Here is a 50,287-nt window from a genome sequence, read left to right on the forward strand (position 1 = left end):
CTGCTGCGCGCCACCATTCGGGCACGCTGGCGGCGTTGGCGTCGCTCGATGGGCGGCCAAGCACGTCGTCGCTCCGCCGCCTTGCCATCGCACCCGACTGGTGACGCTCGCGACGCCGCGAATCGGTGGATCCAGGCTGAGCCCGGATCCACAGGTCACCACCGGCGGTGACCTTGGCCTCTGCCTGCGGGACCGCAGCCCGAGAAGAGTGGGCGCACGGGCTCGTGCGGAGGAGGCCGCCATGGCCGAGCAACCCCACAGACACAACCTCGCCGCCGCCGTCGGTGGCTGGAGCGTGCGCCACCGGGTGGTGGCCGCCATCGGGTGGCTGGCGTTCGTCGTGGTCGCCATGACGGTCGGGTCCTGGGCGGGGCAGGACCAGATGACCGAGGACCAGTACGCCACCGGTGACGCGGCGAAGGTCACGCAGATCCTGAGCGACGCCGGCATGAAGCCTCCGGCTGCCGAGATGATCCTGGTGACCAGCTCGGGCTCCATCACCGCAGCCGGTCCCCGGGCGGCCGTGAGCGACCTCGTCGTCGCGCTCCAGCGGACCGCATCGGTCACCGGCGTCGTCGACCCCTACGCTGCGGGCCTGGTCTCCCAGGACGGGCACTCGGTGCTCATCCAGGTCTCCATGTCCGGCGACCCGATGACCGCGGCCGACCGCGTCCAGCCGATCCTCGACACCGTCGCCACGAGCCGCGACGCGCATCCGGGGCTGCGCATCGACGAGTTCGGTGACGGCTCGGGCAACCGCTGGTTCGACGACACGATCGGCAAGGACTTCAGCCGGGCCGAGTGGACCGCCGTACCTCTGGCCATCGGGATCCTGCTGGTGGCCTTCGGCGCCCTGGTCGCCGCGGTGCTGCCGGTGGGCCTCGCACTCACGTCGTTCCTCGCGGCCAACGGCCTGCTCGCCCTGGTCAGCCACCGACTGGCCCTCGACAGCTCGGCGAGCTCGGTGATGCTGCTCGTCGGCCTGGCGGTGGGCGTCGACTACTGCATGTTCTACCTGCGCCGGGTGCGCGAGGAGCGGGTCCGGGGCCGCGACCCGGCCACCGCCCTGCGGATCGCCGGCTCGACCTCCGGCCGCTCGGTGCTCGTCTCGGGGCTGACCGTCGTCGTCGCGATGTCGGGCATGTTCCTCTCCCGCATGCTGCTCTTCGAGGGCTTCGCGGTCGCCACGATCCTCGTGGTCCTGGTCGCCGTCCTCGGGTCGGTGACGATCCTGCCCGCGATGCTCTCGCTGCTCGGTGACAACGTCGACCTCGGCAGGGTGCCCGGTCTCGGCCGGATGCGACGCCCAGGCGAGGGCAGCAAGGTGTGGAACCGCGTCCTCGGCCCGGTCCTGCGCCGCCCGGGCGTGTCCGCCGTGCTCGCGACGTTCGCGATGCTCGCCCTGGCCGCACCGGCCGCAGGCCTGCACACCGAGAGCCTGAGCCTGAGCCAGGAGCTCCCGCGTGACGCGAGCATCATGCAGAGCTACCGCCACATCACCGCCGCCTTCCCCGGTGGACCGGCGCCGGCGAGGGTCGTGGTCACGGCCGATGACGTGCAGTCGCCCGAGGTGACTGCCGCGGTCGACGCGTTCCGCAGCCGGGCCGTCACGGCGGGACTTCTGCACGAACCGTTCGCCTTCGACATCAACGCGGAGGCGGGCGTCCTCGAGATCTCGGCCCCCCTGGCCGGGAACGGCTCCGACGCCACCTCGGTGCGTGCCCTTGACGCCCTGCGCGACGACGTCGTGCCCGCGACCCTGGGCACCGTGCCGGGCGCCGAGGCGTACGTCGGTGGCCAGCTGGCCTTCTCCGAGGACTTCAACGCCACCCTCGAGCGCGCGATCGTCCCGGTCATCGTCTCCGTCGCGGTCTTCGCGTTCCTGCTGATGCTGGTCGCGTTCCGGTCGGTCGCCATCGCCGGGGTGTCGGTGCTGCTCAACATGCTCTCGATGGCGGCGACGTTCGGCGTGATGGTCGCGGTCTTCCAGCACGGCTGGGGCTCCGGCCTCGTCGGCGGTGGTGACGTCGGCGCCTTGCAGTCCTGGATCCCGCTGTTCACGTTCGTGATCCTCTTCGGCCTCTCCATGGACTACCACGTCTTCGTGGTGTCCCGGATCAAGGAGGCCCACGACCGCGGGCTGACCACCCGGGAGGCGGTGGCGCACGGGATCAAGATCTCCGCGGGCGTGGTGACGAGCGCCGCGGTCATCATGGTGGCGGTGTTCTCGGTGTTCGCGACGCTGTCGATGACCACCTTCAAGCAGCTAGGAGTCGGGCTCGCCGTCGCGATCCTGCTCGACGCGACCATCGTGCGCGCGGTGCTGCTGCCGTCGCTGCTCTCGGTCCTCGGCGACCGCACCTGGTGGCTGCCACGCTGGCTGTCGTTCCTGCCGGGCGGGGACCGCGAGGCACCTTCTCCCGCAGCCGCGTCGACCAGCGGTGGCGCGGCGCCGAGCGACTCCGACCGCCTGACCCCCGTCTGAGTCCACGCCGCGCCCGCCGTTAACCGGTTGAGGCGCGGCCAAGGGGTTCCTACGGTCGGACCATGGGCATGTTCCTGACGGCCGTGTGCCGTGTCCGGGCATCCGCCACGGCGGCCGGTCCTTCACCCGTGGGGCTGGCACCCGCTCACTGACTCCTGGGCGGACCGGATCGTCGCCGGGGCCGGTATCGGCCCCGATGACCTGGTCCTCGACCTGGGTGCCGGGACCGGCGCACTCACGCGCCCGCTGCTCGCCGCCGGCTCGCGAGTCCTGGCGTTCGAGCTGCACCCCGGGCGGCTCGCCGCACTCCGGGCGTGGGCCGATCGCGAGCCCCGGCTCACCGTCGTCCGCGCCGACGTGACCGACCTGCGGCTGCCGCGCCGACCCTTCAAGGTGGTGAGCAGCCCGCCGTACGCCGGCGCCAGCACGGTCCTGGACCGGCTGCTGGCTCCCGGCTCGCGACTGGTCGCGGCCGACCTGGTGGTGCAGCGCCAGCTGGCCCGGCGGTTCGTCGAGGGCCGGGCGCCGGGAGCAGGGAGGTGGGGCCGACGCTACGACGTACGGGTCGTCCAGGCGCTGCCACGCGCGGCCTTCCGCCGGCCTCCGCGCGTGGACTCGGTCGTGCTGCGCGTGACACGCGCCTGACCGGTGGCCACCTCGGCGCCGCGGCGGCGGTGGTCGCGCGGGCTGACACCGCGCTCGCGCTTGAACGCCGCGCTCAGCGCGAACGGCGTCGCGTAGCCGACCTGCCGGGCGACCGTGGCGATGGTCGCGTCGGGCTCGAGGAGCAGGTCGGCGGCGAGCGCGATCCGCCACCCGGTGAGGAAGGTCATCGGCGGTTCGCCGACCAGGTCGGTGAAGCGGCGCGCGAAGGCAGCGCGCGAGACGCCGGCCCGGTCGGCCAGCTCGGCGACGGTCCACGGGTGCTCAGGGTGGTGCTGCATCAGCCGCAGCGCGGGGCCGACCACGGGGTCGCCCTGGGCGGCGTACCACGCCGGCGGGTCCGACTGCGGCCGGTCGAACCACGTGCGAAGCAGGGTGATCAGGAGCAGGTCGAGCAGCCGGTCGAGGACCGCCTCCTGTCCGGGCGCGTCCCGCACGACCTCCTGCCCCAGGAGGTCGATGAGGGGGGTGTCGAGCTCGTGCGCACGCAGCACCAGCAGCCGGGGCAGCGCCCGGAGCAACCGCCTGGTGACCTCGCCCTCGAGCAGGTAGACGCCGGTGAGGAGCACGGTCTCGCCGACCTTGCTGTTGCCCCAGCTTCGGACGCCCTGGCCCATCTCCTCGACCACGACGTGGCCGTCGACGGTGGTGCAGAGCTGGCCGGGGTGGATGACGATCTGGTCCGGTGTCGCCGGGTCGTCGGCGATCCGCCAGTGGTCGCGGCCGACCCGCACCACGACGTCGCCGGCCTCGAGCCGCACGGGATCCTGGTCGTCGGCGCAGACCCACAGGTGGCCGCGTACGACGGCGGTCACCGAGAGGGGCGCCTCGTCCTCGAGCCGGACCGACCAGGGAGCGTCGAGCAGGATCCGCAGGAGGAACGCGCCCCGGGCGCGGGGTCCGTCGAGCAGTCCGGCGAGTCCGTCCATGGTGGGACTGTAGACGATGACGTATGGAAACGATGGATCCAGGGATGGATCGTCTCGCCCCCGCGGCGGTTGACTCCTCGTCATGACCACCACGACCTCTGGCGCCGAGGCGCTCAGCACCGACGTGTCCACCGACGTCTCCACCGCCATGACCACCGCGATGACCAGCAACGTCGGCGGCCCGGTCCTGCTCGCCGCGGCCGTCGTCGCCGGCCTCCAGGCCGGCACCTACTTCACCTGGGCCACCGGCGTGATGCCCGGGCTGGCCAGGGTCGACGACCGCACCTTCGTCAACGCCGTGCAGCAGATGAACATCGCGATCGTGAACCCCGTCTTCATCGCGACCTTCCTCGGCGCTCCCGTCCTGGCCGGGGCGGCGGCGGTGCTCAGCGGGTCACAGGCCCGCCCGTGGGCGATCGCCGCGACGGTGCTCGCCGTGGGCACGCTGGCGATCAGCTTCGCGGGCAACATCCCCCTCAACGACGCCCTGGAGCACGCCGGGAACGTCGACCGGATCAAGGATCTGCACGCCGTCCGGGCCGACTTCGAGTCGCTCTGGGTGAAGCTGAACATCGGCCGCTGCCTGACCTCCGCCGGCGCGCTCGGCTGTCTGGCCATGGCCGCACTGCGGGCCAGGTAGTCGCGTTCCGGCTCCTGCCGCTGATCCGTGGGTGGGCGTGTTCTGCGATCTGCACCGCAAATTGGGCTCTTCTGATGGATCGGTGGGTGGGCACGCACCTACCGGTCGCGTCTCGCCGTCAGGGATCGCGAGCAGGGCCGTGGGTTCTGTAGCGACCCATCCGCTTCTGTGCCGAGATCTCGGTACAGAAGCTCAGGGGTCACCGGATATCCGGTGACCCCTGCACTGTCGCGAGCACCCGCTGCCGGTCTGAGCCGGCTCAAGCCTCGCCGGCCGCCCGGCGGACCGCACGCTCGGCCACCGCATGCTCGTCGGTGCGGACGTCGTAGCTCCAGAAGTCGCGCAGCCAGGCGGCGGTGATCACCACGCCGCCCACGCACGCCAGGCCGCCGCTGTAGATGGCGCCGCGCACCGACCACAGGTCGGCGGTGACGCCGGCCCGGACCTGGCCGCCGAGCGGACCGAGGGAGTAGGACAGCATCTCGATCCCGGCCAGCCGGCCACGCATCGACTCGGGGATGGTCTGGCTCCAGATGGTGCCGCGGAAGATGCCGGAGATCATGTCGGCGGCACCCGCAGCGGCCAGGAGGACGACGAACAGCCACACGTTCGGCATGAAGCCGGCGACGGCGATGCAGCCGCCGTACGCCCCAGCAGCGATGACGATCGCGCGGCCGTGGTGATGGACCCGCGCGGTCCAGCCACTGAGCGCGGTGGCGGCCAACGAGCCGACCGTCTCGGCGGCGTAGAGGAGGCCGAGCAGCGCCGGCGCGTGGAAGACCGTGTCCGCCAGGGCCGGGAACAGCACCACCGGATAGGCGAAGAACATGCAGACGATGTCGACGATGTAGGTGCCGAGCAGGTCGCGGCGGCGCAGCGCGTAGCGCAGCCCCTCGCCGATCCCCTGGAGCGAGGGTGGTGTGGTCTCGGAGCGGTGCGGGTAGGGCCGCATCAGCGCGAACAGCACCGACGCGACCGAGAGTCCGACGATGTCGATGACGTAGCACTCACCGATCCCGACGTAGGCCACCAGCAGCCCGCCGATGGCCGGCCCGGCGAGGATGCCCGCCTGCATGGAGAGGCTGGAGAGGGCGTTGGCCGCGGGCAGCTCGTCGTGGGCGACCGTCCGCGGCATCAGCGCCTCGCGACTCGGGCGCTGCAGGGAGGATGCCGAGGCGAGCAAGACCGCGACCACGAAGATCAGCCAGACACTGGGACGGTCGCGGAAGGCGTTGACGGCGAGGACGAGGGTGAAGACCGCCTGGCACACCCCGGTGGAGACGAGCAGCTTGCGCCGGTCGACGTGGTCGGCCAGCGCTCCGCCGTACAACCCGAAGACGAGCAGCGGCCCGAGCTCGACGAGCCCGATCGCTCCGACGGCGAAGTTGGACCCGGTGAGCGTGTAGATCTGGAACGGGATCGCGACATAGGTGACCATCTGGCCGAGGTAGAAGACGCCACCGGCGAAGAAGAGCAGCCGGAAGTCGCGCGAGGTGCGCAGCGGGGTCACGTCCACGCGCAGGCCGCGGAACCGATCACGCCAGCTCACGACCGCACAGCCTCGCACCCGATCGCCGTCGCGGCGAAACCGTTATCCCGCGGGTCGGCCCCAGTGCGGATGGGCGACCCGCAGGGCGTCGTACGCCGCCTCGACCTCGGGGGGCACGTCGACGTGGGCCTGGAAGCCGGCACCGTTCGGGCCGTATCCCTCGGCGTCGTCACGCAGCCGCGGGACCTCTCCCATCACCAGCGCGACCCAGCGCTCGCGCGGCCAGTGGAAACGCCCGTGCCGCGCGCCCGGCCGGTTGACAGCCGTCGCCTCGGGCCACACCAGCCGGAACACCGCATCCATGCGGCGCTGCATCGACGGGTCCTGCACCAGGGCGACCGCGCGCGGTGAGAGCCCGGCCGCCAGGACCACGTCGCGGGCCAGCACGACGTTCTCACCGCAGTTGCGGGAGCGACGTTCGAGCAGGGCGTCGGTGAGGCCGTGCGCGCGTCGCAGGTAGGCCGCCATCAGGTCCGCCTCGCTCGGGGCACGTTCGCCGACCAGCTCGTGCAGGGCGTCGGTGGTGTGCGCCCCTCACCTCCGACCAGGACCAGGGTGCCGACCCGACCCTGCTCGACCAGGGACGCGGCGGCGTCCCAGGCGTCGGGCAGGGAGCCGCCGAAGAGCAGCAGCACGTCGACCCGGGGCGGCATCGGGTCCTCGAGCGCCAGCCACGCCGCGATCGTCTCGAGATGGCGCGAGTCGTCGTCGGTCAGCGGTGACTGACCCTGATCCGGGCGCCGTACCGCGGCACCGAGGTGATGTTGCGGACCCGCGGCTCGTCGGTGCCGACCGTCGCCACGTCCACGGCCCGGAACACCTCGCGGAGCACCGCCACACCCTCCATCATCGCGAAGCCTGCGCCGATGCACCGCCGGACGCCGCCGCCGAAGGGGATCCAGGTGTTGGCGGGCGGGTTGTGGCCCAGGAAGCGCTCCGGGTCGAACCGCTGCGGGTCGTCGTAGTTGTCCTCGCGGCTGTGTGCGATCAGGATCGACGGACCGACGGTGGCGCCGCGGGGCACGTCGATCCCCGCGATCCGCTGCGGCTTCATCAGCGTCCGCACCACCATCGGGATGACCGGGTGCAGACGCAGCGACTCCTTGAGCACGGCGTCGAGCCAGGCGTCTCCCTCGGCGTCGCCGGCGGCAGCCTGGGTACGGCCCATCAGCTCCGGGTCGCGGCCCAGCTCGTAGAGAGCCCAGGCCAGCGCGGTCGCGGTGGTCTCGTGGCCGGCCAGCAGGAGGGTGACCAGCTGGTCACGCAGCTCGATGTCGCTGAGCACGTCGCCGGTGTCCTGCCCCTCCCGGATCAGCCGGGACAGCACGTCGGTGCGCTCGGCGAGGTCGGGGGCGGTACGCCGCTCGCGGATCTCGGCGTACATCAGCTCGTCGAGCTCGATCTGGTTGACCAGCGCCCTCCGCCACGGGCCGACGCGGTGCAGAGCCGGCACGCCCCAGACCAGCAGCACCGCCGGGTGCACGTTGACGGTGGCGCTGACCCGTGGCCGGAGTGCGGCCAGCCGCCTCTCGTCGGTGACCCCGAAGACCACGCGGAGGATGACCTCGAGGGTGAGCACGTTCATCCGGTCGTGGGAGCGGATGGTCCGACCGCCCGGCCAGTGCGTGACCTCGTCGCGGGCGATGGCGGTGACCATCTCCTGGTAGGTGCGCAGCGCGTGGCCGTTGAACGCCGGCATCAGCAGCTTGCGGGCGCGCTTGTGCTCGTCGCCGTCCTGGAGCAGCAGCGAGTGCTCGCCCATGACCGGGCCGAGGATCGCGTTGCCCTTGCCGGCATGGAAGACGTCAGGGTCTCCCGCGAAGATCTCCTTCGCGTGCTCGGGCCGGGTGAAGAAGACGAGCGGCCGGCCCTTGGGCAGCAGCTTCACCGTGTAGATGTCGCCGTAGGTGCGGTGCAGGTGGGGGTGGAACCAGTGCCGGAACCGCAGCAGCGCCACCGTCTGCAGGAACGGCGGCCAGTCCGGCCCGTCGGGCAGCCCGCTGGTGTCGACCTGCGGGAGGTCGTCGCTGCCCACGAGCGTCATCCGCTCGAACCGCTGCTGGGTCAGCGCCCGCGTGTCGCTGCCGTTGTCGAGGAGGGCCACATCGCCGACGTTACTGCGACGCCGTGCCCACGGGCGTCCGACCGCGGTAGGACATCCGGCACCCTCGGACCGCCCCTCCAGAACCGGCTTGTCAGCGGTTGGTGAGGTGCCGGCGGAGGAACAACAGCTGGTGGGCGAGGACCGGCTCGAACCAGTCGCCACCGGGCCAGACGTCGAAGTGGTCGCAGGGGTAGTGGCGGACCTCGGCGCGGCCGGCCTCGGCGGCCTTGGCGGACGCACGGGGCGGCGCAGAGCGGTCGAAGTCGGCGATCTGGACGAGCAGCGGCGCGCGCACGTGCCTGGCCTGGCGGCCGGGCCGGTGGGAGCCGAGCTCGAGACCGATCCGGGCGTCGACCTCGTTGCGCCAGGTCGGTCCGGCCAGGGCGGTGTAGGCCTCGTAGTGGCCCGGCAGGGTCAGGGCGCCGAGCTCCCCGGGACGGGCGACCACCGGCATGGTCATCGCGCCGCCCACCCGGCTCCGGACACCGGCGACGGCGGAGCGCAGCAGTGCGGAGGGACGGTGCTGCCTCGCGGCCAGCCGGCCGGCCGCCAGCCCGTCGACCAGCGGGGTGAGCGCGACGATCGCGGCCACGTCGGCCCGGTGGGCCGCGGCGGCGAGCACGTGCCCCCCTCCCAGCGAGACGCCCCACAGCACCAGCCGGTCGGGGTCGACCCCCGGCAGCCGTACGGCGGCGGCCATGGCCGCGCGGTAGTCGTCGACCTGGCCGGGCAGGTCGACGCGCTGGCGCGGCGAACCTCCGCTCTCACCGAAGCCGCGGTAGTCGAAGACGAGCACGTCGAGGCCGCCCTTGGCGAGCCCCTCGGCGAACGGCGCGAGCCCGGAGTCCTTGGTCCCACCGAGGCCGTGCGCCATCACGACGACGGGACGGCCCGCCGGCCGCACCAGCTCGTCCGCGCCGGTGATGTGCCAGGCGTCCAGCTCGACGCCGGCGACGGGGATCTTCACCGGCGCACCTCCCCGTAGATGGCGTGCAGCCAGATCGTGACGACGGCCTCGACCAGCTGCTCGCGGTCGAGCCTGCCGCCCAGCGCGAGCCTCTCCAGCATCCGGTCGTTGAGCTCGAGCAGCACGCTCGCGAGGGCGTCGGGGTCGGTGCCCGGAGGCGCGGCGCCCGCGGCCCGAGCGGTCTCGATCAGCGCCGAGACCAAAGGCACGAACGACTCGCGGTCGCTGTCCCAGAGCTCGCGCACCGTCGCGCTGGTGGCCCGGGCGTCGAGCGAGGCGCGGAAGAGGTGCTCGTGCCGGTCCCACATCGAGAACAGCGCGCGCACCATCGCCTCGATGTTCTCCGCCGGCGTGCCGTCCGCGCGCAGGCGGTCGGCCGCCGAGGCCGACTCGTCGTACATCTCCTCCATGAGCGCGGCCACCGCGCTGGCCTTGTTCTCGAAGTAGAAGTAGAACGCCGACCGGGTCACCCCGGCCCGGCGCGAGATGTCGGCGATGTTGATCGACTCGAGGCTGCTCTCGCGCAGGTGGTGGTCGAGCGAGTCGAGCAGGGCGGTACGGCGCCGGTCGCCGCGGGCGGCCTTCTCGGTCATCACGACCGTGCCTCGGCGTGCGAGGCTTCGAGGCTCGTCGCTGGCGCTCCTCGCACCTGAGCCACCGTTGCGGCGCGGCGCCGGCCGGCGGGCAGCTCGCGGGTGCGCAGGTCGTGCTCGTAGACGAAGTAGTCGACCTGCTGGGTGTGCCGCGGGCGGTCGGTCACGTGGCCGAGGTAGCGCTGCTCGTCCGCGGTGATCACCCGCTCCATCTCGTCGACGTCCGGGAGCGCGTAGGCGCCGACGGCGTACGCCGCGAGCAGCCGGGCCTGGGCCTCGACGAAGGGGAACAGCGTCGGGACCGCCTGGGCGAAGCCCATGAACACCAGGTCGGAGACGCCCGGCTTGAACATCCGCTTGAACAGCCGTATGCGGTTGCCGGGCGCGCTGAGGAAGGCCTCGTCGAAGAACGGGAAGGTGATGTTGTAGCCGGTCGCGTAGACGATGACGTCGAACTCCGACGACGTCCTGTCCACGAAGTGCACCGTGGACCCGTCGAGCCGCGCGACGTCCGGCTTCGGCACCACGTCGCCCGAGCCGAGCCGCAGCGGCAGCTCCACGGACTGGGTCGGGTGGGCCTCGAAGAACTTGTGGTCGGGCTTGGGCAGCCCGTAGAGCTCCGGGTTGGAGCCGGTCAGGAACTGCAGCTTCTGCACGAGCTTGCGCTGCCAGGCCAGCGGGATGTGCGGCGAGGTCGCGAAGTACTTGTCGGCCGGGAAGCCGTACATGTACTTCGGCACGATCCACGCGCTGGAGCGGGTGGACAGGGTGACCTGGTTCTGCAGTGCCTTGCCGGACAGCTCGACCGCGATGTCCGCAGCGGAGTTGCCGAGGCCGACGACCAGGATCCGCTTCCCCCGCAGGTCGAGCGGGTCGGTCGGGTCGACGTAGTGGTGGGAGTGGATCGACTCGCCGTCGAAGCTGCCCTCGAACTCGGCGGTCCGCGGGTCCCAGTGGTGGCCGTTCGCGACGACCAGCAGTTCGAACTCACGGGTGGCGCCGGCCTGGTCGGTGACGGCCCAGCCGCCCCCGGCGCGCGGCTCGGCGTGGGCGACGCCGTTGCCGAACTCGATGGCGTCGAGCAGGCCGAAGGCGTCGGCGTACGCGTCGAGGTAGGCCTTGACCTGGGTGTGGTGCGGGAAGTCCGGGTAGTCGGCCGGCATCGGGAAGTCCTTGAACGACAGCCGGTGCTTGGAGGTGTCGATGTGCAGCGAGCGGTACGCCGAGCTGTGGCCGTTGGGGTTGCCGAAGGCCCAGTTGCCGCCGATCCGGTCGGAGGTCTCGAAGCACGTGTAGGGGACCCCGTAGTCGCCCAGCATCTTGCCGGCGGTCAGACCGCTGATGCCGGCGCCGATCACCGCCGTCGTCGGCTTCCTCGGGGCGGGCACCCCGGGGACGCTATCAGTGACTTGACACGCGTCAAGTACGTCGGGAGCCTCAGCCCCGAGGAGCGGGGACGGCGCTCCGCGGTGTCGTCGGCACCACGACGCAGACCACGGCGGCCAGCGCGCAGGTGAGGGCCAGCAGGGCCAGGTAGCCGTCCGGGGCCGTCGCCTCGAGGGACAGCATCAGCCGTCCCTGGGCGTCCGGGACGCTGTCGGGGACGACCGCGAAGGCGACCAGCGACCCGGCGAAGACGAGGAACGAGCCCAGGGCGGTCGACCACAGGCACGCGAGAAGCGCCTGGCCGGCGTCCAGGGTGCGGACCCCGGTGAGCCCGGCCGCGATGAGGCCGCCGGCCTCGACGAGGACGAGCGCGCCGGCGGCCTCGACCGGGAACCCGGAGAGCCGGGGCAGGATCCAGATCGCGGTGACCGCGCCGGCGGAGCCGGCCGCGGCGACCAGGGTCGACGGCGCCACCCGGGCGCGGTAGCCGGTGAGCCGCAGCACGGCGGCCAGGTGCACGGCCAGGACGGCCACCAGGGCCACGGTCACCAGGACCGAGCGCGTCGGACGCTCGGGGTGCCAGGGCTCGGTCGCGATGAGCGCGAGGGTGGCCGCGGTGAGCACCCACACGGTGGCGACCCGCACGTGTAGGTGGCCACGCCCGCCGCTGGGCAACCGGGAGCCCCCCATGACGCGACGCTAGGAACCGGCGCGTCCACGGCCGGGAAACGCGGTGCGTTTCCCCAAGATTGGTCGGCCGGTCAGGACCGCGTCGAGTACGTGACGTGGGTGGCGTTCGGCGACGAGAGCACCTCGATCGGGGTCAGCCGCAGCCCCTCGAGCCCCGCGAACGGCGACTCGCCGCCCCCGAGCACGAACGGGGCGTGATTGAGCATGATCTCGTCGATCACGCCCCTCTCGAGGCCCTGGCGGACCGCGCTCGCCCCACCGGCGATGGTGACCGTGTCGTCACCGGCAGCCTGGAACGCGCGTTCCATCGCCTCGTCGAAGCTGGTGACGAAGTGGAACGTCGTACCGCCCTGCATCTCGACCGGGGCGTGCGGGTAGTGGGTGAGCACGAAGACCGGGCAGTGGTACGGCGGCTCCTCACCCCACCAGCCACGCCACATCTCTCCTCCGTGGGCATCGGCCCACTCGCCGCGGTCGGGTGCGTACATGTTGCGACCCATGACGTAGGCGCCGCGCGGCGCGAGGATGCGCGCGGTCATGGCGCGGTCGACGTCGTTGTCGGTCTGGCCGAGGTGCCAGGTGTGCAGCTCCTCCCCTCGGGCGCCGAGCGGCTCCTCGCGGGTCTGGTTGGGGCCGGCCACGAAGCCGTCGAGGGAGATGGACATGTGTGCGGTGACCTTGGGCATGCGAGTCCGACTGCCGGAGACGCAGCGACTCATCGGTCACCCGCCGACGACCGACCTGACCAGCAGGACGACCGCGGACGCCGAGCTCACGATCAGCACCGACGGGCGGACGACGTGGGCGGGCATCGACCGCCGCGCCCACGCGCCGGCCAAGGTCCCGAGCGCGAGGAACGGCAGCAGGGCGACGCCGGCGACGACCTGCTTGCCGGTGAGGTCGCCGGCGACCATCAGCGCGCCCAGCGAGAGGGTGGCGCCGATGAGGAAGTAGACGGCCATGGTCGTGCGGATCTGCCGGGCCGGCCGGTGCTGGTAGACGATCGCGATCGGCGGGCCACCGATCGAGGTGGCGGTGCCGGTGATCCCGCTGGTGAAGCCGGCCGCCGAGAGCGTCAGCCGGTTGACCGGCACGACGACCGCGCGCCAGGTGACCACCACCGCGAGCAGGACGACCAGGCCGATCATGATCCCGAGCTCGCGCTCGGTCAGGGTGGCGACGACCCAGACACCGACCACGGTGCCCGGGAGCCGGGCCGGTAGCGCCCAGCCCAGGCCGCGCCAGTCGATGTCGTGGTGGTCGTGGATCAGCGTCAGGCACGGCATCAGCACGGCGACGATGAGCAGCGTCCCCGGCATCAGCGTCGGCTCGAGCAGCGCGGTGACCGGCGCCGCGACCAGCCCCACGCCGAGCCCCACCGCCGACTGGACGGTCGAGCCGACGACGACGGCCGCCGCGATCACGGCGTACGTCGTCGGATCCACCCCGCCATCCTCCTGTCGCCGGTCCCCCTACCTCGCGGCGGGGGGCAGCGTGGCCGGGTCGGCAGGTGGCGCGGACCGCGGGTCCGCGGGCAGGGCCGAGACCTGCTCGCGGCACCACTGGCTGACCTCCCGGCGACCCGAGAGGACGTCGTCGCGGAACCGGTCCCATGGCACCCACTCCCACGCCTCGACCTCGATGGGGTCGGGATCGGGGTCACCGGAGGCGGTCGCGGTGAAGACCGGGCAGAGCTCGTGCTCGACCACGCCGTTCGCGCCGACCGCGCGGTAGCGGAACCGCGGCAGGAGCAGTGTCACCTCCCCGAGCTCGACCCCGAGCTCCTGCCGGGTGCGGCGGCGCACCGCGTCCTCGATGGGTTCGCCGGGCGCGGGGTGGCCGCAGCAGGTGTTGGTCCAGACGCCGCCGAAGGTCGGCTTGGCGACGGCGCGCTGGGTGACCAGTAGCCGGCCGTCGTCGTCGAAGACGTAGCAGGAGAACGCGAGGTGCAGCGGGGTGTCGGTGCCGTGCACCGCGGTCTTGTCCGCGGTGCCGACGGCGTTGCCGTCCTCGTCGAGGAGGACGACCTGCTCGGCGGTCATGCTTTCCGGGGTCCCCGCGGAAGCGCGGGCGGAGGAGCGCAGCGGGGGAGCCTGCGGTTTCGTGGGGTGATCATGCCGGCCGGGCCAGCTGGTCGACGACCCCGGTGAACACCCGCGGCAGCCGCGCGGCGAGAGGAACGATCTGGCGGCGTACGACGGGGACCCTCGACGACACCAGGAGTGCGTGGGTGAGGAGCTCGTGGCGGCGGCCGAGCCTGCGGTAGGCGGCCTCGTAGTCCTCCGGCCGGCCGGCCACCACCGCGTCCACGGCTGCTCGCGCCTGGGCCAGCCCGATGGCGATCCCCTCGCCGGTCAGCGCATCGAGGTAGCCGGCCGCGTCGCCGACGAGCAGCACCCGGCCGATCGTCCGCGCCGCCGACCGCTGGCGCAGCGGGCCGGCGCCGCGGGTGCGGGACAACGGGCGGCGGCCCAGCCGCTGCCTGAGCAGCACGTGCTCGGCCAGGAGGTCCTCGAAGGCTGCGTGCCGCTCGGTGAGCAGCGCGATGCCGACCAGCTCGTCGGCGACCGGCGTCACGTAGGCCTCGGACCCCTCGGCCCAGTGCACCTCGACGAACGGCGTCCACGGCTCCATCTCCACATGGACCCGCAGTCCGAACCGGCGCCGGCCCTCGACCGGCCGGTCCAGCCCGAGCATCCGCCGAACCGGTGAGTGCAGCCCGTCGGCGGCCACGAGGTAGCCCGCGGGCTCGCCGTCGACCAGGACGTGCCCCGCCCGGCTCTCGACCTCGCTGACCGCTCGCTCAACGACCTTGATGCCGGCCTCGGCCACCGCCTCGGTGAGCGACCGGTGCAGCGTGGTGCGACGCACCCCGCGGCCCTCACCGTGGCGGAACAGCGCGTCAGCGCTCCGGCCGCCGCCGACGTAGCGGATCCCGGCCAGCCGGTGCCCCGGTGGGTCCACGCCGAGGGCCGCGAGCCCGGCCACGGCTCCGGGCATCAGCCCCTCGCCGCAGGCCTTGTCGACCGGAGCGGGTCGCGGCTCGCGGACCTCGACGTCCATGCCGGCCCGGGCGGCGTACAGGGCGGTGGCGAGCCCGATCGGCCCGCCGCCGGCCACCACGAGATCACGCACCGGCCGGCTCCTGCGAGAGCGTCGAGAGTGCGGCGTTCTCGACCCGGATGCGCACCGTCAGGAGCACGGCATTGAGCACGGTGAACACCACCGCGGTGATCCAACAGGCGTGCACCAGCGGCAGCGCGAACCCCTCGAGCACGACCGCGACGTAGTTGGGGTGCGGGAGCACGGCGTAGGGACCGCGGCGGACCGGCGCCATCCCGGGCACGACGATCACGCGGGTGTTCCACTGGTGCCCGAGCGTGACGATGCACCACCAGCGCAGGGCCTGGCTGAGCACGACCACGCCGAGCATCGACCAGGCCAGCGCGGACGGGACGTGCGGCTCGCGCACGTAGGCCTCGACCAGGGCGCCCACGAGGAGGCCGGTGTGCAGGACGACCATCGCCGGGTAGTGGGAGAAGCCGGTCTCGACGCCGCCGCGCGCGAACGACCACGCGGCGTTGCGCTTGGAGACCACGAGCTCGGCCAGCCGCTCGACGCCGACCAGCACGACGAGGACGGTGAACGCTGCGAGCGAGGTCATGACGCCGCTCGCAGCAGGACCAGCTCGGAGCAGAAGCCCGGCCCCATCGCCATCAGCAGCCCGTGGCTTCCCGGCTCGGGCGGTCGCTCGCGGAGGGTGTCCTCGAGGACGTGCAGCACCGAGGCCGAGGAGAGGTTGCCGATCTGCGCCAGCGAGCGTCGGGTCAGCGCGACCGCCTCGGGTTCCAGGCCGAGCGAGCTCTCGAGCGCGTCGATCACCTTGGGCCCACCGGGGTGGCAGACCCACCAGCCGATGTCTGAGCGGGTCAGTGCGTGGTCGGCGAGGAAGCTGTCGACGTCCTCGCCGACGTAGCGGCCGATCACGCCCGGCACCTCGGCGTCCAGCACGATGCGCAGCCCGGTGCTGCCGACGTCGAAGCCCATCACCCGCTCGGAGTCCGGGTAGAGCCGGGACCGCGACGCCACGACCTCCACCGCCGCGGGCTCGACCTCGTGGCCGGTGCCGGCCGCGACCACGCAGGAGGCGCCGTCGCCGAACAACCCGGACGCGACGAGGTTCGGCACCGACACGTCGTCGCGCTGCACGGTGAGCGAGCAGAGCTCGACCGCCACCAGCACCGCGACGTCGTCGGGATGGCCGGCGAGGTAGTCGTTGAGCCGGGCGACCCCCGCCGCGCCCGCGACGCACCCCAGGCCCACCAACGGCATCCGCTTCACGTCGGGGCGGAGCCCGACGAGGGCGGCGATGCGCGCGTCGAGGGACGGTACGGCGAGGCCGGTCACGGTCGCGGAGACGATCAGGTCGACGTCGGACGGCGTGAGGTCGGCGGCCTTGAGCGCGTCCTGCAGGGCCCGGCCCCCGAGGTCGACCGCGTGCTCGAGGAACAGGTCGTTGGCGGCGGTGAAGCCGTCGAGCTCGCCGTACTGCCCGATCGGCAGCACGGTGTGGCGGTGGTCGACACCTGCGTTGGCGTGGAGACGCCGCAGGAGCCGCTCGTCGAGGCCGCCGTCCGTCGCGATCACCCCGGCGAACGCGTCGGTGATCTCGGCCTGCGAGTGCCGGTGCGGCGGCAGCGCGCCGCGGACCGCCAGGATCTGCATCAGCGCCCCCGTCCGCTCGTCGTCGACACGGCCCTGCGGCCGAGACCGCCCACCAGGCCGCGCACCAGCCGGCCGGAGATCCGGCCGTCACCGAGCCCGAGCTCGACGAGCTCGTCGAAGACCCGGCGGTCCCTGCGAGCGACGCGGATGCCGCCGTCGACGATCATCGAGTGCTCCGCGAGCCGCGAGGCGACCCAGGTGTGCTTGAGGTGGCGGCCGAACTCTGCTCGGACCGCCTGTCGGTGCAGCGCACCCGCGTCGCCGCCCCCGCGCAGGGCCCGGACCGCGGATCGGCCGGCGGCGATGCCGGTGGCGATCGCGTAGTAGATGCCCTCGCCGGTCATCGGGTTGATCAACCCGGCCGCGTCACCGGCCAGCAGCAGTCCGCCGTCAGGTTGCTGCCAGCGCCAGCCCGACAGCGGCAGGTGGTGACCCTTCCACTCCGTGCCGTCGTAGCCGGGCAGCAGCTGCTCAAGCTGGTCGAGCAGCAGCGCGCGAGACGGTGGCGGCTCGCCGTCGGTCGGGAGGAGCTCGCCGTAGCCGATGTTGGAGAGCCCGTCCCCCCGGTCGAAGGCCCACGCGTACGCCGGCTGGCGGCGGTCGCCGTAGCGGATCACCTGGGTCCCGCGCCGGACCGCCGGCGTGGCTGCGTAGCCACGGATCGCGATCGCGCGGCGACCGTAGGGCAGCCCGAGCTCGGATCGCACCACGGAGTGGGCACCGTCGGCGCCGACGACGATGCGGCCCCGGATGGTCCCGTTCAGGACGGTCTCGTACGAATTGTTCTCATACGAAACTGTCCGGTCCGGGACGGTTCCGTTCGAGTCGGTGCGGGACGAGACGGTCTCGAGGGAGACCAACTTCTCGCGGCGCAGCTCGGCGCCCCGATCGACCGCGCGCTCGACCAGACGGGCGTCGAAGACCTGGCGGGGGATGACGTACACCGGCCGGGCCATCGGCCGGGCCACCGCCTGCTCGCTCCGAGCCAGCTCGAGCTGCGTCAGCGGAGCCCAGCCCTCCTCGACGCCGGTGACACCGATCGAGGCGAGCTTGTCGAGGCAGTGCGGGGCGATCCCGTCGCCGCACGACTTGTCGCGCGGGAAGTCCGAGCGGTCGAGCAGCAGCACTTTCAGCGCCGGGTCCGCGTGGAGAGCAGCGAGCGCAGCCGAGGCGCCGGCCGGACCGGCGCCCACGACCACGAGGTCCCAGGTGTCGCTCATGGTGGCCCCCACCCCCGCCCACTTGTAACCAACCGTCCGGACATCTCCCATGTGGTTGTAACCGCAGGCCAGCTGCCGTAACGGTTGGTGACAAGCGGTGGCCCGGCCCGGTGAGTCATCGCGCCCACACCAGCATCGCCACGTCCACCAGTGCCATCGCGATGGCTGCTCGAAACGGGGTGCGACCTCGCGCGAGGAGGGCGACGGCCGCCAGCCCGGCGGTGGCGACCAGGGCGACCACCGCGACGACGCCCGTTACCGGGGCACCCACCACGATCACGACCGCGGCCGCCACGAGCACTGCGGCCGCGACGACCGGGCTCCACTGCGCGCCCAGCCGGTGCGGGAGCCCGCGGACCCCGGTGGCAGCGTCGTCGGCCAGGTCGGGCAGCACGTTGACGACGTGGGCGCCGACACCGAGCAGCGCGCCGGCCAGCGACATCCAGAGCGGCGGCAGCTGGTCGGGCTCCGCGGTGAGCGAGACGAACGCGGGCAGGCCACCGAAGGCGACGGCGTAGGGCACCCACGACCAGGGAGTCGCCTTCACGCCGAGGTTGTAGGCCCAGCCTGCCGCCACGCAGACCAGGTGCACGAGCCCGGCGAGCAGGCCACAGGCCAGCGAGAGCGGAACGGTCGCGACCAGGGCCACGCCGCAGGCGATCCGCACGGTCCGCTCGGAGGCCCGGCCGTCGACGAGGGGCTTGTCCGTGCGACCGACGGCCCGGTCGCGGGCGAGGTCGACGAGGTCGTTGGACCAGCCGATGGAGAGCTGGCCCGCGAGCACGGCGACGACCACCAGGGCGATCCGGCCGGGACCCAGCCCGACCGCGGCGGCCAGCAGTCCGGCCAGCACCGTGACCGCGAGGGCCGGGCCGGGATGGCAGGCCCCCAGGAGGGCCACCGTGCGACGCATCAGGCCGCCACCATCACAGCGCCCGGATCTCGTGGACCTCGTGGTGCATGACCGGATTCTGGCGCAGGGCCCGGCAGGTCAGCGTCTCGAGCTCCGGGCCGCGGCTGCTGGTCACGGCCACGGCGTAGCGACGACCGTCCACGTCGAAGACCGCATCGGTCCGACCGTCGTGCACCTCACGAGAGAGGAGACGTACGGCGGACACGCGGCGTTCATCCACGTGCCGCCGCAGCGCGGCCTCGGCGGCCTGGAGCGACATCGGCAGGCCGGAGCGGCCGCGCAGGTGGTCGAGGTCGACCTCGCCGGCGGCCAGGAGGCGCGCGACGCCTCGGGCGGTGACCGGGTCGAGGCGACCGAAGTAGAAGCCGTACGGCAGCACCAGCAGGTTGCCGGCGAACCGGTCCCCGCCGATGTGCGACACCTCCCAGGTCTGCTCGGGGAAGAGCTCCGCCAGCCCGGCGGCCACGGGCCGGCCGCGCTCGGCGCAACAGGCGTCGTGCCGGCCGTGCGTGCAGACGGCGAGCACGGGCCCGGGGTGCGCTGAGAGCCCGGGCGAGCGTCCCCCGCCCAGCGCCTCGAGGTCGAGGTCGTGGACCTCGGCGAGGTCGCCGAGGACCGTGGTCTCCAGCCAGGGCTCGGCGTGGTGCGCGTACGCCGCGAAGACCCGGACGCCCTCGGCGTCCCTGGAGGCCCCCGCCGGGCGCCGGATCAGCAGCACCTTGGTGCCGGTGGCGGCGGCCCGGGCGCGGAGCTCCGGCCCGATCCCGTCCGGCATCCGCGCGTCCCGCAGCGCGTCGACCCCCCACGGCCCCGGGTGCTCCACCAGCAGGAAGGAGCGCACCGTCGACGCCGTACCGGCCATCGACTCGCTGCGCTCCTCGCTGGCGGCGGCGCAGCGGAAGCTCACCAGTGCCCCGGGCCGAAGGTCCTTGCGTGCGTCGCGCGCACACAGCACCTACCTCGCGGCGTTGCCGTCGCTGGCTGGACGACCGAGTACGGCGTCGCTCCGCCGCCTTGCGATGCAACCGCTCTGAGCCCGCCAACCATGGAAGTACCTCCGCCCCGGGACACTGCCATCATTCAGCTACCACCCTGAGCAGCCCCTCGCGGACCAGCCGACGGGCGAGCACGAGACGGCTCGCCTCGTCCAGCGGCAGGTCTCGGGGCCGCAGCTCGGGGCGACGGCGCACCTCCTCGAGGGCCGGCCGGATCCAGGCGGGCACCTCGAGCACCCGGTCACCGAGGAGGACCTCGAGCCGGTCCTCGTCGTTGTCCATGAGCACGCAGGGGTGACCCGGCCGCCGGCGCAGCAGGGTGTCCTCGGTGATGGCGGGCAGAGCCAGACCGTCGACCAGCGCCCCCTCGAGCCGGGGTGGGCGGGAGGTGAGGAACCGGCGTACCTCCTGGCGAGCCGCGGCCGCGGGGTCCACCGACCGGAGCCGGTCGGCCAGTGCCTCGAGCCGGTCGGCCAGGCCGTCGCTCAGCAGCCGCGGGTCGTCGAGGTAGCCCGCCGGCAGGTGCCGGTCCGGCTCCTCCGCGACGGCGTCCGCGAGCGCCCGCCGGACCAGGCCGCGCCAGGTGAGCTGGTTGATGCCGATGGTGATGTGCAGCGAGACGGTGTCCTGGGCGCGGGCGGCGTGCGGGGTGCCGGTCGGCAGGTACATGACGTGGCCGGGCTCGAGCAGCGGCTCCTCGACGCCATGCTCGGGATGGCCGAGCGGCGGGTGGAGCTCCCACTGCTTGGTGCCCGCGGTCTGCAGGACGAACACGTCGTGGGTGTCGGAGTGCACCGCGAACCCCTGCGACCCCGGCGGCGTCAGGTAGGCGTTGGCCTGGCAGGGATGGCCGAGCTCCAGCTCGAGCTCCGAGATGAGGTCGACCAGGGGTGGGAACGACCGGTGCAGCCCCTGGAAGACCACCGTGGCGCCGTTGCGGAACTCCTCGACCGCGGTGCGGCCGTCGACCAGCCCCGTCACCGGCCGGCCGGCGAGGGTCGCGCCGCGGGTGAAGTCCCGCTCGGGCAGCACGGTGCCGTCGCGTACGAGCCGGATGCTCGGCGTCCGGATCGCGGTCGCGGTGAGCAGCCGGTCGGCGTCGTCGAGGGAGAGGTACGCCGCCAGCTCGTCGGGGTCGACGTGGTGGTGGTGGACCCGTGACGCCCAGACCTTCTCCCGGAAGGTCTGGGCGTCACCGGTGAGCTGGTCGAGCGCGCCGCCTGTCGTGCCCGGTGCTCGGTTCAGGAGGCGTCCCCGTCGACGGTGTCGGTGGCGTCGCCGTCGGTGCCGTCGGCATCGCCTGCGTCACCGTCGGTGCCGTCCGTACCGTCACCGTCGGTGCCGTCGGCGTCGCCGCCGTCGGTTCCGTCAGCGTCGCCGCCGTCGGTGCCGTCGACGTCCCCACCGTCCCGCCCGTCGGCGTCCCCGCCGTCGGTGCCGTCAGCGTCGCCGCCACCGCCGCCCTCGGTCGGAGTCGTGGTCATGTCGTCATCGTCGAGGGTCTCGTCGGCCATGGTTCCTCCATCGCAGTGGGCGGGTGTGTGACGCAAGTGAAGTACCCCTGGCCGTCGGGGACAACCCCGACCTTCGAACGGCCCTCCCGGCTCGCGGCGCGCTCAGTCGATCAGGCCGCGCCTGCGGGCGATCGCCGCCGCCTCGGTGCGGCCCGAGGCGTTGAGCTTGCCCAGGATGTTGGAGACGTGGACCGACACCGTCTTGGCGCTGATGAACAGCTGCCGGCCGATCTCGCCGTTGGACCGGCCCTGGGCGACCAGTGCCAGGATCTCGGCCTCGCGGGCGGTCAGGGTGTCCGAGCCCGCGCTCTCGGCACGAGACGGTGCGCTGCCCTGGAGCCGCAGCCGCTCCAGCAGCGGCTTGGCGCCGAGCCGGTGCGCCACCTCCCGCGCCTGGTCGCCCAGCTCGCGGGCGCCGGCCGCGTCACCTGTCGCGCGCAGGATGCCGGACAGGACGGCCCGGACCGTGGCCAGCTCGTGGACGTGACCGAACTCGTCGAAGTGCTGCTCGGCCTCGCGCCAGGTCTCGACCAGCGCCTCCTGCGGCGGGGCGTCGATCCCCGACAGCCAGCGCGCACGCAGCGTCTCGGCGTCGAGCCGCTTGGTCCAGGCCCGGCCCTCGGGGCCCCAGAAGCCGGAGGGGTCGTAGTACTTGTCGAGCACGGTGTGCCCCTCGGCGTGCAGCCGGTCGACCTCGGCGAGGTACGTCGCGTGCTCGGCGGCGGGGATCCGGGGCAGGGCGTCTGCGACGGAGCCGATCGCGATGGCTGCCAGGCGGATCCGCGCGCTGAACCACTCGTGCCAGATCCGGCTCAGCACGGCGACGGCGTCCTGGTAGACGGCGATCACCTTGGTGGGATCGTCGCTGTTGGCGGCGTCGACCATCTCCGCGACCACCGAGTTGATCGCCACGCCGCCCTCGAGCTCCCAGAACCGCCGCAGCGCGCGGGCCCGCTCGGCCACCGGCTCACCGCGGCCGGACTCGACCAGCAGCGCGGTGGCCTCGACCAGCGCGGCCGGGATCGGCGGCGCCTGCTCGTTGCTGGTGTCGGCCAGCCGGAGCGCCTCGTCCCAGTCGCCGTCCACGGTCTTGATCCAGGCCAGCTGCCAACGGGACTCCCAGCCGTACGGCGCGTAGGGGATCCCGGCGTCAGTGGCGGCCTTCATCGAGCTGCGGAACCAGCGCTCGGCCTGTGGCCAGTCCGCCCAGTCCTCGTAGGAGCGGCCGAGGAAGTAGCGCGCCCGCAGCTCGGCGTTGATCGCGCCGGTCTCGACGGCTCGCTCGACCGCCTCGAGCAGCGCGGCGCGCAGCGCCTCCTTGGGGCCGGCCTTCTTCAGGTTGCTCAGGGTGGTGATCACGTCGGAGGCGAGCTCGTGGAGGTCGAGCCGCTCGGCCATCGCGAGCGCGTCGAGCCCGGCCACCTGCGCCTCGTCGTACTGGCCGTAGACGGAGAGCACGCGCGCCTGGATGGCGAGCACCTTGGCGCGCAACCCCTTCGTGTCCTCGGGAAGCAGCTCCATGGCCTGCTTGATCAGCTCCAGGGGGCTGACGTCCACGGTCTCGGTGAGCAGCACGGCGTCGGCGCGGGCGGCGAGCATCCGGGCGCGCCACGCCGGCGGCGCGTCCGGGGCGAGCTGCTCGAGCTGCTCGGCGAGCAGCGCCGCGGCGCGGACCGGCTGGCCCGAGCTGGTCAGGGCCTCGGCCGCGCTCACGGCGATCTTGGAGACGTCGACGTCGATGGTCGAGCGGCGGTTGGGGTCGCAGAGGAGCTCGAGGGCCTGCTCGTAGTGGTGCGCCGCCTCGTCGGGGCCGGCGACCCGCATCGCCTCGTCGCCGGCGCGGATGCTGGCGTCGAGGGCGGTGTCGAGGTCGTGGGCCAGCCGGGCGTGGCGGGCCAGCTCCGCGGCGGTGCCGCGGCCCATGCCCTCACGCAGCGCCTCGGCGTACTGCGCGTGCAGCCGCACCCGCTCGCCGGGCAGCAGGTCGTCGTAGACCGCCTCGCCGAGCAGCGCGTGCCGGAAGGAGTAGGTGCCGTCGCCGGGGACCAGCAGGTTCATCTCGACCGCCTGGCGGAGCCCCTCGTCGAGCTCGGACGCGGGGAGCCCGGACGCGGCGACGAGCAGGTCGTGGGCGACCCGCCGGCCGGCCACGCTGGCCACGCGGACCACCTGGCGGGCCGCCTCGTTGAGCCGGTCCAGCCGGACCAGCAGCACGTCTGCCAGGTCATCGGGGACCCAGCTGCCGGGCTGGGTGGCCGCGCCGACGAGCTCCTCGACGAAGAACGCGTTGCCCTCGGCCCGGCGCACGATCGCGTTGAGCTCCTTCTCGGGGACCTGGTCGGAGAGGCTCGCGATGAGCAGCCGGACCTGATCGTCGCCGAGGGGACCGAGCTGCAGCCGCTCGACGCCGCGCAGCCGCGACCACTCGGCGACCTGGCGGCGCAGCGGGTGGCGACGGTGCAGGTCGTCGGAGCGGTAGGACGCCACGATCGTCACCGGGCCCTCGAAGGGCCGGGAGAACAGGAAGCTGAGCAGGTCGCGGGTCGACTGGTCGGCCCAGTGACAGTCCTCGATGACCAGCAGCACCGGGGACAGCTGCGCGGCCTCCTCGAGCAGGGAGTGGACCGCGGTGAACAGGTCGGCGCGGTCGACGCTCTCGATCTCCTCGCGGCTCGCCGCGCCCGCTCCGGAGGCCGCGACCAGCACGCGACGTCCGGGCTGGAGCCGGGCCAGCGCGGGGTGTGCCTCCGCGACCCGCTCGACCACCTCGGGCAGCTCGGCCTCGAGCCGGCCCAGGACCTCCGAGAACGGCAGGTAGGGCAGCGCGCTGTCGCCGAAGTCCAGGCAGTGCCCGGCGACGACACGCCACCCCTCCGCCACGGCCAGGTCACGCAGCTCGACCAGGAGCCGCGTCTTGCCGACGCCGGCGTCACCTGAGAGCACCACGTGGACCGGCTGGGTGGCCCCGTCGCCGGACGACCGAACGCCGAGCAGCGAAGCAATCTCCGTCAGCTCGGCGTCTCGGCCGATCAGGGTCCGGCTGGTCGTGTGTACCGCCACACCGTCCATGATCTCGTGTTCAGTTGTCAGGTCGAGCACCCGCTTGGAAGCTGATGCCGTATCGATGCTCATCGGAGCCGACGCGGCGGGTCAGAGGCTGGCGCGGGTGGCCTCGGACGGGCGGCGTACGAATGGCCGGCGGACGCGACGGCCGTTGCGGCCGACGTCCTTGCGGATCCGGTTGCCGCGGTACTCGATCTCGGCCTGGTAGGTGTCGAAGGTGTTGATGTTCATTGCTGGTGTGCTCCTCAGTTGCTGGTTCGTGCTGCCTGGCGATCACAAAGGTCGCCGCCTGAGGTAGGCACCCACATCGGGAAGGTGCCTTATCTGCTGCCTGGCTGCACACCCACACGACGAACTAGGTCCCTTACCCACGACAGCAGGGCTGGGGGAAACCACGCACATCACGTTGGAAGTCGCCCCATCAGTCCCACTGGTCACACCAGTGACACCCTCACTACCTCAGCCTGGATCCACCGATTCGCGACGTCGCGAGCGTCACGAGTCGGGTGCGATGGCAAGGCGGCGGAGCGACGACGTGCTTGGCCGCCCATCGAGCGACGCCAACGCCGCCAGCGTGCCCGAATGGTGGCGCGCAGCAGGCGGAATCGGTGGATCCAGGCTGAGACCGCGGCCGCCGTGGTCGGTCCATCCCCTCGCCCGAAATGGTGAGTGCGCGGGCCTTCAGCCGCCCGCCTGACGGTCAGGTCAGCAACCGGCCCGCGGACCAGGTGGCGGCCACGAGCGGCACCCCCGGCCGGTAGGCGAGGTGCACGTGGCTCGGGGCGTCGAGCAGCATCAGGTCGGCCCGTGCTCCCACCGTGAGCCGGCCGACGTCGTCGCGCAGCAGGGCGCGGGCGCCGCCGTACGTCGCGGCGTGCACGGCCTCCGCGGGCCTCATCCCCATCTCGCGGACCGCCAGTGCGATGCACAGCGGCACCGAGCTGGTGAAGCTCGAGCCAGGGTTGCAGTCGCTGGCCAGCGCGACGCCCACCCCGGCGTCGATGAGCCGCCGGGCGTCCGGGTAGGGGTGGCGGGTCGAGAACTCCACGCCGGGCAGCAGCGTCGCCACCGTGCCGGAGTCACGCAGCGCGTCGACGTCGACATCGGTCAGGTAGGTGCAGTGGTCGACCGCCGCCAGCCCCAGCTCGGCGGCCAGGAGCACCCCGGGGCCGGGACCGAGCTGGCTGGCGTGCAGCCGTCCCTTCAGGCCGCGTGCCGCGCCGGCCTCCAGCACTGCGCGGGCCTGGTCGGCGTCGAACGCGCCCGACTCGCAGAACGCGTCGATCCACCGCGCGTGCGGTGCCGCGGCCTCGAGCATCGGGCCGGTGACCAGCTCGACGTAGCCGTCCGGGTCAGCGGCGTACTCGGCCGGCACGACGTGCGCGCCGAGGAAGGTCGTCTCGTCGGTGAACTGCCGGGCCACCGCCAGGCAGCGGGCCTCGTCGCGAACCGTGAGGCCGTAGCCGGACTTGATCTCGACCGTCGTGGTCCCCTGCCGCTGCATCTCCTGCACCAGCCGCGCGACGTGCGCGGTCAGCTGCTCGTCGCCGGCGGACCGGGTCGCGGCGACGGTGGTGCGGATACCGCCGGCGGCGTACGGCTGGCCGGCCATCCGGGCCGCGAACTCCTGCGCCCGGTCTCCGGCGAAGACCAGGTGGCTGTGGCTGTCGACGAAGCCGGGGAGCACGGCGCGACCGCCGGCGTCGACCACCTCGTCGGCGGCCGGGGCCCCGGAAGCGGGGCCGGCCCACGCCACCCGGCCGCCGTCGACGACGAGGGCGGCGTTCCGGACGATGCCCAGGAGACGATCTGCTGCGGGATCTTCTCCTGCGGGATCGTCTCCTACGAAACCATCTCCTGCGAGAACGTCTTCTGCGGTCGCGTTGGTGACGAGCTCGCCGATGTTCGTGATCAGGATGGCCACAGCGCTCCGATCGCCTCGTCGAGCTCGCGCCCGATCTCCGCCTCATCGCCCTTGGTGTGGACCACCCGGCCGTCGGCGACCACGTGGACCACGTCCGCGGCGGTGGCTGCGAAGGCTGCGGTGTGCTCGTCCGCCCCGGTGCCCGAGGTCCGCGGGCTCGCGGTGTCGATGGTCACCAGGTCCGCACGCCGGCCGATCTCGATCGCGCCGGCGTCGTCGACACCGAGGGTGCCGTGTCCGGTCGCCGCCACGAGCAGGTCACCCGCGGTCCAGTGGCCGCGCTCCTCGGTCGCGAGCCGCTCGTCCATCTCGAGGCCGCGCATCTCCTCGAACAGGTCGATGACTGCGTGGCTGTCGCTGCCGAGCGTGATGGGGCACCCCGCCGCCGCGAGCCGCTCGGCGGGGCCGATGCCGTCGGCGAGGTCGCGCTCGGTCGTCGGCGTGATGCAGACGTTGGTGCCGGTGGTGCCGAGCAGCTCGATGTCGTCGTCGGTGAGGTGCGTCGCGTGCACGACCGTGGTCTCGGGGCCGAGCAGGTCGGCCTCGTGGAGCAGCCGGGCCGGGGTCACGCCGTACGCCGCGAGACACGCCTCGTTCTCCGCCATCTGCTCGGAGAGGTGCACGTGCAGCGGCGCCCGGCCGTGGAAGGCCGCGAGCTGGTCGCGCGGCACCGCCCGCACCGAGTGGATGGCGGCCGGCCCGGCACCGGCGCGCGCCGCCCAGGCGGCGGCGTCGCCGTCGCTGAACCTGACCTGCGGGCCCTCGGGGGGCTTCCCGAAGCCGCTGGAGAAGTACGCCGTGTCGAGCAGGCAGATCCGCAGCCCGGCCTCCTCGGCGGCGGCGACGAGTGCCTGGCCCATCGCGTTCGGCTCGTCGTAGGGCGTCCCGTCCGGCTGGTGGTGGAGGTAGTGGAACTCGCCCACCCCGGTGATCCCGGCGGCCACCATCTCGCGGTAGGTCGCCCGGGCCAGGAGGAAGTAGGAGTCCGGGTCGAGGCGGCTGGCGAGGTCGTACATCTGGTGGCGCCAGGTCCAGAAGGTCCCTCGTTCGCGCTGGGTGCGTCCGCGCAGCGCGCGGTGGAACGCGTGGCTGTGGCAGTTGGCCAGGCCGGGGAGGGTGAGGCCGGGCAGCCTGGTGGCCGCCCCGGCCGTGGCGGCGGTGGCGGTGGTGGCGGTGGCGGCGCCGGGCTCGACCCGGGCGAACCGACCATCGACGACCTCGACGAGCACGTCGTCGCGGACGGCGCCGTCGACCCACGCGCGGTCGAGCAGGTAGCGCGAGGGCCGGGCGGAAGAGGTCGGGTCGGTCACGTGGCCAACCTCTCCAGCGTCTCGGCCAGCGCGTGCACCCCGGCCAGGCAGTCCGGTATCGACGCGGTCTCCGCCGGCGAGTGCGAGACGCCGGTCGGGTTGCGCACGAACAGCATCGCCGTCGGGATCCCCGCAGCAGACAGGATCCCGGCGTCGTGGCCCGCCGCCGTCGGGATGACCGGCCAGTCGCCTCCTTCGTGGTCCGCCGCGACCCGGCGCGCCAGCTCGGCGTCGAAGGTGACGGCTCCGGACACCGACTCCGGGGTCACGGTGAGCGAGGTGCGGTCACGTTCCGCGCGCTCGGCCGCCTGGCGCGAGACCGTCGCGACCAGCTCAGCCAGGGCGGCGTCCGACGAGCACCGCGCATCCAGCCACGCCACCACCTGGGAGGGCACCGCGTTGGTGCCGTTCGGCGTCACCTCGACCCGGCCGAACGTCGCGCGCTGGCCGGCGAGCCGGGCCTGCTTGTTCGCGGCCAGCGCGGTCATCGCGTAGGTCAGCATCGGGTCGACACGGTCCTCCATCCGGGTCGTCCCGGCGTGGTTGGCCTCCCCGCCGAACTCGAACCGGTAGCGCCCGTGCGGCCAGATCTCGCTGGCCACCCCGATCGCGGCGCCGCGGTCGACGAGGTCGCGGCCCTGCTCGACGTGCAGCTCCACGAACATCCCCACACCGTCCAGCAGCCCCGGCTCGCCACCCTCGGTGACCTCCTCGAACGCGACGCCGTCCGGGTCCCGCAGCGAGCGGGCCTGCTCCCAGGTCGTGGCCCCCGTGGCCAGCCGCGACCCCAGACAGGCCAGCCCGAACCGCGACCCCTCCTCCTCCACGAACACCGACACCCCGACCGGCCGCACGGGCACCACCCCGCGCTCGCGCAGCTCGTCGACCGCGGCGAGCGCCGAGACCACCCCCAGCGGCCCGTCGTACGCCCCGCCGTCCAGCACCGAGTCCAGGTGTGACCCGGTCAGCACCCCCGGTCCGGTCCCGGCGTCCCACCACGCCACCAGGTTGCCCGTGGCGTCGGACTCGAGCCGGAGGCCGCGGGCGGTGGCCTGCCCGCGGAACCAGTCGGTGAGCTCGCGCTCGGGCTGGGTGAACGGCTGTCGGAAGTAGCCACCCGACCGCGCCGACCGGCCGATCGGCGCCAGGTCGGACCACATCCGCTCGAAGTCGTCGGGCACCATCCCATCCAACGGCAGCGGACGCCTCGCGGCCACTGCCACACGCGCCCACAGGTCTCGGATCCGAGACCAGCCGGGCGTACTGGAGACTTATCGGCCATGGAGTTCCAGGAGGTCGTACGCCGACGCCGGATGGTCCGTGACTACAGCGACGAGCCGGTCGACCCGGCGGTGGTCGACCGCGCGCTGGCCAACGCCGTCCGCGCGCCGAGCGCCGGCTTCAGCCAGGGGTGGGCCTTCCTCGTCCTCGACACCCCCGAGGACGTCGGCCGCTTCTGGGCGGCGGCCGCGGACGACCTCGACGAGCCGGACAGCTGGCTGGCCGGGATGATGGGCGCGCCGGTGGTGATCCTCCCCTGCTCCAGCAAGCGGACCTACCTCGAGCGGTACGGCGAGGAGGACAAGGGCTGGACCGACCTCGACGAGAAGCGCTGGCCGATGCCGTTCTGGCACATGGACGCCGCGATGGCCAGCCTGCTCATCCTGCAGACCGCGACGGACGCCGGCCTGGGCAGCTGCTTCATCGGCATCCCGCCGGACAAGGAGGCCGCGGTGCGCGAGGCGTTCGGCATCCCCGACGACCACGACCCGGTCGGCGTGGTCACCATCGGCCACCGTGCGGAGGGCGAGGTGCCCTCGGGCTCGCCTCGGACCAGGAGGCGCCGCGACCTCGGCGAGCTGGTGCACCGGGGCAGGTGGGGCGCTACGGTCCGGCCATGACCTACGGCCCGGCCATGACCGAGGGCCGGCCATGACCGAGGGCCGGCCATGACCGAGGGTGAGGCGGAGCTGCCGCGGGCGGTGCACAAGTTCCAGGCGCTGCTGCGGATCCCGACGGTCTCCCACCCCGACGCCCAGCGGGTCGACACCGCGGCGTTCGACGCGTTCGTCGAGGAGCTCGAGCGGCAGTTCCCGCTCCTCCACGAGCGGCTGGAGCTGACCCGCGTGCACACCCATGGGCTGCTCTTCCACTGGCGCGGCGCGAGCGCCGGGCGGCCGGTCGTGCTGATGGCGCACCTCGACGTCGTACCGGTCGAGGGCACCTGGCGGCACGGCGCCTTCAGCGGCGAGGTGTCCGACGGCAAGGTCTGGGGTCGCGGCACCCTCGACGACAAGTGCTGCCTCGTCGGGATCTGCGAAGCCGTCGAGACATTGCTCGAGCGCGGTGTCACCCCCGCCCAGGACGTGTGGCTGTCGTTCGGCTGCGACGAGGAGGTGTTCGGGAACGCCGCCAAGGAGGCGGTCGCGGAGCTCGACCGCCGCGGCGTCGCACCGTGGATGGTCCTCGACGAGGGCGGCGCGATCACCCACGACGCGTTCCCCGGCGTGCGCTCGCCCGTCGGGCTGATCGGCGTGACCGAGAAGGGCGTCCTGTCGCTGCGCCTCCGGGTCGAGGGCCGCGGCGGCCACGCGTCGACGCCGGAGAGGTTCGGGCCGACCGCCCGGCTGGCCCGCGCCATCACCCGTCTCGACCGGTCACCGATGCCGAGACTGCTGCCGACCCCGACCACCGACCTGTTCCGGCGGCTGGCTCCGCACGCCGCCCCGCACCTGCGCCCGGTGCTCGCCAACTCCGACCGGCTGCGGCCGGTCCTGGCGCGGCTCCTCGGCCTCTTCGGCCCCGAGGCAGCGGCCATGGCGCGGACGACCTTCGCCGTCACCACGCTCTCCGGGTCGCCGGCCCTCAACGTGATCGCCCAGACCGCGACGGCCGGGGTCAACATCCGGGTGATGCCGGGGGACAGGAGCGAGGAGGTCATCGAGCACGTGCGCCGGGCCGTCCGCGACGACCGGGTCGAGATCGACGTCGTCGAGCGGCAGGAGCCGAGCCCGGTCTCGCCCTACGGCCCGGACGAGCCCGCCTTCCGCCTGCTCGACGAGACCATCCAGGAGGTGTTCCCCGACGCCGTCGTCGCGCCCTACGTGATGATGGGCGCCACCGACTCCACGTCGTTCACCTCGATCTGCGAGCGCGTCTACCGCTTTGCGCCGTTCCGGATGACCACCGAGCAGCGCGCGGCCATCCACTCCTACGACGAGCACATCGGCGTCGACGACTTCCTCGACGGCGTGCGGTGGTACCAGCGGCTGGTCGAGAGACTGCCCTCGTGACGACAACGGTCCGGCCGGTCCGTCCGGCGCACGGGCTGTTCGCGGTCGTCGGCTTCCTGGTCTGCGTCGAGCTCGCCAGCGGAGTGCTGCAGGGCTACTACACGCCGATCTTCAGCGACATCGCCGACCACCTCGGCATCGCCGACGCGGACGTGAACTGGTTCGAGGCCGCCCAGCTCGTCGTCTCGGCGCTCGTGGTGCCGCCGCTGGCCCGGCTCGGCGACCTGGTCGGGCACAAGAAGGTGTTGCTCCTCTCGACCGCGGTCACGGCCCTCGGGAGCTGGGTGCTGGCGTTCGCGCCGACCTTCACGACGTTCCTCATCGGCTGGGCGGTCCAGGGCGCGTACGTCGTGTGGCTGCCGCTGGAGATCTCGATCATCCACCGGCGTACCGCCGGCACCGGCCGGCAGGGGCTGCTCACCCGGCGGGCCGCGGCGATCCTGGTCGGGGCGCTCGAGCTGGCCGTGATCATCGGAGCGCTCACGTCGGGGGCGCTGGTCGAGGCCACGTCGATGGGCTTCCTGCTGGCGCTGCCGGCGATCGTGGTCACGGCGGTCTTCTTCGTCGTCTGGTTCGGCATCGAGGACGCCCCCGGCGAGGCCACCGGCGGCTACGACTGGGGCGGGCTGGTCCTCATCACGCTCGCCCTGGGCACGGTCATGGGCGGGCTGATCGCGATCCGGGTCCAGGGCCCCGGCTCGGTGCTGGCCTGGGTGCTCATCGTCGCCGGCCTGGCGCTGGTGGTGCCGTTCGCGCGCTACGAGGCCCGGCACCCCGAGCCGATGGTCGACGTCCTGCTGCTGAGGACGCCGGGCCAGTGGCCGGTGCAGCTCACGGCGTTCCTGTTCGGCATGTCGGTCCTCGGGGCACAGATCCCGCTGTCGACCTTCGCGCGGACCGACCCGGACGTCGCCGGCTACGGGCTGGGCGCGGACGCCTCCTTCGTGTCCACGCTGATCGGGGTCTACGTCGTCTTCCTCGCCGTCGGCGCGTTCACGCTGCCGCTGACCTCGCGGCTGCTCGGCCCACGCGGCGCGATGGTGCTCGGTGCGCTGCTGGTCGCGGTCGGCTACGCGCTCTGGCTTCCCTTCCACCACTCCACCGGGCAGGCGCTGCTCAACATGGCGATCGCCGGCGTCGGATCCGGGGCGCTGGTTGCGTCGCTGCCCGCCACCGCCGCGGCGGCTGCACCTCCGGACCGGACCGGCTTCGCGACCGGCATGACCAATGCGACCAAGACCGTCGGCGGCGCCATCGCGTCGTCGGTCTTCGCGATCTGCCTGGCCTCGACCGGCTCGATCGAGGACCCGGTCAAGGGCCACGCCCCGCTCTCCGGCTACCTGACCGTGTGGGCGATCTGCGCGGCCGCGGCACTCGTCGCAGCGGTGGCCCTGGCCCTGACGCCTCGCCCGAAAGTTGACGCGATCGCCTCGGTTACCGTGGAGGCATGACCGGCGAGCGGTCCGAGCGCACCCAGCGGCCCGAGGTGACACCGCGGTCGCGGGCGGAGAGCCGGGCCGCGGCCCGCGCGCGGATGGCCCAGCAGCACACGTGGGTCGACCTGCAGGTGCGCCAGGCCATGGAGCGTGGCGACTTCGACGACCTCCCCGGCGCCGGGAAGCCGCTGAAGCTCGGCGACACCCACGACCCGGACTGGTGGCTGAAGAAGCTCGTCGAGCGCGAGAACGTCGCCGTCCTCCCACCCAGCCTCGCGCTGCGCAAGGAGGACGCCGAGCTCGACGACACCCTCGACAGGCTGCAGACCGAGGACGACGTACGCCGCCACGTCGCCGACTTCAACGAGCGCGTCGTGGCCGCCCGCTACCGGCTGCCGGTCGGGCCGCCGCTGGTGACGATGCCGCGCGACGTGGACGAGACGGTCGCCGGCTGGCGCGATCGGCGTACTGCCCGCCTGGCCGAGCAGCGCGCCAAGGCGCGGGCGGCGCTGGCCGAGCAGCAGGCGCAGCCGAAGCAGCGGCGCCGGTGGTGGTCGCGGCGCGGGTGAGAGTTTCGTCGGCTGGCCGATGAACCTCTCGCTGGGACGACGAGGCTTTGTCGTCTCGCCAAGAGTTTCGTCGGCTGGCCGATGGAGCTCTCGCTGGGACGACGAGGCTTTGTCGTCTCGCCAAGAGTTTCGTCGGCCAGCCGACGAATCTCTCCACAACCGGGGTGTCAGATCGGTCATACCCGTGGCCACGGTTGATCTGGTTACCTGCAGCCATGACTGGCAAGAGCGCCAAGGACTTCTTCCGGCCGCTGGCCGTCGGAGCTCCCGAGCCGCTGCGTGAGATCCCGGCGCGACCGAGCCGGGCCATCCACTTCTTCGACCCCAGCAACGAGAAGATGGCCGCCAAGATCCCCGGCATGGTCGGGACGGTGGACGTGCTCCTCGGTAACCTCGAGGACGCGATCAAGGCCGACAACAAGGTCGCCGCCCGCGAGGGGCTGGTGAAGATCGCGCAGGGGACCGACTGGGGCGCCACCCAGCTCTGGACCCGCATCAACGCCCTCGACAGCCCGTGGGTCCTCGACGACCTCACCACGCTGGTGCCCGAGATCGGGGACCGGCTCGAGGTGGTGATGGTCCCGAAGGTCCAGGGCGCCGACGACATCCACTACGTCGACCGGATCCTCGCCCAGCTCGAGGCGAAGGCCGGGCTCGGCCGGCCGATCCTGGTACACGCGATCCTCGAGACGGCGCGCGGCGTCGCGAACGTCGAGGAGATCGCCGGCGCCTCACCGCGCATGCAGGGCCTCTCGCTCGGTCCCGCCGACCTCGCTGCGGACCGGCGGATGAAGACCACCCGCGTCGGCGGCGGCCACCCCGGCTACCTGGTCCGCGAGGACCCGCCGCGCACCGACGGCGTGGCCAACCTCGAGGCCCGCCGCGCGACGTACCAGCAGGACCTGTGGCACTACACGATCGCCCGCATGGTCGACGCCTGCGCCATGCACGGGATCTACCCCTACTACGGCCCGTTCGGCGACATCAGCGACGTCGTCGCGTGCGAGGACCAGTTTCGCAACGCCTTCCTCCTCGGCTGCGTCGGCGCCTGGTCCCTGCACCCCAAGCAGATCGCGATCGCCAACAGGGTCTTCAGCCCCAGCGTCGAGGACGTGCGGCACGCACGCCGCGTCGTCAAGGCGATGGGCGACGGCACCGGCGCGGTGATGCTGGACGGCAAGATGGAGGACGACGCCTCGGTCAAGCAGTGCCTGGTGATGGTCGAGCTGGCCGAGCAGCTGGCCAGGGTCGACCCCGAGCTCAAGCGGCAGTACGACGCCATCGAGGTCGACGAGTGAGCGGTGTGACACCGCTGCGCAGCGTCCTCTACATGCCGGCCTCCAACGAGCGGGCGCTGGAGAAGGCGAGGTCCATCCCCTGCGACGGGCTGATCCTCGACCTCGAGGACGCGGTCGCCCCCGACGCCAAGCCGGCCGCGCGCGACGCTGCGTGCGCGGCCGCCGCGAGCGGCGACTACGGCGCGCGCACCGTCACGATCAGGGTCAACGGGCTCGGCACCGAGTGGCACGCCGCCGACATCGTGGCCGCCGCCCAGGCCGGGCCGCACGCGGTCGTCGTACCCAAGGTCGGCACCCCTGAGCAGGTCCACGAGCTCGCCACCGCGTTGGAGCGGGCGGGCGCGCCCGACCACACCAAGCTGTGGGCGATGGTCGAGACGCCCGAGGCGATCTTCAACGCTCGCGACATCGCTGCCGCGTCGGACCGGCTGACCGCGCTGGTGCTCGGGACCAACGACCTGGTCAAGGAGCTCTACGCCGAGCACGTGCCGGGCCGCGCACCGATCCTGCCCAGCCTGCACCTGGCCCTGCTCGCCGGCCGGGCCGCGGGCATCGCGGTGCTCGACGGTGTCTACAACGACGTCACGGACCTCGACGGGTTCCTCGAGGAGTGCCGCCAGGGCCGCCAGCTCGGCTTCGACGGCAAGACCCTGATCCACCCCGGCCAGGTGGACGGCGCCAACGAGGTCTTCGCCCCGAGCGAGGAGGCGGTCGAGGAGGCGCGCGGAATCCTCGACGCCTGGGACGCAGGGGCCGGGTCCGGCGTCGTCACCTACCGAGGCCGGATGATCGAGAACCTGCACGTGGAGTCGGCCCGCCGCACTCTGAGCATCCACGACGCCATCCGGGCCCTGGAGCGCTGAGCCCGGCTGGTTTCCCCCCGTCGGCCACGGGGAAGGAACGCCGGGTGACCTCCCCCCGCAACCCTCGCCTCGTGGCTGCCTCCCTCGTCCTCGGCCTCGTCCCGGCCCTCGTCCCCACGCTCGTCTCCGCCGGCGGCGTGCCCGCCACCGCGGCGAGCCGTGGCCACCACCACCACGGCCACCACGGACATCACGGCCACCGCGGCAAGGTGGTGTGGGACTCCACGACGTACACCGCGTTCACCGCTCCCGTCGCGGCACACGGCCGGGTGCCCGGCGGCCGCACCAAGGTGAGGCTGCAGGTCAAGCTGCCCGGCGGCTGGCACACCTTCGGCGCCGCGAGGAGCAAGCGGAGCGGCAAGTTCGCGGTGGCCGGCTCGCTGAACTGGTACGGCAGCCACCGGGTGCGCGTCACGACGTCGGGGCGGCACGGGTTCAAGCGCGGCACCACGGTGACCGTGGGCATGTCCTACGCCCCGCGCGGCAACCCGGCCGACCACGTGTTCCTGACCGACCGTGGCACCCGCTACTCGTTCAACCCCTGCCGGACCATCCGCTACGCCGTGAACGCTGCCGAGGTCGGGCCCACCGGCCTCGCGATCGCGCAGGCCGCGATGAACCAGGTCTCGGCCGCCACGGGCATCCCGGTCAAGTACGTCGGCACGTCCACCCAGCTGCCGTTCCTGACCCGGCACACCAGGCTCCCGAAGGGCCAGGACCTGCTGCTCGCGTTCGCGACCGAGGCCGAGTATCCCGCGTTCGTCACCGAGTCGGCGCTGGGCCAGGGCGGCCCGGTGCAGGTCCGGGCCGCGCGGGACGGTCGCCACCACCGGGTGTGGCAGACCACCCAGGCGGCGGCGATCTTCGACACCACGGCGTGGAACTCCGGCCGCTACGCATGGACGCTGGACAGCACCAAGCCCAACTGGGGTGAGGTGATGCTCCACGAGGTGGGGCACGCCTTCGGCCTGGACCACTCACCGGCCGCCGACGAGATCATGTTCTGGCAGGCCGGCAACGGGGTCTACCCCGACGGGCACTTCCGCGCGCTGTACGACGCCGGCGACCTGGCGGGCCTGGCCACCGACGGCCTCGGCCAGGGCTGCTTCCACAAGGTCCGCTACCGGGTCGACGGGGCGGCGCGGGTCGAGCCGCCGCGGCCGCTGCCCTGACCGGTTGGCCGGCCCCACGGCCGCCTCACCCGAAAGGGTGAGTTTGCCGGAACTCCCCCGACGGGCACCGCTGAGAGGCGAACCGGAAAGGGGTGGAGCACATGGTTGTCCTGGGGTTGATCCTGTTGATCCTCGGGCTGGTCCTGAGCATGTCGCTGTTGGTGACGATCGGGGCGATCCTGCTCGTCGTCGGGCTGATCGTGAACCTGGTGCCGTTCGGTGGCACCCGGCGTCGGGTCTATTGACCGGCAGCAACTGACAGGCGCCCACTCAGCAGCGCCACAGCAACCGCCGCGGCCGTGACCGGCGTCCCCGATGAGGGGGTGTCAGTCGCGGCCGCGGCGCAGCTGTTCGTCGATCCAGAGCTTGGCGCTGCCGAAGAAGCCGGCCACGTCGTGGACGAGCTTCCCGAGCGCATCCTGCGTGGAGCGGAACGCCTCGGTGTAGCTGTCCGCCGCCTGCCTCGCCGCATCGGACATGCTGGCCGCGGCGTCCTCGTCCCGTCGCGGATAGCTCCCGCCGAGGATCGCGGTGTAGTCACCGGAGTCGACCCAGCGTCGCAGCTCGGCCGCCCGCACGGCGGCGTACGGATGGGACGCACGCTCGTTGAGCATCACCTTGAGGACCGAGTCGCGCAGGTCGGCGGTCTCGAGGTACTCCTGGCCCTGGGCGAAGAACGAGGTCTGGTCGAGCTCGCGGAGGTCGCCGGAGCCGCTGGCCAGCTTCATGTGCACCCGGAACGCCACGGCCGGGTCCTGGGTCGCGAGCAGCCCCGCCCGGTCGGCGGAGAGCTCGGACTTGCGCGACCACTCGAAGAGACCGGCGATGATGACCCGGATCCCGAGCGCTCCACCGGGGATGGAGTTCCAGACGCCGGTCATGTTCATCAGCCACAGGAGGAGGGTCCGATAGACCGCGTGGCCGCTGAGCGCGTGGCCGAGCTCGTGCGCGACCACGAACCTCATCTCGTCCTCGTCGAGGAGGTCGAACAGCGCGGAGTTGAGCACGATGATCGGCTTGTCCAGGCCGATCGTCATCGCGTTGGTGATCGGGTAGTTGACGACGAAGACCTCGGGGAGCTCATCGACGTCGAGCACGCGGCCGACCTCGGCCAGCACGCGGTGGACCCCGGCGAACTGCCGCTCGTCGACGCGGATGCCGCCACCGATGAAGTCGAGGCGCACCTTCCGCTCGTTGACGAACCCCGACAGCGCCTTCAGCACGGTGTCGAAGCCCCTGAGCCTGCGCAGGGCCACCAGCGCGCCGCGGTCGGCGGGGTGCTCCCACGCCCGCGAGCTGATGCCGGTGAGGGTGGACCGCGGTCGGGCCGGCGTCGTCGTCACGTCCGAAGCCTAGGCTGAGCGCCGCAGGTACACGGGAAGACGGATCAGGAGGCCTGGGTCACCTCTGCCGACCCCGTCACGGGGGCGGGATCGTCGCCTCGTGCTTGCCCGGCTTCGGCTCGGCGGTCATGAACCGCCACACCAGGCCGTGCGCCGACAGCACGAGGAGGATGAGCAGGATCGCCTCGACCTGGATGCCCTTGAGGTGGAGCGGCTTCCCGACCTCTGGCACGAGGCCCACGACGGCGATCAGCGCGTAGATGACGACGGTGGCCACCCGGGTCGCGCTGTCGTCGACGTCCGAGCGACGGCTGTGCGGCAGCGCCCGCAGGGAGGTCACGAGCCCGACGATCGCGATGCCGACGAAGCTGATCCGCCAGACCGTCGACGTACCCTCGCCGCCGACCTGGGCGAACAGCCCCATCAGCGCGGGCAGGAGCAGGGCCAGATAGACCCCGCCGACCGCGGTGCGGGTCTCCGGGTCGTGCAGCCACTGCGGGTTGCCCTGGAGGATCTGCCACCAGAACCCGAGCAGTGCGAAGCAGGTCGCCGAGAACAGGGCGTAGAAGGTGGAGATGTCCATGCGGGGCTCCGGGTCAGGGTTCAGCTGCTCCCCGTCGAGGGGCTGAGGCTACTGGCCGCCCGCGCCCGTGCGCACCGCCAAATTTCGGGGCTTGGCGGTCTTCGGTCCGCGCGGACTACCCCTCCCGCACCGGGATCCGCACGCCGCGCTCCTCGGCCACCTCCACGGCCCGGTCGTAGCCGGCGTCCACGTGCCGGATCACGCCCATGCCCGGGTCGTTGGTGAGCACCCGCTCGATCTTCCGGGCGGCCAGCTCGGTGCCGTCGGCCACGGTGACCTGGCCGGCGTGCAGCGACCGGCCGATGCCCACCCCGCCGCCGTGGTGGAACGACACCCAGGTGGCACCCGACGCGGTGTTGACCAGCGCGTTGAGGATCGCCCAGTCCGCGATGGCGTCGGAGCCGTCGATCATCCCCTCGGTCTCGCGGTACGGCGAGGCGACCGACCCGCAGTCGAGGTGGTCCCGGCCGATCACGATCGGCGCCTTGAGCTCGCCCGAGGCGACCATCTCGTTGAACTTCAGCCCGGCCAGGTGGCGCTCGCCGTAGCCGAGCCAGCAGATCCGGGCCGGCAGCCCCTGGAAGTGCACCCGCTCGCCGGCCATGGTGATCCACTTGCGCAGCCGCTCGTTGTCGGGGAACAGCTCGAGGATCGCCCGGTCCGTCGCGGCGATGTCGGCGGGGTCGCCGGACAGCGCGGCCCACCGGAACGGGCCCTTGCCCTCGCAGAACAGCGGCCGGATGTAGGCGGGGACGAAGCCCGGGTAGTCGAAGGCGCGGGCGTAGCCGGCGGTGCGGGCCTCGCCGCGCAGGGAGTTGCCGTAGTCGAAGACCTCGGCGCCTGCGTCCTGGAACTCGACCATCGCCCGCACGTGGGCCGCCATCGACTCCTGCGCCCGCTTCGTGAAGCCGCGCGGGTCCTCGCGGCGCTCGCGGTCCCAGTCCTCGAAGGCGGTGCCGACGGGCAGGTAGTAGAGCGGGTCGTGCGCCGAGGTCTGGTCGGTGACGACGTCGATGAGCCGCCCGTCGCCGCTGCGCACCCGGTCGAGGTGGCGCTCGAGGAGGGCCGGCACGAAGCCCGGGAACTCGAAGGCCCGGTCGTAGCCGCCCTTGCGGGCCTCGTCGCGGATCGAGTTGCCGTAGTCGAAGACCTCGGCGCCCCTGTCCTGGAACTCGACCATCGCCCGCACGTGGGCCGCCATCGACTCCTGCGCGCGCTTGGTGAAGCCGACGGGATCCTCGGTGCGCTCCTTCTCCCAGTCCTCGAAGGCCACACCCGCGGGCAGGTAGAACAGCGGGTCGTGCGCCGACGTCTGGTCGGTGACGATGTCGATCGGGGCGTCCAGCTCCAGCAGGTGCGGCAGCAGCACCGAGGCGTTGCCGAGCACGCCTATCGACAGCGGCCGCCGCTCGTCGCGCGCCTCGACCGCCATCCGCACCGCGTCCTCGAGCGAGTCGGCCTGCACGTCGAGGTAGCGGTGGTCGATCCGTCGCTGGATGCGGCTCTGGTCGCACTCGATGCAGATGACCACGCCGTCGTTCATCGTCACCGCGAGCGGCTGGGCGCCACCCATGCCACCGAGGCCGGCCGTCACCGTGATGGTCCCGGCGAGCGTCCCCTCAAACCGCTTGTCGGCAACTGCGGCGAACGTCTCGAAGGTGCCCTGGAGGATCCCCTGGGTGCCGATGTAGATCCACGAGCCCGCGGTCATCTGGCCGTACATGGTCAGCCCGAGCTCCTCGAGCCGTCGGAACTCGTCCCAGTTCGCCCAGTCCGGCACCAGGTTGGAGTTGGCGATCAGCACTCGCGGCGCCCACTCGTTGGTCTTCATGACACCGACCGGCTTGCCGGACTGCACGAGCATGGTCTCGTCGTCGGCCAGCGTGGTCAGGGTGCGCACCAGCGCGTCGTAGGCCTCCCAGCTGCGGGCGGCCTTGCCGGTGCCGCCGTAGACGACGAGGTCCTCGGGACGCTCGGCGTTCTCCGGGTCGAGGTTGTTCATCAGCATCCGCAGCGGCGCCTCGGTCTGCCACGAGCGGGCGGTCAGCTCGGTCCCGTGGGCGGCGTGGATGGGAAGGCGGGGGTTCGACGAGCTCATGTCGCCATGAAACCGCCCGGCCGGGGCCGCGGCCAGCCCCGTCGGGCCCAGTCGCGTCTTGTATCTGAGACAGCCGTGACCTTCGGTGCTACCTGCAAATGACCTGCCATAGCCATTCTCACCGTCCACGACCCTCGCTAGCGTGTCGGGTCCGCGGCACACCGGGAGGCCTCCGTGGGCGATGTGCTTCTTTCCGAGCGCGAGCAGGCCGCGCTGCGGTTCGTGCTGGCCGCGGAGCCGTCCCCGGGACAGGCGCTTCCCGACGTCGCGACGCTCGAGCGCCTGGCCACGCTGGTCCGGTGCGACGTGGTCGGTGCGACGATCGCAGACTCCGAGGGGTACGTCGTCGGCGAGGTGGCGCTCCCTCGCAACGACGGAGACGCGCTCGACGAGCACGCCTGTGACGGCCCGCTGCGCATCGGCCTGGTGCACTGGTCGCGGGTGCCGGACCACGCGGAATGGCTCAGGTCGCTGGGGTACTCCGACTCGCTCGTGGTGGGCTTCCGCCACCGCAAGGACGGCGTCGTCCAGGTGTGGTGGGACCGCCGGTCCGGATCGTTCTCGGAGCGGGACCGCGCCATCCTCACGATGATCGCGCCCGCGGTGCACCGTCTCGTGCGCGACGACACGACCCCCAGCCTGCCTGCGTCCCTGACGGTGCAGGAGCGCCGCACGCTCATGCTCGTCGCCGCCGGGTTCTCCAACGGTGAGATCGCGGCGAAGCTGGGCGTGGCCACGAGCACGGTGCGCAAGCACCTCGAGCACTCCTACCGCAAGCTCGGGGTCTCCAACCGCCTCGCGGCTGCGGTTGCGCTGCGCGGCGAGCTGGTGGCTCCCCCGGAGCTCCTGGAGAAGGTCTCGGGCGACGACTGAGGCGCCGTGGCGGGCCCACAAGATTCGCGCAAACGCGAATGGTGCCGCCACCCGCCTCCCCGTTACCAAGGACTGAACCAACAGATCCGGGGGGACACATGCACCTCGTCAAGCGCTTCAGCGCACTCTTCGTCACCGCGAGCCTCACGGCCGCGGTCCTCACCGCGGTCCCGCCAGGCGCGACCGCCACGGCTTCGGCCACGACCGACCAGGCACCGACCGCGCGCACGACGCGGGCGCAGGTGGTGCTGAACTGGGAGCGCATCGCCTTCCGCACCGTCTACGTCGATGCGGCGACGCCGATCCCGGTCGGCGTACCGGTCCTCGGCTACACCTCGCTGGCCGTGCACCGCGCCGTCCAGACCTCGCTCGGGAGCCACCGGGAGTCCTCCGAGCGCGCGGCAGTGGTCGCGGCGGCCTACCAGGTGCTGCAGCACTACTACCCGAAGCTGCGCGGCAAGCTCGGCGCCGACCGCGCCGCCGGCCTTGCCTCGGTGGAGCCCGGGCCGGCCAAGCGGTTCGGGGTCAAGGTGGGCAAGCGAGCCGCCCGTGGGCTGATCGACGAGCGCCGCGACGACGGCTACCTGGACCCGACGATCCACTACAGCAAGCCGCCGGGAGTCGGTGTGTGGCAGCCGCCCGCCAGCGGGGACATGCTCGCCGCCTGGCTCGGGTCGATGAAGCCGCTGGTGACCAAGAAGCGCGTCGGCGTCGACGGCCCCGACCCACTGACGAGCGCGGCCTACGCCTCGCAGTTCGAGGAGGTGAAGAGCCTGGGGAGCGCGACCTCGACGACGCGCACCGAGGCCCAGCGGCAGACCGCGCTGTTCTTCAACTACAACGCCGCCACCGCCGTGGCCGACGCGGTGATCCGCTACCTCGAGGGTCAGGGACACCCGCTCACCCTCGCCGAGACCGCACGGCTGTTCGCCGCCTTGCACGCCGCGATGACCGATTCCCTCATCCAGTGCTGGCAGCACAAACGGGACGTCGGGTTCTGGCGCCCCTCGCAGGCCATCGCGGGAGCCGCGAACGACGGGAACCCTTCGACGAACCCGCCGGCGACGACGTGGACGCCACTGCTCCCCAACCCGCCGTACTCCGACTATGTCAGCGGGCACGGCTGCCTGACCGGGCCGGCGGTCGAGGTGGTCCGCAAGACGCTCGGCGAGAAGACGCCGCTCGAGCTGGTCTCGCCCAACTCGCCGACGCACCGGACCTACCCGACGCTGCGCGGCATCGAGCAGGACGCGTTCATGGCGCGGATCTGGTCGGGGCTGCACTTCCGGACCGCGATGGCCGACTCCTACCGCATCGGCCACATCACGGCTCGACGGGTGCTGGCGGCTCTCGACTGATCGCGTGGCCGGCCTGACCGGGTGCTCCCCGGTCAGGCCAGGCCGCCCACCACGCCTTCGACGGCGGTGACGACGGCGCCCGACGCGACCAGCTCGACGGCGGTCTCGATCTCGGGTGCCAGGTGACGGTCGGGGCCGGGGCCTTCGACACCGTGGCTGCGGAACAGGGCGACCACCGCGGCAGTGGCCGGGGACGGCTCGAGCGGCGCGCGCAGGTCGAGTGCGCGCGCCGCGGTGAGCAGCTCGACGGCGAGCACCCGCGTCAGCCCGTCGACCGAGCGGCGCAGCTTGCGGGCGGCCGACCAACCCATCGACACGTGGTCCTCCTGCATCGCGCTGGAGGGGATGGAGTCGACGCTGGCGGGGACCGCGAGCCGCTTCAGCTCCGAGACGATGGCGGCCTGGGTGTACTGCGCGATCATGTGGCCGCTGTCGACACCCGGGTCGCCGGCCAGGAACGGCGGCAGCCCGTGGTTGCGGGCCTTGTCGAGGAACCGGTCGGTGCGCCGTTCGCTGATGCTCGCCACGTCGGCGGCGACGATCGCGAGGAAGTCGAGCACGTAGCCGACGGGTGCGCCGTGGAAGTTGCCGTTGGACTCGACCCGGCCATCCTCAGCGAGCACCACCGGGTTGTCGACCGCGGAGGCGAGCTCGCGACCGGCCACGGTGGCCGCGTGCTCGACGGTGTCGCGCGCGGCTCCGTGAACCTGCGGCGAGCAGCGCAGGGAGTAGGCGTCCTGCACCCGGTTGCAGTCCGGGCCGCGGTGGCTCGCCACCACGCCCGAGTCGGCCAGGATGGCGACCAGGTTGGCGGCCGAGAGCGCCTGGCCCGGGTGCGGCCGGATGGCCTGGAGCTCGGGGGCGAAGACCCGGTCGGTGCCGAGCTGGGCCTCGACCGACATCGCAGCCGCGACGTCGGCGGTGCGGAGCAGCCGGCGCAGGTCGGCGACCGCCATGACCAGCATCCCGAGCATGCCGTCGGTGCCGTTGATCAGCGCGAGCCCCTCCTTGGCCACGAGCTCGACGGGGGTGAGCCCGGCGGCCGCGAGAGCTTCGGCGGCGGGCCGGCGGACCCCGTCGCGGTCGCGGACCCAGCCCTCACCCATCAGGGCCAGCGCGCAGTGCGCGAGCGGGGCCAGGTCGCCGGAGCAGCCGAGCGAGCCGTACTCGTGCACCACCGGCGTGATGTCGTGGGAGAGCAGCGCGGCCAGGAGCTGCGCGGTCTCCCGGCGTACGCCGGTGTGCCCGGTGGCCAGCGTCGAGAGCCGGAGCAGCATCAGCGCCCGGACCACCTCGCGCTCGACCTCGGGGCCGGAGCCGGCGGCGTGGGAGCGGACCAGCGAACGCTGCAGCTGGGCGCGCATCTCGGTCGGGATGTGTCGGGTCGCCAGCGCGCCGAAGCCGGTCGAGATGCCGTAGGCCGGCGTGGGCGCGGCCGCGAGCTCCTCGACCACCTCCCGGGCCCGGTCGATGGCGGCCAGGGCCGCCTCGCTGAGCGCGACCGGTGCGCCGTCCCGGGCCACAGCCACGACGTCCTCGGGGGCGAGCGGGCCGACGTCGACGGTCACGGGAGACATGCGTTCATCCAACGACTCCGCCGCCCGCTCGGCCAGAGGTGCCGACTCGTTGGAGTCTCGGATGCGAGACCAGCTCGCTTGTAACTCCGTGTTAGGACAACTGGGTCCGTGTTCTGACACTGTCCTTGCGGACCTAACACGGAGTTACATGCGCGCGGGTGGCGGACCGGGGTGCCGGAAAAGTCACGGACCACCAGTCGGGATCGGCACCGACGCGCGGGCCCCGGCGGCGTTCAATCGGTCCGTGACCGCGCTCGCCCACGTCGCCACCGAGGTCGGCACCGGCCGGCGGTGGGCGATGCTCGCGGCCAGCACGCTGGCGCAGGCATCGACCGCGGTGATGGTGCACGGTCCGGCGTTCCTCATCGCAGCGCTCCACGAGCAGCTCGGGCTCTCGCTCGCCGAGGCCGGGCTCGTCGCGGCGGCGCCCATGGTGGGCGTGATGGTCGCCCTGGTGCCGTGGGGCATCGTCACCGACCACCGTGGTGAGCGGCTGGTGCTGCTGCTCGGGCTGGTCGGGGCGGCCGTCCTCGGCGCCGGGGCGGCGCTGTCGGGCCAGGTGACACTGCTCGCCCTCGGGCTGGGGCTGGCCGGGGTCGCCGCGGCCAGCAGCAACGTGGCCAGCGGACGGGTGGTGGTCGGCTGGTTCCCGGCCGGCCGACGCGGGCTGGCCATGGGGATCCGGCAGATGGCGCAGCCGGTGGGCGTCGGCGTCGCCGCTGCGACGATGGCCGTGGTGGCCGATCGCCACGGGCCGTACGCCGCGGTGTGGGTCCCGGTCGCGGCCTGCGTCCTGGCCGCCGTTCTCGTCGCCCTCGTCGTCACCGACCCGCCCCGGCCGGCGCGCGGCCCGACGGCCGCCCCGAACCCCTACCGCGAGGACCGCTACCTCCAGCGCATCCACGGCGTCTCGGTGCTGCTGGTGGTCCCGCAGTTCGTGGTGTGGACCTTCGCGCTGGTGTGGCTGGTCCAGGACCGGGACTGGTCACCCGGCGCGGCGGGTGCGCTCGTGGCCGGCGCCCAGGTGGCCGGGGCACTCGGCCGGATCGGCGCCGGTCAGCTCTCCGACGTGGTGGCCAGCCGGATGCGGCCGCTCCGCTGGGTGACGGTCGCGGCGGCCGCCACGATGCTGCTGCTCGGGGCGACCGCCGGGTGGGCCGGCCAGGTCGCCGTACCGCTCGTCGTCGTCGCGACCGTGGTCACGGTGGCCGACAACGGGCTGGCCTTCACCGCGGTCGCCGAGCGGGCCGGACCGTTCTGGTCCGGCCGCGCCCTCGGCGTGCAGAACACCGCGCAGTTCCTCGCCGCGGCGGCGGTCCCGCCGCTCGCGGGACTGGCCGTGGCCGGGCTCGGCTACCCCGCGACGTTCGCGCTGGCGGCGGTGTTCCCGCTGACCGCGCTGGCGCTGGTGCCGGTCAGGGACGAGCGCGAGCTCGCCTGACGGCGCTGACGCACCCAGTGCCCCAGGTTCACCAGCCCGAACCCGACCACGAAGATGGTCAGGGTCACGACGCCGTAGGCGAGCGGGAACTCCTGCCGCTCGAAGGCCCCACCGGCGGACTCGTTCATCGCGTCGAGGGTCAGGTAGAGGGTCTGGAACACGAACGCCCACAGGTAGGCGATCGCGTACGTCGTGTTGGCCGCGAGGCGGCTGCGCAGGAAGAAGCCGAGCGGGAACGCGCTCAGGATCGTGACGACGGCGATCATCGCGGCGTGCCTTCAGTCGGTGATCGACGCGGTGCGCCGGGGCGTGGAGAACATCAGCACGACGGCGACGACGGTGAGCAGCACGCTCGCGCCGACCAGCGCCTTGATGGCCATCGGGACGTCGACGAAGAACGCCGGCAGGCCGGTCAGCGTGATCAGGATGATCACACCGGCGGCGATCCGCAGCGCGACGCGGTTGCCGCGCCAGGCGAGGACGACGGCGACGATCCCGATGATCCCGAGCAGCGAGTCGACCACGAGGATCGCCAGGGGTGGGCCGGTCTCGCCGTCGGGCGGAGCGGTGAAGACCGAGGGCAGGTTGCCGACCGAGTAGAGCCCGGCCAGCACGAGGCCGATCTTCTGCTGGGTCGTGGTGTGGGCCCGGTCGGTGGTGACAGTGGTGGTGGTCATGGTTGCCTCCGAGGGAGTGGTGGTCGGAACGGCTCCACGTTCTGACGACGGAGGCACCCCCATCCAGAGCATGTCCTCCCCGGGAGTTCCTGACCAGCCTCGCAGGCCCGGGAAGAACCTCCCGGGCGCAGGGGGCCCGCTGCCCCCGATGATGGTGCTGTGCCGATCACCGTGCTGCTCGCCGACGACCACCCCGTGGTGCGGCGCGGACTGGCGGCGTTGCTCAGCACCCTCGACGACTTCGAGGTGGTGGCCGAGGCGGAGGACGGCGAGGCCGCGGTCCGCGAGGCCCAGCTGACCAAGCCCGACGTCGTGCTCATGGACGTCCGCATGCCCGGGCTCGACGGCGTCGAGGCGACCCGGCGGATCCGCAAGGCCGTGCCGGACACGGCGGTGCTGATGCTGACGATGTACGACGAGGACACCACGGTCTTCACCGCCATGCGGGCCGGCGCCCGTGGCTACCTCCTCAAGGGCGCGGAGCAGGACGAGATCGCCGGCGCGATCCGCGCCGTCGTCCGCGGCCAGGCGATCTTCGGGGCCGCGATCGCCTCGCGGCTGCTCGACCACTTCGCCAACCCGCCCGCCGCCGTCGCCGACGACCCGTTCCCCGAGCTCACCGCCCGGGAGAAGGAGATCCTCGAGCTGCTCGCCCAGGGCCGGCGTACCTCCGAGATCGCCTCCGCGCTCCACCTCTCGCCCAAGACGGTGAGCAACAACCTCACCACGATCTTCGCCAAGCTCGAGGTCAGCGACCGGACCGCGGCGGTGATCCGGGCCCGCGAGCGCGGGCTGGGGAGCTGACGTGGAGGCCCTGCCGCTGACGACCGCGGTGGTCTCGGCGTCGTTCGCCCTGAGCGGGTGCGCGCTCCTGCTTCGTCGTCGCGCGATGGTGTCCGCGCTGCTGCTCGTGGCCGGCGGGGGCGTCGGGGTGGTGGCCGGGGTGCTGCTCGCGCGCGGTCACAGCGACACGGCCGCGGCCACCGCGACGTTCGCCGGTGCCGTGCTCCTCCCGCTGGCCCTGGCGCTCTACCCCGAGCCGCGCTGGCGGCGGGTCCCCGACTTCCTCGGTCTCGTCGTGCTGGCGGGCTGCGGCACCGTCGCCACGGCGTACCACGAGCCGGACGTGACCGCGCTGATGGCGATCGTGCAGGGCTGCGCCTTCGTGGCCCACACCTGGTGGCGGATCGAGACCTCGGACGGTCCGGTCCGCCGCAGCCTGACCTGGATGGTGCTGGCCGTGACGACCACGGTGCTCGTCTACTTCGTCCTCAGCTTCTCGTCGGAGGCGAGCTCGGCCGGTCTGACCGACTGGGGGCTCCTCGTGTTCGCCCTCGTCGGCCCGGCGCTCTACGTCGGCGCGACGCTGCCCGACCTGGTCGACGTCCGCGGGCTGGTGGTGTCCACCGTGGTGACCACCGTCGCGCTGGTCACCGTGATGTCGGTGTTCGTCCTGGAGCTGTCGCTGCTCGACGCACTCGGGGCGCACGACCTCAACACCGGAGCACTCGCCGTGCTGGCCGCGCTGGCCGCCGTGGCCTTCCAGCCGACCCGGGTGGTGCTCCGCGGGGTCGTCGACCAGCTGCTGTTCGGCGAGCGGCCCGACCCGCTCGGCGCGGCCTCGACGGTGGCGGGCCGGATCGGGGAGGACCCGCAGATCGCGCTGCGCGCGATCCGGGAGGCGCTGGTGATCCCGTACGCCGCGCTGCTGGTCGACGGCGTCCCGCTGGCGGCCTCGGGGGCCGAGACCACGCACACCCGCACACTCGACCTGGACGGCGCCGGCGAGCTCGTGGTCGGGCTGCGGCCCGGGGACCTGACCTTCTCCCCCGGCGACGAGCAGGTGCTGCGGCTGACGGTGCCCCTGCTCGCGCAGACCCTGCGGACCCGCGCCCTCGCCGAGGACCTCATCGAGTCGCGCGGCCAGACGATCGCCGCGGTCGAGGAAGAGCGGCGCCGGCTGCGCCGGGAGCTGCACGACGGGCTCGGGCCGCGGCTGTCCGGGGTGGCGTTCACCTCCGATGCGGCGCGGAACCTGATCCGGACCGACCCCGCGGCCGCCGAGCAGATGGTGGCCCAGCTCCGGGCGGACACGGTGGCCGCGATCGAGGAGATCCGCCGGATGGTCTACGCGATGCGGCCTCCGGCCCTCGACGAGCTGGGGCTGGTGCCGGCGCTGCGCCAGCAGGCGGTCGGGCTGCGCAACCGGGCCGGCGAGCCGGTGGCGGTGCAGGTGACCGCGCCCGAGGAGCTCCCCGACCTGCCCGCCGCGGTCGAGGTGGCGGCGTACCGCATCGTCACCGAGGCGCTCACCAACGTGGCACGGCACAGCACCAGTGCCTCGGCGTCGGTGCGGCTCGACCCCGCCTCCGACGGGCTGCACGTGGAGGTCACCGACCGCGGCACGTCTGATGCCTGGCGGCCGGGCGTCGGCCTGTCGTCGATGCGCGAGCGCGCGGCCGAGCTCGGCGGGACGCTCGAGGCCGGGCCAGGACCGACCGGCGGCCGGGTCGCGGCGCTGCTGCCGCTCTGATTGTGCGCACCGAGGGCGGGTACCGCTCCCGGCGTACGGGGCCCACTCAGGGAGGAACCTCATGTCCAACAGCACCGCCGTGATCATCGTGATCGTCGCGATCGTCGTCGTGGCCCTGATCGTGGCCGCAGTGGTCGTCCGCACCAGGGGCCGCGAGCGTCGCGCCCGCCAGGCGAACGAGTTGCGCACCCACGCCGCGGGACAGTCGGCCGAGGTCGAGTACGCCCAGCGCGAAGCCGCCGCCCGCCAGGCCGCGGCCGACCAGGCCGCCGAGGAGGCTCAGCTCGCCCAGGCCCGGGCCGAGGAGGCGCACCGCGAGGTCGTGCAGAGCGAGGCCCAGCAGGAGGACACGCTCCGCGAGGCCGACCGCCTCGACCCGCACGTCGATCCCTCCAGCCCCGACTACAAGCCCGGCGACGTCTCCCCACCCCGCAGCAACCCCTGACCTCGTCCGCCCCCGGGATAGTCCCAGACCTTCCCGACCGGCCTCAGCGCTCGCTGCGTTGGGAACGTCTGGGACTGTCCCGGCGGGGCAGACGGACGCGGACCCCTAGCCTGTCGGCCATGGCACAGGTGCCGGCGGCGACGAGGACGTTGCGGGTGCTGCGCTACCTCGCCAGCCAGCCGGACCCGGTGCCGCTGGAGGCGATCGCGCGAGCGTGCTCGCTGCCCCGCTCCTCGGCCTACCACCTGGTCACCGCGATGGTGGCCGAGGGCTTCGTGGTGCACCTCGCCGACGAGCACCGCTACGGGCTCGGCGTGGCGGCGTTCGAGGTCGGCAGCGGGTACGCGCGGCAGGCGCCGCTCCAGCGCATCGCCCGGCGGCCGCTGGCCGAGCTGGTCGACCGGGTGCAGCAGAGCGCGCACCTCGCCGTCCTGCACGGCTCGGACGTCCTCTACGTGCTCGAGGACCGCGCTCCCGGCCGGCCGCCGCTGGTCACCGACGTGGGCGTCCGGCTCCCGGCCCAGCTGACCGCCTCTGGTCGCGCGATCCTGGCCCATCTGCCACCGGCGCAGGTGCGCGCGCTCTATCCGTCGTCCGCGGCGTTCGTCCAGCGCCACGGCACCGGTCCCACGTCGCTGAGCGCCCTGCGCGGGCTGCTCACCGAGACCCGCCAGCGCGGCTACGCCACCGAGACCGGCGAGGTGACCCCCGGCCTGTCGTCGGTCGCCGCCGCGGTCCTCGACCACAACGGCTTCCCCCTGGCCGGGGTGGCGGTGACCTACGCCGAGGGCGACGCGGACCCGGCCTCCCTCGCGGGCGACGTACGCCGGACCGCCCGGCTCCTGAGCACCCGGCTGGGCGGACGCGGCTGACCTGGGCGAAGGGGCGCCCGACCGTCCGGATGACGGTGAGGTTCACGCGGAGCGGGGACGTCGTCGTTGTACGTCGAGGTCGCTAACGGTCGAGGCACCGGGGGCCACAGGTTCGTCGGCTGGCCGACAGACCTCTCGGTGGGACGACGAAGGTTTGTCGTCCAACCGAGAGTTACGTCGGCCAGC

The 50,287-nt window shown here is 72.8% G+C and carries 49 protein-coding genes; 18 read left to right on the plus strand and 31 right to left on the minus strand.

The genetic code is table 11. From position 1 onward, the window contains the following. The first annotated feature begins 241 nt into the window (after positions 1 to 241). Both VFV89_RS24185 and VFV89_RS24190 read left to right on the plus strand, forming a co-directional pair. Positions 242 to 2,485: an MMPL family transporter gene (locus tag VFV89_RS24185; protein ID WP_329708552.1), complete on the plus strand. Its 2,244-nt coding sequence runs from the start codon at positions 242 to 244 to the stop codon at positions 2,483 to 2,485. 90 nt (positions 2,486 to 2,575) lie between these two features. Next, positions 2,576 to 3,130 carry an rRNA adenine N(6)-methyltransferase family protein gene (locus VFV89_RS24190; protein WP_329708553.1) on the plus strand — a complete coding sequence of 185 codons (555 nt, stop codon included), beginning with the start codon at positions 2,576 to 2,578 and terminating at the stop codon, positions 3,128 to 3,130. Here the strand turns inward: VFV89_RS24190 and VFV89_RS24195 are convergent. After that, the gene (locus VFV89_RS24195) at positions 3,037 to 4,077 is read right to left on the minus strand and encodes an AraC family transcriptional regulator (RefSeq protein ID WP_329708554.1); all 1,041 of its coding nucleotides are present in this window, start codon (positions 4,075 to 4,077) and stop codon (positions 3,037 to 3,039) included. The two genes, VFV89_RS24190 and VFV89_RS24195, sit on opposite strands and share 94 nt — an antisense overlap. Positions 4,078 to 4,159: 82 nt before the next feature. Here VFV89_RS24195 and VFV89_RS24200 point away from each other — a divergent pair, with 82 nt between their 5' ends. Beyond that, positions 4,160 to 4,717 carry a DUF1772 domain-containing protein gene (locus VFV89_RS24200; protein ID WP_329708555.1) on the plus strand — a complete coding sequence of 186 codons (558 nt, stop codon included), beginning with the start codon at positions 4,160 to 4,162 and terminating at the stop codon, positions 4,715 to 4,717. Between the two features lie 259 nt (positions 4,718 to 4,976). On the opposite strand, the gene VFV89_RS24205 is transcribed toward VFV89_RS24200, so the two are convergent. From VFV89_RS24205 to VFV89_RS24320, 24 genes are all read right to left on the minus strand, one after another. Further along, positions 4,977 to 6,266, minus strand: coding sequence for an MFS transporter (locus tag VFV89_RS24205; RefSeq protein ID WP_329708556.1), 1,290 nt, complete (start codon positions 6,264 to 6,266; stop codon positions 4,977 to 4,979). A gap of 42 nt (positions 6,267 to 6,308) precedes the next feature. Then, positions 6,309 to 6,734, minus strand: coding sequence for an ElyC/SanA/YdcF family protein (locus VFV89_RS24210; RefSeq protein WP_329708557.1), 426 nt, complete (start codon positions 6,732 to 6,734; stop codon positions 6,309 to 6,311). Continuing rightward, positions 6,734 to 6,919, minus strand: coding sequence for a hypothetical protein (locus VFV89_RS24215; RefSeq protein WP_329708558.1), 186 nt, complete (start codon positions 6,917 to 6,919; stop codon positions 6,734 to 6,736). The genes VFV89_RS24210 and VFV89_RS24215 overlap by 1 nt, the downstream gene beginning before the upstream one ends. A 59-nt stretch (positions 6,920 to 6,978) precedes the next feature. Then, positions 6,979 to 8,370, minus strand: a complete 1,392-nt coding sequence (locus VFV89_RS24220; protein WP_329708559.1) for a cytochrome P450 — start codon at positions 8,368 to 8,370, stop codon at positions 6,979 to 6,981. Positions 8,371 to 8,461: 91 nt separating this feature from the next. After that, positions 8,462 to 9,337, minus strand: coding sequence for an alpha/beta hydrolase (locus tag VFV89_RS24225; protein WP_329708560.1), 876 nt, complete (start codon positions 9,335 to 9,337; stop codon positions 8,462 to 8,464). Then, positions 9,334 to 9,930: a TetR/AcrR family transcriptional regulator gene (locus VFV89_RS24230; RefSeq protein WP_329708561.1), complete on the minus strand. Its 597-nt coding sequence runs from the start codon at positions 9,928 to 9,930 to the stop codon at positions 9,334 to 9,336. The genes VFV89_RS24225 and VFV89_RS24230 overlap by 4 nt, the downstream gene beginning before the upstream one ends. Next, positions 9,930 to 11,318 (minus strand): flavin-containing monooxygenase, encoded by a 1,389-nt coding sequence (locus VFV89_RS24235; RefSeq protein ID WP_329708562.1) that lies wholly within the window; start codon positions 11,316 to 11,318, stop codon positions 9,930 to 9,932. The genes VFV89_RS24230 and VFV89_RS24235 overlap by 1 nt, the downstream gene beginning before the upstream one ends. A 49-nt stretch (positions 11,319 to 11,367) precedes the next feature. Then, the gene (locus VFV89_RS24240; protein ID WP_329708563.1) at positions 11,368 to 12,006 is read right to left on the minus strand and encodes a hypothetical protein; all 639 of its coding nucleotides are present in this window, start codon (positions 12,004 to 12,006) and stop codon (positions 11,368 to 11,370) included. 71 nt (positions 12,007 to 12,077) lie between these two features. Next, the gene (locus tag VFV89_RS24245; RefSeq protein ID WP_329708564.1) at positions 12,078 to 12,692 is read right to left on the minus strand and encodes a dihydrofolate reductase family protein; all 615 of its coding nucleotides are present in this window, start codon (positions 12,690 to 12,692) and stop codon (positions 12,078 to 12,080) included. Between the two features lie 36 nt (positions 12,693 to 12,728). Beyond that, on the minus strand, positions 12,729 to 13,451 hold the full coding sequence (locus VFV89_RS24250) for a sulfite exporter TauE/SafE family protein (RefSeq protein WP_329708565.1): 723 nt from the start codon (positions 13,449 to 13,451) through the stop codon (positions 12,729 to 12,731). 27 nt (positions 13,452 to 13,478) lie between these two features. Continuing rightward, on the minus strand, positions 13,479 to 14,048 hold the full coding sequence (gene idi, locus VFV89_RS24255) for an isopentenyl-diphosphate Delta-isomerase (protein WP_329708566.1): 570 nt from the start codon (positions 14,046 to 14,048) through the stop codon (positions 13,479 to 13,481). Between the two features lie 70 nt (positions 14,049 to 14,118). Next, positions 14,119 to 15,141 carry an NAD(P)/FAD-dependent oxidoreductase gene (locus VFV89_RS24260; RefSeq protein ID WP_329708567.1) on the minus strand — a complete coding sequence of 341 codons (1,023 nt, stop codon included), beginning with the start codon at positions 15,139 to 15,141 and terminating at the stop codon, positions 14,119 to 14,121. Then, positions 15,134 to 15,670: an isoprenylcysteine carboxyl methyltransferase family protein gene (locus VFV89_RS24265; RefSeq protein WP_329708568.1), complete on the minus strand. Its 537-nt coding sequence runs from the start codon at positions 15,668 to 15,670 to the stop codon at positions 15,134 to 15,136. Before VFV89_RS24265 ends, VFV89_RS24260 begins: the two co-directional genes overlap by 8 nt. After that, entirely contained in the window at positions 15,667 to 16,731 is a 1,065-nt protein-coding gene (locus VFV89_RS24270; protein WP_329708569.1) for a type III polyketide synthase, read from the minus strand. Before VFV89_RS24270 ends, VFV89_RS24265 begins: the two co-directional genes overlap by 4 nt. Then, positions 16,731 to 17,951, minus strand: a complete 1,221-nt coding sequence (locus VFV89_RS24275; protein ID WP_329708570.1) for an NAD(P)/FAD-dependent oxidoreductase — start codon at positions 17,949 to 17,951, stop codon at positions 16,731 to 16,733. The genes VFV89_RS24270 and VFV89_RS24275 overlap by 1 nt, the downstream gene beginning before the upstream one ends. Positions 17,952 to 18,066: 115 nt before the next feature. Further along, positions 18,067 to 18,864 (minus strand): UbiA family prenyltransferase, encoded by a 798-nt coding sequence (locus VFV89_RS24280; RefSeq protein WP_329708571.1) that lies wholly within the window; start codon positions 18,862 to 18,864, stop codon positions 18,067 to 18,069. A gap of 13 nt (positions 18,865 to 18,877) precedes the next feature. After that, positions 18,878 to 19,771, minus strand: a complete 894-nt coding sequence (locus VFV89_RS24285) for a sucrase ferredoxin (RefSeq protein WP_329708572.1) — start codon at positions 19,769 to 19,771, stop codon at positions 18,878 to 18,880. A 169-nt stretch (positions 19,772 to 19,940) separates the two neighbouring features. Continuing rightward, a complete protein-coding gene (locus VFV89_RS24290; RefSeq protein WP_329708573.1) occupies positions 19,941 to 20,891 on the minus strand; it encodes a cupin domain-containing protein in 951 nt (316 codons plus the stop codon). Positions 20,892 to 21,100: 209 nt separating this feature from the next. Beyond that, on the minus strand, positions 21,101 to 21,373 hold the full coding sequence (locus tag VFV89_RS24295; protein WP_329708574.1) for a hypothetical protein: 273 nt from the start codon (positions 21,371 to 21,373) through the stop codon (positions 21,101 to 21,103). A gap of 102 nt (positions 21,374 to 21,475) precedes the next feature. Continuing rightward, the gene (locus VFV89_RS24300; RefSeq protein ID WP_329708575.1) at positions 21,476 to 24,505 is read right to left on the minus strand and encodes a helix-turn-helix transcriptional regulator; all 3,030 of its coding nucleotides are present in this window, start codon (positions 24,503 to 24,505) and stop codon (positions 21,476 to 21,478) included. A gap of 18 nt (positions 24,506 to 24,523) precedes the next feature. Beyond that, positions 24,524 to 24,667, minus strand: a complete 144-nt coding sequence (locus VFV89_RS24305; protein ID WP_329708576.1) for a hypothetical protein — start codon at positions 24,665 to 24,667, stop codon at positions 24,524 to 24,526. A gap of 469 nt (positions 24,668 to 25,136) precedes the next feature. Next, positions 25,137 to 26,360 carry an imidazolonepropionase gene (gene hutI, locus VFV89_RS24310; protein ID WP_329708577.1) on the minus strand — a complete coding sequence of 408 codons (1,224 nt, stop codon included), beginning with the start codon at positions 26,358 to 26,360 and terminating at the stop codon, positions 25,137 to 25,139. Further along, positions 26,348 to 27,670: a formimidoylglutamate deiminase gene (locus tag VFV89_RS24315; RefSeq protein WP_329708578.1), complete on the minus strand. Its 1,323-nt coding sequence runs from the start codon at positions 27,668 to 27,670 to the stop codon at positions 26,348 to 26,350. Before VFV89_RS24315 ends, hutI begins: the two co-directional genes overlap by 13 nt. After that, complete coding sequence (locus tag VFV89_RS24320) at positions 27,667 to 28,854, minus strand: allantoate amidohydrolase (protein ID WP_329708579.1); 1,188 nt, start codon at positions 28,852 to 28,854, stop codon at positions 27,667 to 27,669. Before VFV89_RS24320 ends, VFV89_RS24315 begins: the two co-directional genes overlap by 4 nt. Before the next feature lie 96 nt (positions 28,855 to 28,950). Here VFV89_RS24320 and VFV89_RS24325 point away from each other — a divergent pair, with 96 nt between their 5' ends. The 8 genes from VFV89_RS24325 (at position 28,951) to VFV89_RS24360 (ending at position 36,546) form a co-directional block, all read left to right on the plus strand. After that, positions 28,951 to 29,571 carry a nitroreductase family protein gene (locus VFV89_RS24325; protein WP_329708580.1) on the plus strand — a complete coding sequence of 207 codons (621 nt, stop codon included), beginning with the start codon at positions 28,951 to 28,953 and terminating at the stop codon, positions 29,569 to 29,571. A gap of 48 nt (positions 29,572 to 29,619) precedes the next feature. Beyond that, positions 29,620 to 30,963 carry a M20/M25/M40 family metallo-hydrolase gene (locus VFV89_RS24330; RefSeq protein WP_329708581.1) on the plus strand — a complete coding sequence of 448 codons (1,344 nt, stop codon included), beginning with the start codon at positions 29,620 to 29,622 and terminating at the stop codon, positions 30,961 to 30,963. Then, positions 30,960 to 32,414 (plus strand): MFS transporter, encoded by a 1,455-nt coding sequence (locus VFV89_RS24335; protein WP_329708582.1) that lies wholly within the window; start codon positions 30,960 to 30,962, stop codon positions 32,412 to 32,414. The genes VFV89_RS24330 and VFV89_RS24335 overlap by 4 nt, the downstream gene beginning before the upstream one ends. Beyond that, a complete protein-coding gene (locus tag VFV89_RS24340; protein ID WP_329708583.1) occupies positions 32,411 to 32,968 on the plus strand; it encodes a DUF1992 domain-containing protein in 558 nt (185 codons plus the stop codon). The genes VFV89_RS24335 and VFV89_RS24340 overlap by 4 nt, the downstream gene beginning before the upstream one ends. Positions 32,969 to 33,183: 215 nt before the next feature. After that, positions 33,184 to 34,266 (plus strand): CoA ester lyase, encoded by a 1,083-nt coding sequence (locus VFV89_RS24345; protein WP_329708584.1) that lies wholly within the window; start codon positions 33,184 to 33,186, stop codon positions 34,264 to 34,266. Further along, the gene (locus VFV89_RS24350; protein WP_329708585.1) at positions 34,263 to 35,129 is read left to right on the plus strand and encodes a CoA ester lyase; all 867 of its coding nucleotides are present in this window, start codon (positions 34,263 to 34,265) and stop codon (positions 35,127 to 35,129) included. The genes VFV89_RS24345 and VFV89_RS24350 overlap by 4 nt, the downstream gene beginning before the upstream one ends. 71 nt (positions 35,130 to 35,200) lie before the next feature. Beyond that, complete coding sequence (locus VFV89_RS24355) at positions 35,201 to 36,301, plus strand: matrixin family metalloprotease (protein WP_329708586.1); 1,101 nt, start codon at positions 35,201 to 35,203, stop codon at positions 36,299 to 36,301. 101 nt (positions 36,302 to 36,402) lie between these two features. Further along, positions 36,403 to 36,546 carry a hypothetical protein gene (locus VFV89_RS24360; protein ID WP_329708587.1) on the plus strand — a complete coding sequence of 48 codons (144 nt, stop codon included), beginning with the start codon at positions 36,403 to 36,405 and terminating at the stop codon, positions 36,544 to 36,546. Between the two features lie 81 nt (positions 36,547 to 36,627). On the opposite strand, the gene VFV89_RS24365 is transcribed toward VFV89_RS24360, so the two are convergent. From VFV89_RS24365 to hutU, 3 genes are all read right to left on the minus strand, one after another. After that, the gene (locus tag VFV89_RS24365; protein WP_329708588.1) at positions 36,628 to 37,644 is read right to left on the minus strand and encodes a M48 family metallopeptidase; all 1,017 of its coding nucleotides are present in this window, start codon (positions 37,642 to 37,644) and stop codon (positions 36,628 to 36,630) included. Between the two features lie 76 nt (positions 37,645 to 37,720). Further along, a complete protein-coding gene (locus tag VFV89_RS24370) occupies positions 37,721 to 38,227 on the minus strand; it encodes a hypothetical protein (protein ID WP_329708589.1) in 507 nt (168 codons plus the stop codon). Positions 38,228 to 38,342: 115 nt separating this feature from the next. Then, a complete protein-coding gene (hutU, locus tag VFV89_RS24375) occupies positions 38,343 to 40,325 on the minus strand; it encodes a urocanate hydratase (protein WP_329708590.1) in 1,983 nt (660 codons plus the stop codon). Positions 40,326 to 40,499: 174 nt separating this feature from the next. Here hutU and VFV89_RS24380 point away from each other — a divergent pair, with 174 nt between their 5' ends. After that, positions 40,500 to 41,198: a helix-turn-helix transcriptional regulator gene (locus VFV89_RS24380; RefSeq protein ID WP_329708591.1), complete on the plus strand. Its 699-nt coding sequence runs from the start codon at positions 40,500 to 40,502 to the stop codon at positions 41,196 to 41,198. A gap of 98 nt (positions 41,199 to 41,296) precedes the next feature. Continuing rightward, complete coding sequence (locus VFV89_RS24385; RefSeq protein WP_329708592.1) at positions 41,297 to 42,556, plus strand: vanadium-dependent haloperoxidase; 1,260 nt, start codon at positions 41,297 to 41,299, stop codon at positions 42,554 to 42,556. A gap of 32 nt (positions 42,557 to 42,588) precedes the next feature. Here the strand turns inward: VFV89_RS24385 and hutH are convergent, their stop codons facing one another. After that, positions 42,589 to 44,133 (minus strand): histidine ammonia-lyase, encoded by a 1,545-nt coding sequence (hutH, locus tag VFV89_RS24390; RefSeq protein ID WP_329708593.1) that lies wholly within the window; start codon positions 44,131 to 44,133, stop codon positions 42,589 to 42,591. Positions 44,134 to 44,377: 244 nt separating this feature from the next. Between hutH and VFV89_RS24395 the strand changes: the two genes are divergently transcribed. Next, complete coding sequence (locus VFV89_RS24395) at positions 44,378 to 45,574, plus strand: MFS transporter (RefSeq protein WP_329708594.1); 1,197 nt, start codon at positions 44,378 to 44,380, stop codon at positions 45,572 to 45,574. On the opposite strand, the gene VFV89_RS24400 is transcribed toward VFV89_RS24395, so the two are convergent. Together VFV89_RS24400 and VFV89_RS24405 are read right to left on the minus strand one after the other, a co-directional pair. Next, entirely contained in the window at positions 45,487 to 45,840 is a 354-nt protein-coding gene (locus tag VFV89_RS24400) for a hypothetical protein (RefSeq protein WP_329708595.1), read from the minus strand. The two genes, VFV89_RS24395 and VFV89_RS24400, sit on opposite strands and share 88 nt — an antisense overlap. A 12-nt stretch (positions 45,841 to 45,852) precedes the next feature. After that, positions 45,853 to 46,251: a hypothetical protein gene (locus VFV89_RS24405; protein WP_329708596.1), complete on the minus strand. Its 399-nt coding sequence runs from the start codon at positions 46,249 to 46,251 to the stop codon at positions 45,853 to 45,855. Positions 46,252 to 46,410: 159 nt separating this feature from the next. Between VFV89_RS24405 and VFV89_RS24410 the strand changes: the two genes are divergently transcribed. From VFV89_RS24410 to VFV89_RS24425, 4 genes are all read left to right on the plus strand, one after another. Further along, a complete protein-coding gene (locus tag VFV89_RS24410) occupies positions 46,411 to 47,055 on the plus strand; it encodes a response regulator transcription factor (RefSeq protein WP_329708597.1) in 645 nt (214 codons plus the stop codon). 1 nt (position 47,056) lies between these two features. Further along, positions 47,057 to 48,784 carry a sensor histidine kinase gene (locus tag VFV89_RS24415; RefSeq protein ID WP_329708598.1) on the plus strand — a complete coding sequence of 576 codons (1,728 nt, stop codon included), beginning with the start codon at positions 47,057 to 47,059 and terminating at the stop codon, positions 48,782 to 48,784. Between the two features lie 61 nt (positions 48,785 to 48,845). Beyond that, positions 48,846 to 49,229, plus strand: a complete 384-nt coding sequence (locus tag VFV89_RS24420; RefSeq protein WP_329708599.1) for a hypothetical protein — start codon at positions 48,846 to 48,848, stop codon at positions 49,227 to 49,229. 119 nt (positions 49,230 to 49,348) lie between these two features. Further along, positions 49,349 to 50,101, plus strand: a complete 753-nt coding sequence (locus tag VFV89_RS24425; RefSeq protein WP_329708600.1) for an IclR family transcriptional regulator — start codon at positions 49,349 to 49,351, stop codon at positions 50,099 to 50,101. Positions 50,102 to 50,287 lie beyond the last annotated feature (186 nt).

Origin of the sequence: Nocardioides sp., from assembly GCF_036274455.1 — a bacterium.
Lineage (GTDB): Bacteria > Actinomycetota > Actinomycetes > Propionibacteriales > Nocardioidaceae > Nocardioides.

Coding starts and splice junctions, on each gene's coding strand:
- VFV89_RS24185 (WP_329708552.1), top strand. CDS start 242: ATGGCCGAGCAACCCCACAGACACAACCTCGCCGCCGCCGTCGGTGGC.
- VFV89_RS24195 (WP_329708554.1), bottom strand. CDS start 4,077: ATGGACGGACTCGCCGGACTGCTCGACGGACCCCGCGCCCGGGGCGCG.
- VFV89_RS24200 (WP_329708555.1), top strand. CDS start 4,160: ATGACCACCACGACCTCTGGCGCCGAGGCGCTCAGCACCGACGTGTCC.
- VFV89_RS24210 (WP_329708557.1), bottom strand. CDS start 6,734: ATGGCGGCCTACCTGCGACGCGCGCACGGCCTCACCGACGCCCTGCTC.
- VFV89_RS24215 (WP_329708558.1), bottom strand. CDS start 6,919: ATGCCGCCCCGGGTCGACGTGCTGCTGCTCTTCGGCGGCTCCCTGCCC.
- VFV89_RS24230 (WP_329708561.1), bottom strand. CDS start 9,930: ATGACCGAGAAGGCCGCCCGCGGCGACCGGCGCCGTACCGCCCTGCTC.
- VFV89_RS24240 (WP_329708563.1), bottom strand. CDS start 12,006: ATGGGGGGCTCCCGGTTGCCCAGCGGCGGGCGTGGCCACCTACACGTG.
- VFV89_RS24245 (WP_329708564.1), bottom strand. CDS start 12,692: ATGCCCAAGGTCACCGCACACATGTCCATCTCCCTCGACGGCTTCGTG.
- idi (WP_329708566.1), bottom strand. CDS start 14,048: ATGACCGCCGAGCAGGTCGTCCTCCTCGACGAGGACGGCAACGCCGTC.
- VFV89_RS24265 (WP_329708568.1), bottom strand. CDS start 15,670: ATGACCTCGCTCGCAGCGTTCACCGTCCTCGTCGTGCTGGTCGGCGTC.
- VFV89_RS24270 (WP_329708569.1), bottom strand. CDS start 16,731: ATGCAGATCCTGGCGGTCCGCGGCGCGCTGCCGCCGCACCGGCACTCG.
- VFV89_RS24275 (WP_329708570.1), bottom strand. CDS start 17,951: ATGAGCGACACCTGGGACCTCGTGGTCGTGGGCGCCGGTCCGGCCGGC.
- VFV89_RS24280 (WP_329708571.1), bottom strand. CDS start 18,864: ATGCGTCGCACGGTGGCCCTCCTGGGGGCCTGCCATCCCGGCCCGGCC.
- VFV89_RS24295 (WP_329708574.1), bottom strand. CDS start 21,373: ATGGCCGACGAGACCCTCGACGATGACGACATGACCACGACTCCGACC.
- VFV89_RS24300 (WP_329708575.1), bottom strand. CDS start 24,505: ATGAGCATCGATACGGCATCAGCTTCCAAGCGGGTGCTCGACCTGACA.
- VFV89_RS24305 (WP_329708576.1), bottom strand. CDS start 24,667: ATGAACATCAACACCTTCGACACCTACCAGGCCGAGATCGAGTACCGC.
- VFV89_RS24320 (WP_329708579.1), bottom strand. CDS start 28,854: ATGGTGCCCGACGACTTCGAGCGGATGTGGTCCGACCTGGCGCCGATC.
- VFV89_RS24325 (WP_329708580.1), top strand. CDS start 28,951: ATGGAGTTCCAGGAGGTCGTACGCCGACGCCGGATGGTCCGTGACTAC.
- VFV89_RS24330 (WP_329708581.1), top strand. CDS start 29,620: ATGACCGAGGGTGAGGCGGAGCTGCCGCGGGCGGTGCACAAGTTCCAG.
- VFV89_RS24340 (WP_329708583.1), top strand. CDS start 32,411: ATGACCGGCGAGCGGTCCGAGCGCACCCAGCGGCCCGAGGTGACACCG.
- VFV89_RS24345 (WP_329708584.1), top strand. CDS start 33,184: ATGACTGGCAAGAGCGCCAAGGACTTCTTCCGGCCGCTGGCCGTCGGA.
- VFV89_RS24360 (WP_329708587.1), top strand. CDS start 36,403: ATGGTTGTCCTGGGGTTGATCCTGTTGATCCTCGGGCTGGTCCTGAGC.
- VFV89_RS24370 (WP_329708589.1), bottom strand. CDS start 38,227: ATGGACATCTCCACCTTCTACGCCCTGTTCTCGGCGACCTGCTTCGCA.
- hutU (WP_329708590.1), bottom strand. CDS start 40,325: ATGAGCTCGTCGAACCCCCGCCTTCCCATCCACGCCGCCCACGGGACC.
- VFV89_RS24385 (WP_329708592.1), top strand. CDS start 41,297: ATGCACCTCGTCAAGCGCTTCAGCGCACTCTTCGTCACCGCGAGCCTC.
- hutH (WP_329708593.1), bottom strand. CDS start 44,133: ATGTCTCCCGTGACCGTCGACGTCGGCCCGCTCGCCCCCGAGGACGTC.
- VFV89_RS24400 (WP_329708595.1), bottom strand. CDS start 45,840: ATGATCGCCGTCGTCACGATCCTGAGCGCGTTCCCGCTCGGCTTCTTC.
- VFV89_RS24405 (WP_329708596.1), bottom strand. CDS start 46,251: ATGACCACCACCACTGTCACCACCGACCGGGCCCACACCACGACCCAG.
- VFV89_RS24420 (WP_329708599.1), top strand. CDS start 48,846: ATGTCCAACAGCACCGCCGTGATCATCGTGATCGTCGCGATCGTCGTC.
- VFV89_RS24425 (WP_329708600.1), top strand. CDS start 49,349: ATGGCACAGGTGCCGGCGGCGACGAGGACGTTGCGGGTGCTGCGCTAC.